The organism is Flaviflexus massiliensis, assembly GCF_001375495.1.
Taxonomy (GTDB): domain Bacteria; phylum Actinomycetota; class Actinomycetes; order Actinomycetales; family Actinomycetaceae; genus Flaviflexus; species Flaviflexus massiliensis.
In genome coordinates, this window is sequence record NZ_LN831057.1 from 1 (window position 1) to 57,671 (window position 57,671).

40 protein-coding genes, 3 tRNA genes, 1 CRISPR repeat array and 1 riboswitch (1 of these 45 running past the window's edge) are annotated in these 57,671 nt (G+C 57.3%); of the genes, 28 read left to right on the forward strand and 15 right to left on the reverse strand.

What is annotated here, in order from left to right; translation table 11 throughout:
• Positions 1 to 40 precede the first annotated feature (40 nt).
• Positions 41 to 1,321 (reverse strand): IS256 family transposase, encoded by a 1,281-nt coding sequence (locus tag BN1241_RS01650; RefSeq protein ID WP_054952389.1) that lies wholly within the window; start codon positions 1,319 to 1,321, stop codon positions 41 to 43.
• A 272-nt stretch (positions 1,322 to 1,593) separates the two neighbouring features.
• On the opposite strand from BN1241_RS01650, the gene BN1241_RS01655 reads away from it, so the two are divergent.
• Positions 1,594 to 1,959 (forward strand): hypothetical protein, encoded by a 366-nt coding sequence (locus BN1241_RS01655; RefSeq protein WP_054952000.1) that lies wholly within the window; start codon positions 1,594 to 1,596, stop codon positions 1,957 to 1,959.
• Between the two features lie 543 nt (positions 1,960 to 2,502).
• On the opposite strand, the gene BN1241_RS01660 is transcribed toward BN1241_RS01655, so the two are convergent.
• Together BN1241_RS01660 and BN1241_RS01665 are read right to left on the reverse strand one after the other, a co-directional pair.
• Positions 2,503 to 3,000, reverse strand: a complete 498-nt coding sequence (locus BN1241_RS01660) for a hypothetical protein (protein ID WP_147599197.1) — start codon at positions 2,998 to 3,000, stop codon at positions 2,503 to 2,505.
• 221 nt (positions 3,001 to 3,221) lie between these two features.
• Positions 3,222 to 3,890 carry an FMN-binding negative transcriptional regulator gene (locus BN1241_RS01665; RefSeq protein WP_054952002.1) on the reverse strand — a complete coding sequence of 223 codons (669 nt, stop codon included), beginning with the start codon at positions 3,888 to 3,890 and terminating at the stop codon, positions 3,222 to 3,224.
• 396 nt (positions 3,891 to 4,286) lie between these two features.
• Here BN1241_RS01665 and ilvD point away from each other — a divergent pair, with 396 nt between their 5' ends.
• The 8 genes from ilvD (at position 4,287) to cimA (ending at position 16,053) form a co-directional block, all read left to right on the forward strand.
• Complete coding sequence (ilvD, locus tag BN1241_RS01670) at positions 4,287 to 6,125, forward strand: dihydroxy-acid dehydratase (protein ID WP_054952003.1); 1,839 nt, start codon at positions 4,287 to 4,289, stop codon at positions 6,123 to 6,125.
• A gap of 383 nt (positions 6,126 to 6,508) precedes the next feature.
• Entirely contained in the window at positions 6,509 to 8,110 is a 1,602-nt protein-coding gene (locus tag BN1241_RS01675) for an aspartate:alanine exchanger family transporter (protein WP_054952390.1), read from the forward strand.
• A 386-nt stretch (positions 8,111 to 8,496) separates the two neighbouring features.
• Positions 8,497 to 10,320, forward strand: coding sequence for an acetolactate synthase large subunit (locus BN1241_RS01680; protein WP_054952004.1), 1,824 nt, complete (start codon positions 8,497 to 8,499; stop codon positions 10,318 to 10,320).
• Positions 10,321 to 10,329: 9 nt separating this feature from the next.
• Positions 10,330 to 10,860: an acetolactate synthase small subunit gene (ilvN, locus tag BN1241_RS01685; RefSeq protein ID WP_054952005.1), complete on the forward strand. Its 531-nt coding sequence runs from the start codon at positions 10,330 to 10,332 to the stop codon at positions 10,858 to 10,860.
• Positions 10,861 to 10,877: 17 nt separating this feature from the next.
• Positions 10,878 to 11,903: a ketol-acid reductoisomerase gene (gene ilvC / locus BN1241_RS01690; RefSeq protein ID WP_054952006.1), complete on the forward strand. Its 1,026-nt coding sequence runs from the start codon at positions 10,878 to 10,880 to the stop codon at positions 11,901 to 11,903.
• 297 nt (positions 11,904 to 12,200) lie between these two features.
• Positions 12,201 to 13,259: a 3-isopropylmalate dehydrogenase gene (locus BN1241_RS01695; RefSeq protein WP_054952007.1), complete on the forward strand. Its 1,059-nt coding sequence runs from the start codon at positions 12,201 to 12,203 to the stop codon at positions 13,257 to 13,259.
• 11 nt (positions 13,260 to 13,270) lie between these two features.
• A complete protein-coding gene (locus tag BN1241_RS01700; RefSeq protein ID WP_054952008.1) occupies positions 13,271 to 14,413 on the forward strand; it encodes a branched-chain amino acid aminotransferase in 1,143 nt (380 codons plus the stop codon).
• Positions 14,410 to 16,053 carry a citramalate synthase gene (cimA, locus tag BN1241_RS01705; RefSeq protein ID WP_054952009.1) on the forward strand — a complete coding sequence of 548 codons (1,644 nt, stop codon included), beginning with the start codon at positions 14,410 to 14,412 and terminating at the stop codon, positions 16,051 to 16,053. Before BN1241_RS01700 ends, cimA begins: the two co-directional genes overlap by 4 nt.
• Positions 16,054 to 16,228: 175 nt before the next feature.
• On the opposite strand, the gene BN1241_RS01710 is transcribed toward cimA, so the two are convergent.
• Complete coding sequence (locus tag BN1241_RS01710; protein WP_054952010.1) at positions 16,229 to 16,909, reverse strand: YggS family pyridoxal phosphate-dependent enzyme; 681 nt, start codon at positions 16,907 to 16,909, stop codon at positions 16,229 to 16,231.
• A 12-nt stretch (positions 16,910 to 16,921) separates the two neighbouring features.
• Complete coding sequence (locus BN1241_RS01715) at positions 16,922 to 19,612, reverse strand: DEAD/DEAH box helicase (protein ID WP_147599199.1); 2,691 nt, start codon at positions 19,610 to 19,612, stop codon at positions 16,922 to 16,924.
• A 108-nt stretch (positions 19,613 to 19,720) separates the two neighbouring features.
• Between BN1241_RS01715 and BN1241_RS01720 the strand changes: the two genes are divergently transcribed.
• The 15 genes from BN1241_RS01720 (at position 19,721) to BN1241_RS01795 (ending at position 39,129) form a co-directional block, all read left to right on the forward strand.
• Positions 19,721 to 19,795 (forward strand) — tRNA-Lys (locus BN1241_RS01720).
• Between the two features lie 421 nt (positions 19,796 to 20,216).
• The gene (locus BN1241_RS01725) at positions 20,217 to 21,908 is read left to right on the forward strand and encodes a glycerol-3-phosphate dehydrogenase/oxidase (RefSeq protein ID WP_077138262.1); all 1,692 of its coding nucleotides are present in this window, start codon (positions 20,217 to 20,219) and stop codon (positions 21,906 to 21,908) included.
• A 349-nt stretch (positions 21,909 to 22,257) separates the two neighbouring features.
• Positions 22,258 to 23,181, forward strand: coding sequence for an ATP-grasp domain-containing protein (locus BN1241_RS01730; protein ID WP_054952392.1), 924 nt, complete (start codon positions 22,258 to 22,260; stop codon positions 23,179 to 23,181).
• Positions 23,178 to 23,519: a hypothetical protein gene (locus BN1241_RS01735; protein WP_054952012.1), complete on the forward strand. Its 342-nt coding sequence runs from the start codon at positions 23,178 to 23,180 to the stop codon at positions 23,517 to 23,519. The genes BN1241_RS01730 and BN1241_RS01735 overlap by 4 nt, the downstream gene beginning before the upstream one ends.
• Positions 23,520 to 23,613: 94 nt before the next feature.
• Positions 23,614 to 23,689: transfer RNA gene (locus BN1241_RS01740), tRNA-His, on the forward strand.
• A gap of 336 nt (positions 23,690 to 24,025) precedes the next feature.
• Entirely contained in the window at positions 24,026 to 25,624 is a 1,599-nt protein-coding gene (locus BN1241_RS01745; protein WP_054952013.1) for an ABC transporter substrate-binding protein, read from the forward strand.
• Between the two features lie 61 nt (positions 25,625 to 25,685).
• A complete protein-coding gene (locus tag BN1241_RS12500) occupies positions 25,686 to 26,810 on the forward strand; it encodes an ABC transporter permease (RefSeq protein ID WP_082418160.1) in 1,125 nt (374 codons plus the stop codon).
• Entirely contained in the window at positions 26,803 to 27,759 is a 957-nt protein-coding gene (locus BN1241_RS01755; protein WP_054952014.1) for an ABC transporter permease, read from the forward strand. Before BN1241_RS12500 ends, BN1241_RS01755 begins: the two co-directional genes overlap by 8 nt.
• 2 nt (positions 27,760 to 27,761) lie before the next feature.
• On the forward strand, positions 27,762 to 28,604 hold the full coding sequence (locus BN1241_RS01760; RefSeq protein ID WP_054952015.1) for an ABC transporter ATP-binding protein: 843 nt from the start codon (positions 27,762 to 27,764) through the stop codon (positions 28,602 to 28,604).
• Positions 28,604 to 29,380: an ATP-binding cassette domain-containing protein gene (locus BN1241_RS01765; protein WP_054952016.1), complete on the forward strand. Its 777-nt coding sequence runs from the start codon at positions 28,604 to 28,606 to the stop codon at positions 29,378 to 29,380. Before BN1241_RS01760 ends, BN1241_RS01765 begins: the two co-directional genes overlap by 1 nt.
• A gap of 10 nt (positions 29,381 to 29,390) precedes the next feature.
• On the forward strand, positions 29,391 to 30,764 hold the full coding sequence (locus tag BN1241_RS01770) for an alpha/beta hydrolase domain-containing protein (protein ID WP_054952017.1): 1,374 nt from the start codon (positions 29,391 to 29,393) through the stop codon (positions 30,762 to 30,764).
• Between the two features lie 13 nt (positions 30,765 to 30,777).
• The gene (locus BN1241_RS01775) at positions 30,778 to 31,869 is read left to right on the forward strand and encodes an ArsR/SmtB family transcription factor (protein WP_054952018.1); all 1,092 of its coding nucleotides are present in this window, start codon (positions 30,778 to 30,780) and stop codon (positions 31,867 to 31,869) included.
• A gap of 377 nt (positions 31,870 to 32,246) precedes the next feature.
• Complete coding sequence (locus tag BN1241_RS01780; RefSeq protein WP_054952019.1) at positions 32,247 to 32,996, forward strand: hypothetical protein; 750 nt, start codon at positions 32,247 to 32,249, stop codon at positions 32,994 to 32,996.
• A gap of 80 nt (positions 32,997 to 33,076) precedes the next feature.
• A riboswitch (SAM riboswitch) is annotated at positions 33,077 to 33,189 on the forward strand.
• Positions 33,190 to 33,223: 34 nt separating this feature from the next.
• The gene (locus tag BN1241_RS01785; protein WP_222704374.1) at positions 33,224 to 33,748 is read left to right on the forward strand and encodes a hypothetical protein; all 525 of its coding nucleotides are present in this window, start codon (positions 33,224 to 33,226) and stop codon (positions 33,746 to 33,748) included.
• A gap of 140 nt (positions 33,749 to 33,888) precedes the next feature.
• Positions 33,889 to 37,591: a CRISPR direct-repeat array (repeat unit 36 nt; unit sequence GCCTCAATGAAGTGCTCCCCGATTAAGGGGAGCCAT).
• A 348-nt stretch (positions 37,592 to 37,939) separates the two neighbouring features.
• Positions 37,940 to 39,129, forward strand: a protein-coding gene (locus tag BN1241_RS01795) for an IS3 family transposase (protein ID WP_390617993.1) whose coding sequence is annotated in 2 segments (ribosomal slippage) — positions 37,940 to 38,192 and positions 38,192 to 39,129 — 1,191 coding nt in all. Because the reading frame shifts where the segments join, the coding sequence is not laid out codon by codon here.
• A gap of 13 nt (positions 39,130 to 39,142) precedes the next feature.
• On the opposite strand, the gene cas2 is transcribed toward BN1241_RS01795, so the two are convergent.
• The 10 genes from cas2 to BN1241_RS01840 form a co-directional block, all read right to left on the reverse strand.
• On the reverse strand, positions 39,143 to 39,361 hold the full coding sequence (cas2, locus tag BN1241_RS13550; RefSeq protein WP_054952021.1) for a CRISPR-associated endonuclease Cas2: 219 nt from the start codon (positions 39,359 to 39,361) through the stop codon (positions 39,143 to 39,145).
• Positions 39,358 to 40,974: a CRISPR-associated endonuclease Cas1 gene (gene cas1 / locus BN1241_RS01805; RefSeq protein ID WP_230198238.1), complete on the reverse strand. Its 1,617-nt coding sequence runs from the start codon at positions 40,972 to 40,974 to the stop codon at positions 39,358 to 39,360. The genes cas2 and cas1 overlap by 4 nt, the downstream gene beginning before the upstream one ends.
• Positions 40,971 to 41,996, reverse strand: a complete 1,026-nt coding sequence (locus tag BN1241_RS12930) for a hypothetical protein (RefSeq protein ID WP_054952022.1) — start codon at positions 41,994 to 41,996, stop codon at positions 40,971 to 40,973. Before BN1241_RS12930 ends, cas1 begins: the two co-directional genes overlap by 4 nt.
• Entirely contained in the window at positions 41,993 to 44,794 is a 2,802-nt protein-coding gene (gene cas3g / locus BN1241_RS01815; RefSeq protein ID WP_077138232.1) for a type I-G CRISPR-associated helicase/endonuclease Cas3g, read from the reverse strand. The genes BN1241_RS12930 and cas3g overlap by 4 nt, the downstream gene beginning before the upstream one ends.
• Complete coding sequence (gene csb2, locus BN1241_RS12155; RefSeq protein ID WP_077138233.1) at positions 44,778 to 46,340, reverse strand: type I-G CRISPR-associated protein Csb2; 1,563 nt, start codon at positions 46,338 to 46,340, stop codon at positions 44,778 to 44,780. Before csb2 ends, cas3g begins: the two co-directional genes overlap by 17 nt.
• Complete coding sequence (locus tag BN1241_RS01820; RefSeq protein WP_054952024.1) at positions 46,340 to 47,572, reverse strand: type I-G CRISPR-associated protein Cas7; 1,233 nt, start codon at positions 47,570 to 47,572, stop codon at positions 46,340 to 46,342. Before BN1241_RS01820 ends, csb2 begins: the two co-directional genes overlap by 1 nt.
• Before the next feature lie 706 nt (positions 47,573 to 48,278).
• Positions 48,279 to 52,064, reverse strand: coding sequence for a lamin tail domain-containing protein (locus tag BN1241_RS01825; RefSeq protein ID WP_054952025.1), 3,786 nt, complete (start codon positions 52,062 to 52,064; stop codon positions 48,279 to 48,281).
• Between the two features lie 490 nt (positions 52,065 to 52,554).
• Positions 52,555 to 53,106 (reverse strand): peptide deformylase, encoded by a 552-nt coding sequence (gene def / locus BN1241_RS01830; RefSeq protein ID WP_054952026.1) that lies wholly within the window; start codon positions 53,104 to 53,106, stop codon positions 52,555 to 52,557.
• A 108-nt stretch (positions 53,107 to 53,214) separates the two neighbouring features.
• Positions 53,215 to 53,868 (reverse strand): oligoribonuclease, encoded by a 654-nt coding sequence (orn, locus tag BN1241_RS01835; RefSeq protein WP_261795454.1) that lies wholly within the window; start codon positions 53,866 to 53,868, stop codon positions 53,215 to 53,217.
• A gap of 55 nt (positions 53,869 to 53,923) precedes the next feature.
• Positions 53,924 to 53,996: transfer RNA gene (locus BN1241_RS01840), tRNA-Arg, on the reverse strand.
• An 85-nt stretch (positions 53,997 to 54,081) separates the two neighbouring features.
• Here BN1241_RS01840 and BN1241_RS01845 point away from each other — a divergent pair.
• From BN1241_RS01845 to ettA, 4 genes are all read left to right on the forward strand, one after another.
• Positions 54,082 to 55,638 carry a GTPase gene (locus BN1241_RS01845; RefSeq protein WP_054952028.1) on the forward strand — a complete coding sequence of 519 codons (1,557 nt, stop codon included), beginning with the start codon at positions 54,082 to 54,084 and terminating at the stop codon, positions 55,636 to 55,638.
• Positions 55,635 to 57,098: a GTP-binding protein gene (locus tag BN1241_RS01850; RefSeq protein WP_054952029.1), complete on the forward strand. Its 1,464-nt coding sequence runs from the start codon at positions 55,635 to 55,637 to the stop codon at positions 57,096 to 57,098. The genes BN1241_RS01845 and BN1241_RS01850 overlap by 4 nt, the downstream gene beginning before the upstream one ends.
• Positions 57,099 to 57,196: 98 nt before the next feature.
• Positions 57,197 to 57,586, forward strand: a complete 390-nt coding sequence (locus BN1241_RS01855) for a single-stranded DNA-binding protein (RefSeq protein WP_054952030.1) — start codon at positions 57,197 to 57,199, stop codon at positions 57,584 to 57,586.
• 48 nt (positions 57,587 to 57,634) lie between these two features.
• Positions 57,635 to 57,671, forward strand: partial view of an energy-dependent translational throttle protein EttA gene (gene ettA / locus BN1241_RS01860; protein WP_054952031.1) — the 5' portion only. 1,646 nt of this gene lie beyond the right edge of the window; 37 of the gene's 1,683 nt are visible here — the first part of the coding sequence; its start codon is at positions 57,635 to 57,637; its stop codon lies beyond the right edge, outside the window.

Sequence of the window (57,671 nt, forward strand, 5' to 3'; positions counted from 1 at the left end):
GGTCAAGTCCTTTGGTGTGGTGTAACTTTTCGGGGTTGGGTTAGGCGGTGAGGAAGAGTTCCTGGCCGGGATGGTGATCGGTTTGCCCGGTGGGGGCGTTGAGGGTGTGGATGAGTTTTCGCATGGAGACTTCGGAGAAGTAGCGCCGTTCGGCGTAGAGCCATTCTTCGTGCTGTTCTTGAAGGACAGCTCCGACTAGGCGGGTGACACTGGCAGGGTCGGGGAAGATCTGGACCACGTCAGCACGACGCTTGATCTCCCGATTCAACCGCTCGATCGGATTATTGGACCAGATCTTCTTCCAATGCTCTTGAGGCATGTCAGCAAAAGCTGTCAGCTCTGCTTCGGCCTGTTCGAGCATGGCTGCTACCTCGGGAAACGAGCCAGATAGACCGTCAATGACGGTGCGGTATTGAGCTCTGACAGCCTGCGCGGTGGTCTGAGCAAAGATCGTTGAGACCAGGGCATTGACAGGCTTAGATCGGGCTGAGCCGACTCGTTGGGTGATGTTACGGGCGAAGTGGACCCGGCACCGCTGCCAAGCCGCCCCAGGCAGGATCGCTTTGACTGCGGCTTTCAACCCCGCGTGAGCATCCGAGGTCACTACCGCCACCCCGAGCGGATCAGCGCTTGTGGCGACTTTCAGGCCGCGCTCTCGCAGGGAGCGGAGGAACTCAGTCCAAAAATCGGTGGTCTCAGAATCACCCAGTGCCATGCCCAGGATCTCGCGGTTACCCTCACCGCTGACGCCGGTGGCTATGACAAGTGCTTGAGAGACGACTCGGTTACGTACACGCACGTCGAGATAGGTCGCATCCAGGAACAGGTAGGGGAACCAGGTGTGATCCAAGGGCCGGCCCAGGAACTGGCTCACGCCCTCGTCAATGTCAGCACAGATACGCGAGACGGTTGATTTTGAGATACCGGTGTCGTTGCCCAGGGCTTTGATCAGGTGATCAACCTTGCGGGTGCAGACACCATCGATCCATGCCTGGCAGATCACTGCATAAAGCGCTTTATCTACCCGACGGCGCGGGGACAGCAGCGCCGGGAAGAAAGAGCCCTGACGCAGCTTAGGGATCTGTAGGTCAACTTCCCCGGCCGGGGTGGCAAGAGTCTTGGGCCGGGTGCCGTTACGGTGAGTGATCCGGTCAGGGGTGCGTTCGTGAGGGCCAGCGCCGATCTTGACGGTGGCTTCAGCATCGATGAGATCTTGAAGGCCGGCCTGGAGCAGGCGGCGGAAGACATCGTTGTGAGCAAGATCAGGGTCGGTGAGGACTTCAGAAATCAGGGTCGTCAGGGCAGACTGGTGGTGAGTCATCGTGGGATGTCGCTTTCTTGTATCTTGGTCGAACATTTGAGTCTCCCACCATGACTCCCAACAATCTTCACCATCACCGTTGCTGGCAACCCCGCAGGAATTTACACCACACTAAGGGACTCACCCGGACTCCTAGTGCAGCTGGTGGATGGTTCAACGGGAATAGTGGTCAGGCAGGGGTGGGTCCATTGCCTCAGGCTGGGTGGAGCCAACAGGGTCACTCTCCCTACACGGTACAGAGGAAGCGGATTGGGGTAGTTCCCGTAATTATTTTGGTAATTGGTCTTCTCGTTATCGGTGGTGCTGTGGGTATTGGCTATTTTGCTTCCCGTCCAAACCCCGGCGTTGCCTTGATCTCAGATGCGGTTGAAGCCTGCGATCGGTCCGGGTACCTGGAGATTTCGGACGGAGGTCGCACACTCAACGTGTGGACCGAAGGAGAGGAGACTCACGGTGCAAGCCAGAGCGAATTGGATTGTGTGGTTGAGATGCTCGAGGTCCCGACTTCTGTCACTTCCCGCATGTGGTCTACTCGCGCTTTGGATGGGATGCAGTCGGGTACCTGGGGTGACTTTGAGGCTTCTTGGAATTACCACCCGGATAACGGTTTCAAATTCATTGTCACCGTTGCCGACTAGCATGTCTGTATCCGGAGCGTATGTTCTTCTTCGTTAATTTTGCTCTTGAGTCTTGTTAGGGGGGTGCCCACGTCTTTTGACGTGGGCACTTTGACTTCTCTTGGCATTGTAAGAGGATGTGCGATTGGCGGTTAGCCGTGCCAGGCCCACTCTCTGTTGACTTTTTTCCCTCTGACATGAAGTGACAGGCCACCAGCTTTGTTTTTTCTCGACCTCGGTGACATAGAAGGTGCCGGGGATATTCGGATCCTGTTGACGCTTCCGGCGTGATCGGTGGATTCGTATGTGGAAGCCGCGCTTGCGGGTCTTGATGTGGGGACAGGGGATTCACAACGAAGTTGTGCTTGTCGGGAAGTCCGGTTGTTGACAGGGTGATGGGCTGCCAGGTTCCGTCGATGGCCGATTGAGTTAGGTTCTTGACCTTTCTTTTGGCATTAAGAACTGCGAGTGTCACCGCTGAGACGTGGAGGGACATTCCTCGAGCCTTGTTCTTCCTGACGCTTGTGGTGTAGTGAGTACCGGGTACTTTTTGCGGTATCTGCTCTATTCTCTCGGACCTATAATGGTTGGTGTCCGGTAGAACATCCGCGTTTTGAGCGGTGCCTGGGGATTGATGGGGGATCCTCCGGTTCCTGGCAGTCCCGCCGTTGGGATCTCCACGGGTTGCCATGTCACGTTGAGGATGGCCTGTGCCTGGTTTATTACGCTACGGCGGGTCCGTAGAACGAGGGTGAAGTCGGTTGCCATAGCAACGACGATAACGGTGACTGTCAGCTGGAGTACGATTCGGGGCGGGGTTTGGAGGATGCCGGCCGTGGACGAGATCTTGACCTGGTCACCGACCTTCCAGGAATCCCCGCAACGTTTGACCGTTTCCGTGCGCTGGATACCGTCCTCGGTCCAGGTCATTGTGTACTCGTCCTTATTGGTTCGTCCACAAATGTTCACCTTTTCTATGTGGGTGACCGTGGCGGTTTCCTTTGTGCTTTGCCCTACGAAGTGCTCATGAATGCCGGGCTGCAGCCTCTGACCGATAGTCATCGTGAAGATCACCAGGAGAATGCTGATAACTCCGAGGGCGATCAGTGATCGGTTCTAGGGGGAATGTGCTTTCGTGAGTGCTTCGCATTCATCAGGGTGCATTGAACAGTGCTATCTCAGGAACTCTCCATCATCACAGACGTGAGCGGGTGAGAGGACACCAGTTTTTGGCATGTCAAGGAATCCGAGGGATTCCACTGACTGAAAGGGCACTCTGCCTTTCAGTGTTCGAGCCTGGGTTCGTCCTTGCGCACGGCGTGAAGCCCACCAACAAAGGGCAAGCGGCGAGCAGTTGATGGGGCCGCGTCGATGTCGTCAGCGAGTTGCTTAGCTCGGGCAGTGCCTTGCTCTCGTAGCCTCGTAGAAATTCTGTCTCGTTCAATGGGGAGACGGTTCTGTGACAGCTTGGCTTTGCCCCCGATGCGGTCGATCGTCATGGAGACACCGATGATGGCCTTGGAAGCACGGTCCAGGTACTTGCTGTCCATGCTGTCGGCCTCTTCTTCATCCCAGTGGCGGGTAAGGTCGACAGATGCTTCCTTGACCCACTCTCGGTTGTCATGGACGGTGACCTGTCCGTGGATGGTTACCTGCGTGTAATCCCAGGTGGAGGCAACTGATGTGCCTTCGGGCAGATCGTAATCCCGTGAACTAACAAAGCCGTGCGCTCCGGTGAATACGTGAGCACCGGGACGCGGGACGTCGGATGCCTTCCAGTGATCGTTGAACCGGGCCATGTGCATGATGATGACGCCATCGCGGATAATAATCGGCAACATTGTCGCATCGATCGTTCCATCATCCCGTGCAGTAACGAGAGTTCCTGCACCCTGTTCGTGAATAAACTCCATCGCCAATTCGTCATCGAGTGCAAAGTAGTGGGGAATCATAGAAAAGCTCCTCTATTTCACCCCAGTCAGTAGTGAAGTAGTGCCATCCTTGGGACCCCTGATGAGACCGAGAGTCAGCAGAGTAACGAGCGATGGGGAGCGGAGTGAAGTTGAGAGTGCGCGGTGACAGATAGATGTGCGCTGTCGGAATTGGGACGATGCGGTACTTTTCGAGGATCATCCGAGCGTTGGTTTCAGCTCGTAACTCCAGTGCTGAACAAGTTTGGGAATCAGTGCATTCTTTTTGCCGGCCAGGAACCAGGACCGATAAGTTTATGGCAAGGATGTTGTATGTGACCTGAGCATCAAAGTGCGTGATTAGTCTCGCTGTGTGACCCTGTTTTTCACGCTTTCGTTGGTGAGTCGTAGAGTTGGGAAGGACCAAAAGGAGATGGTATGCCAACTTTGCGATCAGCTACATCAACCCAGGGTAGGAACTTTGCTGGAGCTCGTGCTCTGTGGCGCGCCACCGGCATGGGTGACAATGATTTCGGGAAGCCGATTATCGCCGTAGCAAACTCGTTTACCCAGTTCGTGCCGGGTCACGTGCACCTGAAAGACATGGGGCAGCTTGTTATTTCGGCAATCGAAGAAGCTGGTGGCGTCGGTAAAGAATTCAACACGATCGCTGTTGACGATGGTATTGCCATGGGACATGATGGCATGCTCTATTCGCTACCCTCGCGCGAGATCATTGCGGACTCGGTCGAGTACATGGTGAACGCACACACCGCGGATGCTCTCGTGTGCATCTCCAACTGCGACAAGATCACCCCGGGCATGCTCATGGCTGCCATGAGGCTCAACATCCCGGTCGTGTTCGTGTCGGGCGGGCCCATGGAAGCGGGCAAGTCGATTGAGGGCGTTATCGATCACCCGGTTAACCTCGTTGACGCCATGAGTGGTGCGGCCGATGAATCGATCTCGGATGAAGAGCTGGCACAGATTGAAAATGCTGCTTGCCCCACGTGCGGCTCCTGCTCTGGCATGTTCACCGCGAACTCCATGAACTGCCTAACTGAGGCACTGGGACTGTCCCTGCCCGGTAACGGTTCCACCCTTGCCACCCACGCTTCCCGCAAGGAACTGTTCCTCGAAGCTGGGCGCACAATCGTGAACCTAGCCAAGCGCTACTACAACGAGGATGACGAGTCTGTTCTGCCTCGCAACATCGCCACCCGTGAGGCGTTCCAGAACGCGATGACGATGGACGTGGCCATGGGTGGATCGACCAACACGATCCTTCACATTCTTGCGACCGCAATCGAGGGCGAAGTGGACTTCACCCTCGAGGACATCGACGCGATCTCACGTCAGGTTCCCTGCATCGCCAAGGTTGCCCCGAACCACCCCGTGTTCCACATGGAGGACGTGCACCGCGCCGGTGGCATTCCCGCGATTCTCGGCGAGCTCTACCGTGCCGGTCTGCTCCAGGAATCTGTTCACTCGGTTCACTCTCCCGACCTGAAGTCGTGGCTGGAGAAGTGGGATATTCGCGCAGAGAATCCTGCACCGGAAGCAATCCAGCTCTTTAAAGCAGCCCCCGGTGGTGTTCGCACCACCCAGGCCTTCTCCCAGGCAAACGAGTGGAAGGAACTCGACACGGACGGTGAGAACGGCTGCATCCGTGCCGTCAAGTACGCCTACACGGAAGATGGTGGGCTGGCTGTCCTTAAGGGCAATATTGCCGAGGAAGGCGCCGTCATCAAGACTGCCGGCATCGACGAAGAACTCTTCCACTTCGAGGGTCGAGCCCGCGTGGTTGATTCCCAGGAAGACGCGATCGAACTCATCCTCTCCAAGTCTGTTGTTGACGGCGATGTTGTTGTCATCCGCTACGAGGGCCCCAAGGGCGGCCCGGGTATGCAGGAAATGCTCTACCCCACCTCCTTCCTCAAGGGACTTGGACTTGGCAAGACCTGTGCGCTCATCACCGATGGTCGCTTCTCCGGGGGCACCTCCGGTATCTCCATCGGCCACATTTCCCCGGAAGCTGCGGCAGGTGGCGGGATCGGGCTCATCGAAGAAGGCGACCGCATCGTCCTCGACGTTGCCTCCCGTTCGCTTGAACTGCTTGTCGACGACGAGACCCTGGAAGCTCGCCGCGCAGCCAAGGGTCCGCTTCCCTGGAAGCCTGCGAAGGAACGCCCACGCAAGGTCTCCAAGGCACTGAAGGCATATGCGCTACTGGCACGCTCTGCAACATACGGCGGTGTCCGTAGTCTCGACGACTGAGAACATACGAGAGTTCTGAGTCAGTAAGGACTAAACCGGCGCTGGGATTGATCCCGGCGCCGGCTTCTCTTTGCCAGCTGACTTTTTTCTAGCTACACATCGACCGGTTCAGCCGTACGCCTCGACTCGCTGCCTGCTCGCACAATCTTTGATTTTCCCTGTCCGTGGATGCGCCACTAGCCCCTGAGATTTTTTGTCGCACCTCCTGCCCTGCCTCCGCTCTCTGTCTCTCTTGAACTGAATCCTCGGGGGAGAGGAGCGTCGGAGCTGTCCGAGCTGGGGAGAGAAGAAAGGTGTCGTATCGGGACTCATGGCCCCCAATCTCTCATCAAGCCGGGGAGATACTGGTGGTGGCAGTTTCGATTGAAGGAGCATCCACGAACATGAGTGACGTTCTCCAGTTCCTCGCCGACCAGCCACTGATGACGCTCTTCATCATCATTGGGCTTGGCATGGCACTTGGCAATATCAAGGTAAAAGGCGTCGGGCTCGGTGCCGCGGCAGTCCTCTTCCTCGCGATCGGACTGGCAGCACTTGGGGTAGCACACGGCATCGAGATTGCCATCCCGCACATTGTTGGAACTCTTGGGCTTGTCCTCTTCGCATTTGCGATTGGGAACAATGCTGGCGGCACATTCTTTCAGTCACTCCGCCAAGCAACCGGCCCCATTGTCACCATGGTGCTCCTCTTCATCGTTGCCGCAACGGCGGCCTACTTTGTCGGCACGCGACTGTTCAACATGGATGTGGCACTCGTGGCCGGCACGTTCTCCGGTGCCGTGACGAACACTCCCGCGCTCGCGGCAGCCAGCGAATCATCGGGGGATCCCGGAACGGCCACGGTTGGTTACGCCGTCGCCTACCTGTTTGGGGTGATCGGCATGATCATCGCGGCCAATGTGGCGCTACGAAACTCGGCACACGATACTGATACGCCATCACCCGTTGGCCACGAGACGGTGCGCGTGGATCGCGATGATCTGCCGACCGTGGGGGCAATCATGCAGCACACGGGAAGCACCGTCGAATTCTCCCGGATCCGCAGGGGAGAACAGGGACCAATCTGGATTCCCAGCTCGGTCGAGCAACTGCGCCACGGGGACCTCGTGACCGTGGTAGGTGAACACAGCGATGTGCAGACCGTTATCGATGAGCTCGGGCATCGATCCTCCCATTCGCTACGCGAGGACCGCCGTTTGCTCGACTTCCGACGCATCACCGTTTCTGAACCGTCTCATGTTGGGCGGACGGTGAAGGAGATGGACGAGGTGCTGGAGGAACGGTGGGGTGCGAAAATCTCTCGCATCCGCCGAGGCGATCAGGACATGCTTGCCATCCCGGGGCTGATGATGGAGATGGGGGACAGGGCCCGGGTTGTGGGCCCAACGAGCAAGCTGAAAGAGATCTCTGCCTGGCTCGGTGACTCCTCGAAGGGACTGACCGACATCAACCCCGTCGCGCTCGGCGTTGGTCTCGGTCTCGGTATCCTTCTCGGCACAATAAAGATCCCGGTTCCCGGTGGTGGGCACTTCGCCCTCGGGGCTGCTGCCGGTGTGCTCATCGTTGGCCTTATTATGGGCAGGCTCGGCAGAGTCGGGACGGTCGTGACCGCGCTACCGAAGACTGCAAATCTCGTGATCTCCGAACTTGGCCTCCTCGTTTTCCTCGCTCAGGCGGGAACCAATGCCGGAGGGCAGATCGGTGAAGCATTCACGGGAGACTCGTGGTGGCAGATTCTCCTGCTTGGCATGCTTGTCACGTCGATCATGGCGGTGGGACTCTACATTGCCATGAGGAGAGTTTTCGGCATGGGAGGGACCCGGCTCTCCGGGGTGCTGGCCGGTTCACAAACTCAGCCCGCGGTTCTCGCCTTTGCCAATGCTCGCACGGGCTCCGATCCGCGCGTTGCCCTCGGATATGCCCTCGTGTACCCGGTTGCGATGGTGGCGAAGATACTCGTTGCTCATGTACTTGGGGGTTTGTAGTCGACCGTGCTCGCATGGCACACTTTGACTGTGTTCCCCGGAACTCGATCTTGACAGGAAGGTCGTGTCCCGGGGAACACCCTTATCGGGCAAACAATTCGTATGCCAGTGTGCTCAGAGCGTTGAGATAACCGGAAAAGACCTCATTTTCTCTTGCTGTATATAGGACACTATTCGTCTCAGTGTTCGGTACTGTGCGCCAATATATGAGATTTTAGGATTGTGGCTTGCGTTGTGTGAGGGGCCGGGGTTAATGTTGACCCATGGAAATGAAGTTTGTAATTACCAGGCGCGCCACACCGGTCCGCTGAGGTTGTGTTGCGCGCCCCCTGTTCCGATGCAGGGGGCTTTTTCATTGCCATACCGATCCACGTCTAGGAGGAACCATGGGGAAACCAGCATCCCCTGCAACACTCGCTGAAGCGAGTGCGTTGAAGGCGCAGAGCGACGGTGTCATTCGTGAGAAATCAACCGGTGCTCGGTCCATTATTCGTTCTCTGGAGGAACTGGGCGTAGACACGGTATTTGGTCTTCCCGGTGGAACGATCCTCCCCACCTACGATCCGCTCATGGATTCGCAGAAGATCCGTCACATTCTTGTTCGTCACGAGCAGGGTGCGGGCCACGCCGCGGAAGGTTATGCCCACGCAACCGGCAAGGTTGGCGTCTGCATCGCCACCTCAGGTCCCGGTGCCACGAACCTGACGACCGCCATTCTCGATGCCTACATGGATTCGGTTCCCATGCTGGTTATCACCGGCCAGGTGGGGGCTGCCCTCATCGGTACGGATGCGTTCCAGGAGGCGGACATCGTCGGCATCACCATGCCGATCTCGAAGCACTCCTTCCTTGTCACCGACGTCAAGGATATTCCCGCCCGTATTGCCGAGGCATACGAGCTCGCACAGACGGGCCGTCCCGGCCCGGTCATTGTCGATATCGCCAAGTCCGCTCAGAACGCTGAAGAGGAATTTGTGTGGCCCCCGGTGCGTGACCTGCCGGGCTACCGTCCCGTGACGAAGCCTAATGCTCGCCAGGTCCGCGAAGCCGCGCGCATGATCGCCACCGCGGAGAAGCCCGTCTTCTACCTGGGTGGTGGCGTGATCCGTGCGGGAGCCTCGGAAGCGGTGCGCGAACTGGTTAAGCTCACCGGTATTCCCGCCGTCACAACGCTCAATGCGATCGGTTCCCTCACTCACAACGATCCGCACAATCTGGGTATGCCGGGCATGCACGGCACTGTTGCGGCAGTTGATAGCCTGCAGCGTTCCGATCTTCTCATCACTCTCGGTGCACGTTTTGATGACCGCGTGACGGGTAGCCTCGAGTCCTTCGCCCCGCACGCTCAGGTCATTCACGCCGATATCGACCCCGCCGAGATCGGGAAGAACCGTCACGCGGATGTTCCGATCGTCGGTGACGTGCTCGAGACGGCACGGGAACTGACTGAGGAAATGCCGGCCGCCTACCGCCAGTACGGTCAGCGTGACATCAGCGCGTGGTGGAAGCGGCTGAATCGCATGCGGGAAACGTACCCGCTCGGCTGGACCCCAACCGAGGACGGGAACATGGCACCCCAGTACGTGCTGGAGCAGCTCGCCGAGATTGTTGGTCCCGACGCGATCTACGTTGCGGGAGTGGGACAGCACCAAATGTGGGCATCCCAGTTCCTCAAGTTCGACGAGCCGCGCACCTGGATCAACTCCGGCGGTGCAGGAACCATGGGCCTCTCCGTTCCAGCCGCCATGGGAGCCAAGGTGGCAAGGCCCGACAAGGTCGTGTGGGCTATCGATGGTGACGGCTGCTTCCAGATGACGAATCAGGAGCTCGCGACCTGCGCGCTCAACGATATTCCGATCAAGGTTGCGGTCATCAACAACTCCTCGCTCGGCATGGTGCGCCAGTGGCAGACCCTGTTCTACAACTCGCGGTACTCGAACACCGATCTCGATACTGGGCGGGGCACCCGCAACATTCCCGACTTCGTGAAGCTCGCTGACGCCTACGGTTGCGTCGGTCTGCGTTGCGAACGCCCGGAGGATGTGGCAGATACGATCCGCCAGGCCATGGAGATCAACGACCGTCCCGTCGTCATTGATTTCCAGGTGTCGGCTGACGCCATGGTGTGGCCGATGGTGGCCGCCGGCGTCTCGAACGATGAAATCCAGTACGCCCGCGACATTGCTCCCAACTGGGACGACGAAGAATAGAAGGAACTCATGAACAATCGACACACTCTCTCGGTTCTCGTCGAAAACAAGCCCGGTGTGCTGACACGCGTCACGGCCCTGTTTGCTCGTCGAGCATTCAACATCCACTCGGTCGCGGTGGGAACGACGGAAGACCCGGAAATCTCCCGCATCACCATCGTTGTCGACGCCGACATGGCGCCCCTCGAGCAGGTGACGAAGCAACTGAACAAGCTCGTCAACGTCATCAAGATTGTGGCTCTCGAGCCCGACACGTCAGTGCAGCGCGAGCTCCTTCTCGTCAAGGTGTCCGCCACCGACGAAAACCGCACCTCCGTCCTTCAAATCGTGGACCTGTTCCGTGCCCACGTGGTGGACGTAGTACCGGATGCTGTCACGATTGAAGCAACCGGCTCCGCAGGAAAAGTGGAGGCGTTCCTGACGTCTCTCGCCCCCTACGGGATTAAAGAAATTGTCCAATCGGGTGCAGTCGCGATCTCTCGTGGCTCGCGCTCCCTATCCGAACGAGTGAGTGCCGAACGAGCACTCCGTCGCGCCTGATCTACAAGGAGATTACTGTGGCAGAAATTTACTATGACGACAATGCCGATCTGTCGATCATCCAATCCAAGAAGGTAGCCGTTATTGGTTACGGCTCGCAGGGCCACGCCCACGCGCTCAACCTTCGTGATTCCGGCGTTGACGTCGTTGTGGGCCTGCGTGAAGGATCCTCCTCCATCGCCAAGGCGCAGGAACAGGGACTTGCAACTGCCTCCGTTGCGGATGCAGTCAAGGAAGCCGATGTCGTCATGATTCTTGCGCCGGACCAGCACCAGCGCACCATCTACGCCGAAGACATTGAGCCGAACCTCAAGGAAGGCGCAGCCCTGTTCTTCGCCCACGGCTTCAACATCCGCTACGACTACATCAAGCCGTCTGCCAGCCACGACATCTGCATGGTTGCCCCCAAGGGCCCCGGTCACACGGTGCGCCGCGAATACGTTGCAGGCCGCGGTGTTCCCGCGATCGTCGCGATCGAGCAGGACGCTTCCGGTCAGGCCTGGGATCTGGCCCTGTCCTACGCGAAGGCCATCGGTGCCACCCGCGCCGGTGTCATCAAGACCACCTTCACCGAAGAAACCGAGACCGACCTGTTCGGTGAGCAGTCTGTTCTCTGCGGTGGCGTCACCCAGCTGATCCAGTACGGTTTTGAAACCCTGACCGAGGCCGGCTACCAGCCAGAGATCGCCTACTTCGAGGTGCTTCACGAGCTCAAGCTCATCGTTGACCTCATCAACGAGGGTGGTCTGACCAAGCAGCGCTGGTCGATTTCCGACACGGCTGAGTACGGCGACTACGTCTCCGGTCCCCGCGTTATCTCCCCCAACGTCAAGGACAACATGAAGGCCGTCCTCGCGGACATTCAGGATGGCACCTTCGCCACCCGCTTCATCACCGACCAGGACAATGGCGGCCCCGAGTTCCAGGAGCTGCGCAAGCGCGGCGAAGGCCACCAGATCGAGAAGGTCGGCGTGGAGCTGCGTAAGGCATTCTCGTGGGAAGACACCGACGCTGACTACACCGATGGTCAGGCAGCCAGGTAGTAAGTAGCTAGGCTTGGGGTGCTCCTACCAAGGGGGCACCCCAACCTATCTCCACACAAGCAACCCCACGCCAGCTCCCTTCCTGATCGTTTTGCGATGGGTCATGGCAGAGTTGTGCAATATGCAGTGTGCTTTGTGCAGTGTTTACTGTGCGGGGAAGTAAGTGGGGAAATAAGTGACGGGCTGGCGAAGCGGCCAGCCCTATCGGCACGAGATGTGTCAATCTGGAATCCACCCACGCCTTCCAGATGGTGAACGTAAAATATCAGAATATGGACGAAAGGCTAGGATGTGGTCATGAATCGAACAATCAAACTTGCTGTTATTCCCGGTGACGGCATTGGTCCAGAAGTTGTTGCCGAAGGCTTGAAGGTTATGCATACGGCACTGCGTGACACCGATGTCACGATTGAGGAAACCACGTTTGACCTGGGTGCGGCCCGCTGGCACAGAACCGGTGAGGTGTTGCCCGAGGAAGAGTTCGAACAGATTGCTGCCCACGACGCGATTCTGCTCGGCGCGGTCGGCGACCCCTCACTGCCGTCCGGGATTCTTGAACGCGGCCTGCTCCTCAAGCTCCGTTTTGCTCTCGACCATTACGTGAACTTGCGCCCCTCCAAGTACTACCGAGGCGTGCCCACGCCGCTTGCGAACCCTGGCGAGATCGACTTCGTTGTCGTCCGCGAAGGCACCGAGGGCCTGTACGCAGGCAACGGCGGCGCCGTGCGCGTTGATACCCCGCACGAGATCGCCACCGAAGTCTCCATCAACACCGCATACGGTGTTGAACGCGTCGTGCGCTACGCATTTGAACTCGCAACGACGAGGGACAATCGCCTGACCCTCGTGCACAAGCACAACGTGCTGGTCAACGCGGGCCACCTGTGGCGCCGCACTGTCGAGCGCGTTGGCAAGGAATACGAGGGCGTTGCGGTTGACTACCTGCACGTGGATGCGGCAACGATCTTCCTCGTGACCGACCCGGGCCGCTTCGACGTGATCGTGACCGACAACCTGTTCGGTGACATACTGACCGACGAAGCCGGTGCTATCACGGGCGGTATTGGTTTGGCGGCCTCGGGCAACGTCAACCCCGAGGGCGCGCACCCGTCCATGTTCGAGCCCGTGCACGGCTCCGCACCGGACATTGCCGGCCAGCAGAAGGCCGACCCGATCGCCACGATCTCCTCCGTCGCTCTCATGCTCAATCACCTGGGGCTCACCGAGGCGGCAGCCAAGATCGAAGCAGCTGTGGATGGTGACATGGAGGCGAGGGCAGATGCGGCTGAGGCCGGAGCGCCCCTGGGCCGCACCACGAGCGAAATCGGTGACGCAGTCGTCGCCCGAATCTCATAGGAAGAACCGCTATGACGCAGAACCCGTCGGAGCTGGAGTTGGCGGCAGCCAACCCCCTTCCCACCGCAGACGAACTCGCACACTCCTGGGAGCACACGCCCTCCCTTAACCCCGCCACCCCCGAGGCGCGTGAAGAGGTCTTCAACAGCCTCGGATTTGGTTCCGTCTTCACGGACCACATGGCGCACGCAATCTACGAGGAGGGAAAGGGCTGGCATTCGAAAGTGATCGAACCCTACGGTCCGCTCACCCTCGACCCGGCAGCTGCTGTCCTGCACTACGGCCAGGAGGTCTTCGAGGGTCTCAAGGCGTACCGTCATGATGATGGCTCGGTCTGGACGTTCCGTCCCGGCTACAACGCGGCACGGCTCAATGCCTCCTCGCGTCGCCTCGCGATCCCCGAACTCACGCCGGAAGACTTCCTCGCCTCCATCGTTGGCCTCGTCCGCGCCGATGAGGTCTGGGTACCTTCTGCTCCCGGATCGTCCCTCTACCTGCGCCCCTTCATCATCGCCACCGAGGCCTTCCTCGGCGTGCGGGCGGCGCACAAGTACGACTACCTCTGCATCGCATCCCCCTCGGGACCGTACTTCACGGGTGGCTTTGAGGGAATTTCCGTGTGGGTATCGCCCGACTACCACCGGGCCGGCCCGGGAGGCATGGGTGCCGCAAAGACCGGAGGCAATTACGCTTCCTCGCTCGTCCCCAAGGTCATGGCGAAGGATGAGGGATTTGACGAGGTGTGTTTCCTCGATGCTGCGACCAACACCAACATTGATGAGCTTGGCGGCATGAACCTCTTCATCGTCTACGAAGACGGGACGCTTGCCACCCCGAGCCTCACCGGCAACATCCTCGAAGGCGGCACTCGCGGAGCCATTCTGCGCCTCCTTCGTGACCGGAACAGGACCGTCACGGAAAAAACGATCAACTCCGCCCAGCTCGTTGCTGACATTGAATCCGGCAAGGTATCCGAAGTCTTCGCTTGTGGCACAGCCGCGGTCGTGACTCCGGTGGCTCGGATTGCTGGCGAGGGCTTTGATGTGAGCCTGGCCGGGGGAGAGGTCACGAAGTCGATCTACGACCAGGTCACCGCCATCCAGCTCGGCCACGAACCCGATCCCTACAACTGGACCTACAAGATCACGCCATGAGCCACGCTTTCACGATCTATGACACGACGCTGCGGGACGGGGCGCAGCAGGAGGGAATGAACCTGTCCGTCACGGACAAGCTCACCCTCCTGCCCCTCCTCGAAGCGTACGGAGCGGACATTATCGAAGGTGGATGGCCGGGAGCGATCCCGCGCGACACCGAATTCTTCGCCCGCCTCAGGGAGGATAACCCGCTCCGGCACGCCCGCCTTGCGGCCTTCGGTGCCACGAGGAAAGCCAACGTTGACGTGGCTGACGACCAGCAGGTCGCGGCCCTCCTCAACTCCGGTGCCCCGATCATCACCCTCGTTGCCAAGTCCGATTTCCGTCACGTCCTCAAAGCCCTGCGCACAAGCGAACAGGAAAACCTCGCCATGGTGTCCGACACCGTTAGCTACCTGGCAGGTGAGGGCCGTGAGGTCATGGTCGACCTGGAACACTTCTTCGATGGGGCGGATGAGAACAGGGCATACACGTATGCGGTGGCTGAGGCCGCGGTCCGTGCAGGAGCCACCACCATCATCGCCTGCGACACGAATGGCGGATCGCTACCGCACGTGATCGAACAGCGGGTGAGGGAACTGCGGGAGCACCTGAACGAAGCCGGGCTCGATGCGCAGATTGGCATTCACGCCCATAACGACGGTGAACTTGCTGTCGCGAACTCAATGGCGGCGGTAGAGGCCGGGGCCACCCACGTGCAGGGCACCATCAACGGCTACGGTGAGCGCACCGGCAACGCCAACATCCTCACGATCATCGCCAACCTTCAACTCAAAACCGGGCGACAGATCGTCACACCCGAGCAACTTGCAGAACAGACGCGGGTCTCTCACGCGGTCGCCGAGCTCGTCAACATCGCCCCCTACGGGAGGCAGCCGTACACGGGCGTATCGGCTTTCGCCCATAAGGCAGGTCTCCATGCTTCCGCAATCCGGGTTGACGCCGATCTGTATCAGCACATCGATCCCGCACTCGTGGGTAACGATATGAGAATGATCGTGTCGGATATGGCCGGTCGTGCCTCGATCGAGCTCAAGGGTCGCGAGGTCGGCATTGATCTGTCTGAACGCCCCGAGGTTCTCACCGAGGTGACAAACCGAATCAAGGAAGCGGAAGCCCAGGGCTACACGTACGATGCGACCGATGCATCGGTCGAGCTCATCATCCGCGAGGCCGTGGACGGTACGAAGCTGTGCTTTTTCGAGGTCGAATCCTGGGCAGCCCACCTGTCCGGTCAGAAGGATGACTCGAACGGGGCGGAAGCAATCGTCAAGCTCTCCACCGCAAACGGACGGAGTGTCACGGTCGGTGAGGGCGTCGGCCCAGTGGACGCTCTCGACAAGGCTCTGCGCGAGGCGCTCCTGCCGGTCTATCCGCAGCTCGGTGACTGCGAACTGACGGACTTCAAGGTTCGTGTTCTCGACGGTAGTGCAGCGACAAAGGCCACCACCCGAGTCATCGTGTCGATGGCATCTCCGGTTGGCATGTGGGCAACGGTCGGCGTGGGTAAGGACGTGGTCGAAGCCTCCTGGGAGGCACTGACCGATGGGTACATTTACGGACTGTTCAGGGCGGGAGCAACGCCCCTCCCAGCATCCAGCCCGGCATCCACCACCGACGTGTCAGCCAACGCCTGAGGTCACGCGGTCTAGTGGTTAATCGGCTGAAATAAACAACAAATGAAATACTGACTGGCAGAGTAAATACATGCCGGAGGGGTGGATCCATCAGATGGATCCACCCCTCCAGCATGTCAAGAACGAAGTGTGAGTACGGACTGGGCCCCGTGTGACGAGAATGGGAAGTTCTCGGTTAGGGCTTGGGGCGTTCGCCGAAGATTTGCCTGCCGACTCGGATCATCGTCGAGCCCTCCTCGACAGCGATCCTCCAGTCCCCACTCATCCCCATCGACAGCTCCGTGAGATTTGAGTGCCCGCGCTCGCGGAGAGACTCGGCTAGCTCCCTCGTTGAGGCGAAGGACCGGTGAATGTCTAACTCTTCCGTCGTGTTTGCTCCGATGGTCATGAGGCCCGTGAGCGTGAGGTGGGGGAGCTGCGCAATGCTGTCAGCAAGGGCGTACGCATCATCTGGGTCGATTCCAAACTGTGACTGTGCACCTGCGGAGTTGACCTGAATGAAGACGTTGCGGGAGAGGTCGAGGCCGTCACAGACGGTGTTGAGACGATTGGCGGTCTTGAGGGAATCAACAGTTTGAACCGTGTCAGCGTACTGGAGTGCGACACGAGCCTTGTTGGATTGGATGTGGCCGATCACGTGAACCTCACGGTCTGGGGCACCGAGCGCCGTCAGTTCTTCCTCGGTGGCCCGGAGCTGCTGAATGATGTTGTGACCAAAGAGCGACGCTCCCGCCTTCATGGCTTCCATGACCTTCTCCGCCGGCTGGTGCTTAGCGGCAAGAAGGATCCGTACGTTGCGGTCACCTGCCGCCTCCTGTACCTCGGCTGAGAGTGCAGCGAACCGTTCGGCGATCATGGGTCTCCTTGGCTAGACAACGTCTCCAATTCTAGCAAGGGAGGCAACCAGCTCATCGGCCTGCTCACTGGCCCCAACATCAACCAGGGCCACGAACTCGGTGTCGCGCGACTCCTCACCATCGTCAATGACCTGGTGCACGATCCAGAGCTTCTTTGATGAAGCATCGTGGGCATCATCTTCGTTCAGCCCAGCATCGACCAGATCCGATACCGAGGGCGACTCGTTGAAAACAAGGAAGCTTGCGGAACGTGAATTGGTGTCGGTGCCAAGCCACTCGTGAGAATCAAAATAGTCGTCGAGGAACTCATCCCACCGATCAGCATCGAGAGAAATAGCTGGTTCGTACACGCGCGGGTGCGAGAGCATCTCGAGGCGGTCGACATCCTCGTCGGCCGCTGCCTCAACAAAGCGCCACAGCCAGTTCCTGATCTTCGTTCGGAAGGCATGGGGGTTGGCGGTGATGGGGACGGTCCCGTCCTCGCGTGCACCAAAGGCACGTTCCTCACCACCCTGGGGGATCCGCGTGTGGGTCATGATCTCTTCATCGTTAATGATGCCGTCAGCGAGCGCCTCCCATTCGGCAATGAGGGAGGAGTCGACGGAGCGGACGAGATCGCCGAGCCAGGAAATAATGTCACTAAGTTCATCGGTCAGGGCATCTTCGGGGATGATTTGGCGGAGCGCCCGATAGGTGTCGGTCAGGTAGCGCAGGACAACGCCTTCGCTGCGTGCCACATCGTGGCGCGAGATGAGGTCGGAGAAGGTCATGGCGTTCTCCACCATTTCCCGCACAACGGACTTCGGCGAGAGCTCGTACTCGGCCACCCACGGGTTCGTTTGACGATAGGTTTCCAGCGCTGGAACAAGGACCTCGATCAGTGGCTGAGGCCACGTGATCTCGTCGAGCCTTGCCATCCGCTCGTTGTATTCCAGCCCTTCTGCCTTCATCGCCGCCATCGCCACATCTCGCTCGGCCTTCCGCTGGGCAATGAGGACGGGTCGGGGGTCTTCTTGAACGGACTCGATGATCGACACAACATCGAGAGCGTAGGTGGCCGAGTCTTTATCGAGCAGTTCGAGGGCCGCGAGAGCAAAGGGGGACAGGGGAGCGTTGAGAGCAAAGTCGGAGGGAATCTCCCTGGCAAGTTCAATCGCGGGCTTACCAGGATTGTTCGCACGCCATTCGCGGTCGTGATGAACGATGACTCCCGCTGCTCGCAACGAGGTGTAAATGTCGACTGCCTTGCGAAGCAGGGGATTGCTGGCTCGCTTGGGCTCGTAATTGTCGGTCAATAGCCGGTATACGGTCTTCACGGGGTCGCCGGCACGCGCCAGGATCTGCAGCATCATGGCGTGGGTGATGGTCATGCGTGACTCAAGGGTCTCCGGGGGAGCCGAAATGAGCCTGTCGAACGTTGACCTGGTCCAGTTGACCTGACCCTCGGGTGCCTTCTTCTTGACGGGCTTCTTTTTCTTATCCGCGGCCTTTGCTTCTGCCTTGGCGTTCTCAATCTCGTGCTCGGGTGCCTGAACGACGACTTCACCAACCGTGTCAAAGCCGGCTCTGCCGGCTCTGCCGGCGATCTGATGGAATTCGCGGGCGGTCAGTTGCCTCTGCTTCTCACCATCGAACTTGGCCAGGCTCGTGAGTAACACGGTGCGGATCGGAACGTTGATACCAACCCCGAGGGTGTCGGTCCCGCAGATCACCCGGAGCAGCCCCTGCTGTGCGAGGCGCTCCACGAGGCGGCGATAGCGGGGGAGCATGCCCGCGTGGTGGATCCCGATCCCCGCACGCAGGAGCTTGGAAAGCACGGCACCAAAGCCTGGACCGAATCGGAAGTCGCCCAATGCCTCAGCGATCTGCGCCTTCTGTTCCTTCGAGGCAATCGCAACTGACTGCAGTTCGGTCGCGGCGTTGATGGCGGCGAGCTGGGAGAAGTGAACAATATAGACGGGAGCCCGGTGAGTGGAGACCAGCTCCTTCACGGTCTCGGACACGGTCTCGAGCGAGTAGGTAAAGGTGAGGGGTACGGGACGCTCAGCATCGTCAACGATGGAGACCGTGCGGTCAGTGCGGCGCTCGAGATCCTCAACAAAGTGAGAGGTGTCGCCCAGGGTGGCAGACAGAAGAACGTGCTGAGTGTTCGTCAGTTCGAGCAGCGGCACTTGCCATGCCCATCCGCGGTCCGGTTCGGAGAAGAAATGGAACTCATCGGCAATAACAACCCCGGCATCAGCATTCTTTCCCTCGCGCAGCGCAACGTTTGCGAGGATCTCCGCCGTGCAACAAATAATGGGAGCATCCGCGTTGATCGTTGAATCACCGGTCACCATGCCAACGTTGGCTGCCCCGAACAGTCCGATGAGGTCGAAGAACTTTTCCGATACGAGGGCCTTGAGGGGAGCTGTGTAATAGCCGCTCCTACCCTCGGCAAGAGCAACAAATAGAGCCGCCATCGCAATCATGGACTTGCCCGACCCGGTCGGGGTGGAGACGATGATGTGATCCCCATCGAGTGCCGCAAGGAGGGACTCTTCCTGGTGGGGATAGAGATCCTTACCCGTGGAATGCACCCAGTTCACGAACGCGTCATACACCTCATCGGCCGGCGGGTTTTCACCAAACTTGTCGGCAAGCAGATCGAGCGCATCATTCAGCGGGGAAAGAGATTCAGTCACCCTCTCAGGGTGCCACATGGGGGCAGATCAAGGAGCGCATCCGCATGCTGTGCATGAGTTCACAATAAAAAAAGTCCCACCAGTTTGAACAAACTGAGGGGGTCAGAGTATTGTTATTTCTTGCGCGCACCGCTAGCTCAATGGTAGAGCAACTGACTCTTAATCAGTGGGTTCAGGGTTCGAGTCCCTGGCGGTGTACCAAGTGAAATCCTGGCTTCGGCCAGGATTTTTCATTTCTACCATAAAAATAGTTATGGGGTCACGCTAAACCTTCCGATACTGAATCGGCGAATCCGGGCCCCGCGTGCTTGGTCTTGGGCTTGCGGCAGTGAGGAGAGAAGTGCCGGGCCTCAAACTGGGGCTAAAGACAAAATGTGCTACGAGCGAATAACTACCGGCCATAGGGCCTGAAAGACGATCCGAGCGGGGCAGGTGCGTAAATTATGTAAGGTGAGCCTTAGCTAAATTTGCACATTCGTGCAAGGGGTTTGACCATTAGTGCAGGCGGGGGCAAACTGGACTAAAGGTACAGATACAACGGGCGCCGAAGCCCGAGGAGGTAGAAGTGAATACCAAGCCAACCGCACTCACCCGCGAATCACGCTCCGCTGCCCTGGTGGGAATGGCAGAGCAAGAGCTGGACATCCTCGTCGTCGGAGGCGGCGTGACCGGTGCAGGTATCGTTCTCGACGCAGCCACTCGCGGTCTGCGCACCGGCATTGTGGAAATGAGGGACTGGGCTTCCGGAACGTCCCAGTGGTCCTCCAAGCTCGTCCACGGCGGACTCCGCTACCTCTACCAGCTCGACTTCCCCCTGGTTGCTGAGGCCCTGCGCGAACGCGGCACTCTTCTGACCACGACCGCACCCCACCTCGTTACCGCACAGCCCTTCCTGTGGCCGCTCAAGCAGCGCCTCATTGAGCGCGCCTACTCCGCCGTCGGTGTGGGCATGTACGACGCGCTCTCGGTTGCGGGTAGCCACGGCAAGACCGTGCCCCTCCAGAAGCACTACGGGCACAAGGGGGCTCTCGAACTCGTTCCGAGCCTCGACCCCAAGTCCCTCATCGGCGGCATCCGCTTCTACGACGCACGAGTGGACGATGCTCGCCTCGTCATTGACCTCGTCCGTACCGCACAGGGCTTCGGTGCGCTCGCGGCCTCCCGTACCCAGGCCACGAAGTTCATCACCGAAGGCAACAAGGTTGTCGGAGCCATCCTCAGGGACCTCGAAACCGGTGAAGACATCGAAGTACGTGCCAAGCACGTCATCGGTGCCACGGGCGTGTGGACCGAAGAAACCGAATCACTTGGTGGTTCCGAAGGCGGACTCAAGGTCCTCGCCTCAAAGGGCATCCACATCGTTGTTCCGAAGGAGCGCATCGAAGGCAAGACCGGTGTCTTCCTCCGCACGGAAAAGTCCGTTCTCTTCATCATCCCCTGGGACCGCTACTGGGTGATCGGTACGACCGACACGAAGTGGCACGAGCAGCGTGACACCCCCGTCGCAACCGCGGAAGACATCGATTACGTACTCGGGCAGGCGAACTCCGTCCTTCAGGACAAGCTCACTCGTGACGACATCATTGGCACCTACGCGGGCCTCCGCCCGCTCCTTCAGCCCGGCACCAAGGGCTCCGGAGAATCTACCAAGGTATCCCGCGAGCACACGGTCACCTCGCCCCAGCCCGGCCTCACGGTCATCGCCGGCGGCAAGCTCACCACCTACAGGCAGATGGCGGAAGACGCTGTCGACCACGTCCTCGGCTCGAAGGCAAAGTCCACCCCCTCCATCACCGCCACCACCCCGCTCGTGGGCGCACCCGGTTACGAGGCCGCACGCAGGACCCTGCCCCAGCTCTCCAACCGCTACCGTCTCACCGAGGACCAGATCAAGCACCTGTTCTCCCGCTACGGATCCGAAACGGCAGACGTGCTGGCACTGACCCAAGAGGACTCCAGCCTCCTGACCCCGCTTGAGCACGCTGGTGCCTACCTGCGAGCAGAAGTGGCGTTCGCGGTCCGCAACGAGGGTGCACTCCACCTCGAGGATGTTCTCCTCCACCGTGTCCGCCTCGACTTCGAACAGCCGGACAGGGGCATGGCAGCAGCGCCCGAGATCGCCGACATAATGGCTACCGAACTCGGTTGGGACGAGCAGACCAAGGAACGCGAAATCAAGAACTGGAACGATCAGGCCCAGGCCATCCTCGATGCACAGGAAACCCGCACCGACGGAGAAGCATCAGCACTGCGCGAGAAGGCAGAAGAGATTGTTCCAGTCGAGCGACTGAGCGACCTCACCGCCAACAACTAACAGCCAAGCTGACACTCCCTGACACGCTGTCAGTGGGTAAATAGTACGGGAGCGGCACCTCGCATGAGAGGTGCCGCTCCTTCCTTGTCTCGACGCGCTACTTCTTTTGAAAAGCATCCTTGTTGCGTTTTAGTTGAGGCGAGTGGTGCGATCTCAGCTCAACAGCTCAAGCCTGCACGTGTCCCCGTTGCAAGGTTTAGTGAAGTGGTTGCGTTCCTGTGCTCGTTTCTAGAGGGAATTGCGCTAGCGGCTGGGCAGAGTTCAATCGGTACTCTTTGTCTCGATCAAAAAGTGCATACTCGGTGGAATGGAAAGCCAAGAAGGTCCGAATTCGGGTACCGTTGTAAGCGTGTCTAATCCCATCGTTACCCTCGTGACCTCCGAAGCGTTCCCGAACCTGGACAGTGATGAAGCTGGTCTGCCGGATGCGCTTCGTGAGCGTGGAATCGAGCCCCGCATTGCCATCTGGAATGACCCCGACGTGGACTGGTCCCAGGCAGGGACAGTTGTCATTCGTTCCGTCCGTGACTACGCGCCCAACCGCCAGCAGTTCATCGAATGGTCGAAGACCGTACCGCGCCTGCTGAACCCGGCGCACGTCATGGAGTGGAATACTGACAAACACTACCTCCAGGACCTCGCCAAGCTCGGCATGCCCACAATCAATACGATCTGGCTGGAGCCCTCAGATAATCTGACCCGCCACCAGGTCCACACCCGGTTCCCGGCTTTCGGTGACTTCGTGGTCAAGCCTGCCATCTCCTCCGGAGGACGCGGCACGGGACGCTACACGTCCACAGATGCGAAGTCGCGCATGAACGCCATCAACGACGCCATGCACCACCTTGAGCGTGGTCGCACCGTCATGGTGCAGCGCTACCACCAGGAAGTCGACCACTCTGGTGAGATCTCCCTGATCTACTTGAACGGACTACCTTCCTACATGGTGAAGAAAGAACCCATGTTGCACCCGCGCTTCCGCGCAGGCGACTCCCTCCAAGAAGAGATCGTCCACTCCAAGCAGGCAACGGAAGATGAGTGGCGGTGGGGTGAGCGCATCAGACTTGCACTCCACAAGTACATTAAGCAGAAGTCGGGGCGCGACGAACAGCTTCTCTTCAACCGCGTCGACATTGTTCGTGGTGGACCGAACGACGAGGAAGAGTTCTACGTTATGGAGATCTCCCTCATCGACGGCTCCCTCTACCTCAGTGCGGATGAACAAAACCTCGAACAGTTCGCCGATGCAATTGCGGTGCGAGCATTCTGGTGAAGCGCTTCGGACTACTTCTACTCATCGCTGGGCTTTCCGCATGTGGATCAGCAGAGACCGGGGGAGATGCTGAGGCCTGCGAGGAATCGCAGGCAGTCGGGGCTCAAATCCGCGAATATCGAGAACTTGATACCCTCACCACGGAACAGGCCAACGACGCCACCCAGTGGGAGTTCAGGCTGGCAGAGGCCTCCGTGCTCGCAACCGACCACGACCTCGCCACCCTCATCAGGGACCAGGCGGACGCCGCAGGAAACGTAGCGGAGTACCTGGATGATGAGGAAGTGTTCCAGATTCTAGAATCCATCTCCAGAGAGATCGATTCCCGGTGTGAATAGTGGTGGAGTACTGGGAGAGTGAGAACTCACAGTCTTCCAATTCTGAAAACGAATACCCCTTGGGTATAGTTAGAGACCGGCGAACATCGCCATGGTGGCCGTAGCTCAGTCGGTAGAGCGCCTGGTTGTGGTCCAGGAGGTCGCGGGTTCAAGCCCCGTCGGCCACCCCATCGCGAGGCCCAATTCATCGAGTATTAACTCGGAGTTTTGGGTCTCGCTTTTTTCGTGCCGCAATGATGTGACAAGTTTCTGTGAAGAGATTTCTCCTGCGAATCAGCTGTTTGGCTCTGTGACCTGCCGAAACGTGGCTGCTGATTTCTTTGCGAGACTGAATTTTGCATGAACGCTCGGTTGACAGATCCTATGACGAGACCTGGATCACTGAACAATTACCTGACTCGCGAACATTGTTATTCGCGCCTTGGGGCTTTGGCCCTAGCATGTACGACAAGTCAACGACGACTCCACCTTCATCACTGATGAGGGCAACCTTCAGGAGGCATATTATGAAGCGGAATTTCCGTACAGGGTCAGCGAAGGCGGCGTCCAGCCTCCTCGTTGCCGGCCTGTTTCTCGCGGCTTGTTCGGGAGATGCGAACGAAACCAGCGACAGCGGTGGAGATCAGACTGCGGTAGGCGAGCAGGGCGAGCCCGTTGAGGGTGGAGACCTTGTTGTCGCCACGATGCCGACCGTTCTGGATCCCTACCAGACCACTTCGCGCTCCAACTGGATGGTCGCGGCATCCGTCTGTGAGTCGCTGTGGACGAACGATGCAACCATGCAGATTCACGATGGTCTGATCGACTCCTACGAGTACAACGACGAGACCTCGCAGTACGAGATCACGTTGCGTGAGGACGTGCCTTTCCACAATGGCGGAACCCTCACCTCCAATGACGTCAAGGCTTCCCTTGAGCGCTTCATGGGTGCCTCTGCTGGCGCCGATGTCGCTGAACTCATTGCCTCAATCGAAGTTGAGGACGAACTGAACCTGACCATCACGACGAACGGTCCGGCATCCGCTCTCCCAGCGCTCCTTGCTACGCCGGACACGGGCGCCTACATCTTCTCCGCAGCCTCCATTGAGGCCGCTGGCGACAGCGACCTGACTGGGCTCGACTGCACCGGGCCCTACAAGCTGGACTCCTTCACCCCGGACCGTGAAGCCGTCATCTCCCGCTTTGATGACTACGCTTCGCGTGACGATGAGTCCAATGGTTCCGCAGGCGCCAAGGTTGCCTACGCTGACACCATCAAGTTCATTCCTCATAACGAGTCCAACACGATTAATCAGGTGTCGACCGGCCAGGTCCACATCGCACCCCAGTTCGTGTCGATCGATCAGCTCGATGTGTACGAGAGCGACCCGAATCTCGTTCCCGCAATCACCGAGGATGGTGGCTTCTCTCTGATCCAGTTCAACATGGCTGAGGGTCTTGCTTCCGACAAGGTCATCCGAGAGGCGGTGCTCAACGCCGTTGATCCTGAGGCTCTCGCTCTCATGAACCTGGGCTCACTCGATTACTACTCGAACATCTCCTCCATGTTCCCCGATGGATCCCCGTGGTACTCGGAGGCAGGATCTGAAATCTACAACGGACGTGATCCCGAGAAGGTTCAGGATCTACTTGATGAGGCAGGTTACAACGGTGAACCGCTCCGTATCCTCTACCGTGCTTCCAACTCTCCCTGGGGCCCGCTCCTCGAGCAGCAACTGACCGATGCCGGCTTTAACGTCGAGATGATGGCAGTCGACGCTGCCGCGTTCGGTGAGATCCGTACCGATCCGGGCGAGTGGGACCTGTTCCTTGCCGCCGGTAACTCGTACTCGGATCCGATGACCGTCGTGTTCCTCAACGATGAGTTCCCCGGCTGGTGGACCTCTGAAGCGAAGTCCGAACTCTCGGGCGAACTGGCTGCGACCACCGAGTTCGAGGACCGTTACGAGATCTGGGAAGAGTACCAGGGCCTGATCTGGGAGGAACTCCCGTTCATCAAGCTGGGTCATGAGCCCCGCCTTGCCGTGATCTCTGACAACGTCGGCGGCTTCGTTCCCTCGCAGGGTACCGCACGTGGCTTCTTCAACGTGTGGATCAACGAGTAAACAATCAAACCCGATTAGTCAGCTGTGATTGATCAAGTGCAAGTGGCGTGAGGAGTACTGAATGTCGAATTTACTAGAGATCCGACACAACAAGTCGGCAATGGTCGGACTTGTCCTGGTCGTGATCATGGTGCTCCTCGCGCTACTTGCGCCGGTGCTGGGTGAAGATGTCGATCGCCTTGACCCAGGATCCCGGCTCCTCGCACCGGGAGTGGATGCTCATCCACTGGGAACCGACCACTACGGTCGTGACCTCTGGACCGTTATTCTCTACGGCGCACAGACCTCTCTCGGTATCGCAGCAGTCTGCACGATCATCGCGATCGTCATCGGCTTTCTCGTTGGCATCATCTGTGGCTACTGGAGCTGGGCTGACGCTATCCTCATGAGGGTCATGGATGGTCTTATGGCCTTCCCGAACATCATCATTGTTCTCTCGCTAGTGGGTGTCATGGGCAGTGGCCTTGGGCCGGTTATCTTCGGCCTCACGGTCGTGCTCATTCCTCCCATCTCCCGCGTGGTCCGTTCCTCTGCTCTCAAGGTGAAGGACATGGCCATGGTGGAGTCCGCACGCTCCATCGGCGCAACCGATGGCTGGCTGCTCCGCAAGTACGTGGCTCCGGAATCGGTCTCCGTTCTGATCGTGCAGGCCACACAGGGCTTCGCCGCGACCATCCTGTCGATCGCGGCCCTCTCCTTCCTCGGCATCGGCCTTGACCCCGATGATCCCAACTGGGGTGCGGCACTCTCTGCCGGCCAGGACTACATCCGCACTGCGTGGTGGCTGGGCATCTTCCCCGGCATTGCCATCCTCGTCTCCGTTCTTGGCCTCATTCTCCTAGGTGATGGCATTCGCGATACTCTCGATCCCCATGCTCGCCGCCTCGCATCCCTGACCCGCCGCAAGAAGCGCGTTCTCAAGGCGCAGAAGGCAGCGGAGAAGCTCTCCGCCGGCGAGCACGTGGAACTGGTGGACTCCGCAGCTCCCGTATCTGGAGCTCACGCATCAGGCTCAGTATCAACAACGTCAGCTGGATCGAACCGGTCGAGTAGCTCGAGTACGTCAGGGGAAACCCCACTCGGGGTGACCACCGGGGGAGAGGAACTCCCCGCAGACAGTGATCTAACAGAAGGCAACGCAGTCGTCGAGAACGACGCACGAGACGAAGGTGGTCCGCGTGCTTAGTTACATTGGTAAGCGCCTCCTTGCGCTCCTTCCCACGGTTGCAGTGCCCATGCTGCTCCTGTTCTTCATGCTTCGTATCTCCTCGGGTGACCCGGCTGCGGTTCTCGCAGGTGAGGATGCCACGGCTGAGGAAGTCAACGCGATCCGTGAGGAGCTCGGACTCAACGATCCCCTTCTCGTTCAGTTCTTTTCGTGGCTTGGTCGCATGATCACACTCAATTTTGGTGACTCGCTCTTCCTTGGCCAGCCAGTCTCTACACTTGTGATTGACGCCTTTATTGTCACCAGCCAGCTCGCGATCTGCGCACTCGTCATCGCCATCATCATTGGCCCCCTCCTCGGTGCCTTTGCGGCATCGACGAAGTTCCGCGCACTCGACTCGGGACTCGTGGTTGGATCCGCCCTTGGTGTTGCTATGCCGACCTTCTGGCTCGCCATCATCGGAATCTTTATCTTTGGCGTCACTCTCAATGTTCTACCTGTCTCGGGCTATGTGGCTCCGAGCGAGGACTTTGGACAGTTCTTCTTCTACATGGCGCTACCCGCCATCACTCTCGGTGTTCTCGAAGCGGCCACGTTCTTCAGGTACTCCCGCAACGCTGTCCTCGACGCGAAGCACCAGCCCTTTGTTCAGACGGCCAGGGCACAGGGCCTTGGCGAGGGAACGATTGTTTCCAAGTATGTGTTCAGGGCCGCGATGGCTCCCGTTGTCACGGTTGTTGGTCTCTCGGCAGCATCGCTTCTCGGTGGTGCGGTCGTGACGGAGGAGATCTTCTCCATCCCGGGCCTCGGCGACACCCTCCTCACCGCAGTTGGCAGGCGCGACTACCCGCTGATCGAGGGTTCGATCTTCCTCATCGCAATCGTGTTTGTTCTCATCAACCTGCTGGTCGATATCATCTGCGCGATTATCGATCCCCGCATCCGCTACCAGAAGGCGAAGGGGTAGTCATGGACAAGCTTCTTTCCATCCGTAACCTCAACATCGACATCCTCGGTGAGGATGCAACGAGCAGGGTCGTGAACGACTTCTGTCTTGATCTCGAGGAGGGCAAGACCGTCGGAATCGTGGGTGAGTCCGGCTCGGGCAAGTCCATGACCGTCACGGCCGTCATGGGAATCCTTCCCGAGGTCGCGGTTCCAAGCGGCGAGATCTATTTCAAGGGCCAAGAGCTCCTGACCATGCCGATGAAGCAGCGTCGCAAGCTCGCGGGTCCCGAGATGGGTTTCATCTTCCAGGAACCCATGAGCGCACTGCACCCCACGATCACCATCGGCAAGCAGATGATTCGACCCATGAAGAAGCACTTAGGGCTGAACACGAAGCAGGCACGGGATCGCGCCACGGAGTTCTTGGACATGGTTGGTATTCCCCCAGAGAGGGGAGTGCTGGACTCCTACGTTCATCAGCTCTCCGGCGGTATGCGGCAGCGCGTCATGATTGCTATGGCAATCTCCTGCAACCCATCCCTGCTCATCGCTGACGAGCCGACCACGGCACTGGACACCACTATTCAGAAGCAGATCCTTGATCTCATTGACCGATTGCGTGACGAACTGAACCTTGGCGTCATACTCATTTCCCACGACCTTGGCCTCATCTCGAACTACACGGACGACATTGTGGTCATGCTCGATGGGTACGAGATGGAGAGGGGAGCCACCAAGGAAGTTGTGTCCAACCCTCAGTCCGGCTACACCAAGGGCCTGCTTGAGGCGGCCCCGAAGCTGGGCATGCACGTGGATCGCCTCCCGGTCATTGACCGCAGCCTGTACTCACGAAAGGCGGACTGATGGAAACCGTGCTCGATTTGCAGTCGGTAACGAAGGACTTTGTCCTCGGTGGCGTCTTCAAGAAGGCCCATCGCAGGGCAGTGGACAACGTCTCCCTGACCGTGGGACGCAACGAGGTCCACGGGCTCGTGGGTGAATCCGGTTCCGGCAAGTCTACTCTCGGCCGCATCGCCATTGGCCTGATCCGCCCCACGAAGGGATCGGTCAACGTTCTTGGAACCGATATCTCCACCCTCAAGGGTAAGGAGTTGCGTGAGTACAGAAGGAAGATGCAGATGATCTTCCAGGACTCCTCCAACTCCCTCAACCCGCGCATGACACTTCAAGATCTCCTTGAGGAACCACTCAAGGTGCAGGGACTGTACGACCAGGCCGAGCGGACAAGGCGAGCCAAGGCGCTCGCGGACGAGGTTGAGCTGTCCCAGAAGTGGATGCGGCGCCTTCCCCACGAGTTCTCAGGCGGCCAGCGTCAGCGCATCTCCATCGCGCGCGCACTTGCTTTGGAACCCGAGCTGATCGTGGCTGATGAACCAGTCTCTGCCCTCGACGTCTCGGTCCAGGCCACCGTACTCAACCTTCTGAAATCCATCCAGGAGGAGCGTCACCTCTCCATGGTCTTTGTCAGTCACGACATGGCGGTCGTGGAGTTCATGTCAGACCGCGTGACCGTTCTTCTCGATGGTCGAGTCGTGGAAAGCGGGAACGCGAAGGAGATCTTCGCTTCGCCATCCTCCGCCTACACCCGCACCCTTCTCGCAGCCGCTCCGTCTCTCTAAGGACCAGTGAATGTCAACATCCCATGCCACTCCTCCTCGTGCACACACCGCTTCGATCACGGGACCCATCCCGGAGACCGAGGACAGCAAGGCACACCTACTTGAGCCCTACGGAGCGGACCGCCTTGCCATCTACGACTACGTGCAAGAGGAATACTTCGTCTCGGGTGAGGCCGCGGGCGCTCCCTACACCACCCGCATCCTTGTGCGCCGGCCTAGCGACATGACCAAGTTCAACGGACGCATCCTCTCTGAGGTGTCCCACATCTGGGGTGGTACATCCGTGTGGCGTGCCTACAATCGTCACCTCTTGCGCGGGGGATACATGTGGGTCGAAATCGACTCGCAGGCGCCCTCCGCGCTCGGCCTCATCAAGGCCGCAAACCCTAAACGTTATGAAGCGATGGAGTTCATCGATGGTGAGCTCGCGGCCGACTTCAAGGCCACGATTCCCTTCGACCCGAACCCGACCCCTGAGAAGCTTGCCAAGGAGTACGACGACTTCAAGCTCCGCTGGTGGGAAGCCACCCCCCAGTCGTTCGAGATCATCGCTGCGGTAGCACGAGCACTGAGGGCGGGTCTACCTGGACTGGAAGAATTTGCACCTCGCACGATCATTCTTGCCGGACTCTCCCAAACGGGTGGCCTCGCACGCCGCTTCATCGAGCTCTATCACAATGACCTGCGCCAGGATGATGGCAGTCCCGTGTTCGATGGCTACATTCCCGCAGCATCCGGTGGCGCCGCACTACCCGATGTCGACTCGAAGGTCATCGAGCTCCTGGGCGAGGCAGAGTTTCAGTCGGTTCGCTGGTCCTGCGGCGTCTCGGGGCAGGTCCGTGGGCTCACGCACCGCAGGAAAGACTCATCAAGTTTCCGCCTGTACGAAGTGGCCGGCATGGCACATCGTGAAACTCGCTTCATGTCCGACAGAGACAAGGCCCGGTTGAAGGACTGCCCGCTCCCTGAAGGAGGGCACTGGTCCAAGTTCCCCGGATCCCACATCTACCACGCAGTACTCGAGGTCATCAGCGCCTGGATCGAGGATGGCATTGAGCCTCCCGCCTCCAAGGTTATCGAGACTGTGGGCGACACCGATGAGATTGTTCGTGATGAATACGGGAACGCTCGTGGGGGAGTGCGGACCACATTCACGGATGTGCCAACCTCGCGCCTCATCGCAGCCACTCCCATGGGCAGACCCTCCTGGTACCACGGCAGCGAAATCCCCTTCGATCAGGAGACACTGATCAAGAGGTACGGAACGGTCGAGAACTACCAGCGCGCCGTTTCCCGCAACATCGATAGCCACATTGATGACCGACTTCTCCTTCCAATTGACGGTGAAGAACTGCGACGTGAAGCGATCCAGGTCACCTTCTAGCTAGACTGACAAGGTGCCAATCACCCTCGATCTCACCAACGTGTCCTCGGCAGACGTCGCAGTCCATCCTTCCCCGCTTGCGGAGCTGATGGCAATCTTTCACGCGCTCGCGGCATCTGATCATCACCTAGACATGAGTCGAGAAGTAGTGACGGTCAGGGACTCGATGCCCACGGGATTGCAACGAGACCTCAGGGGCCTCAGCCCACTCTGGGTTAGGTTCCGTTTCCGTGGCATGCTCCCCATGGGCTCAAAGAGACTGAGCCTCGATGAGGAAGTGAAGGGACTCCAGGAAGTCCCGATAGAAGTTCTGCGACCGATGATGGTGGAGTCGATCTATGGCTCCAGGCTGCCGGCAGGATTTTCAATCGAGAACGATGCCGATATCGACTGGTTCATTGCCGAATGTTGCAAGAAGGGCGAAGCCAGAGAGGACCTCGCAGCACAGTTCCTCCAGGATCCCGAAAACATCCGTGCCCGCCTCCTCGAAGTGATTGAACGGTGCCGTTCATCGTTCTTTGAACAGCGATGGATTGGACTCAGGACTGCTCTTGATGAGAGGGCTACCATCATCCGTCAAACGATTGATCGAGAGGGAGTGCCGCGGGCACTCTCTGACTTCATTGATGGAACAAAGCACCTCGATGGTTCCTCTACCGTCATCTTCGATAAGTTGCAGACGGTTGGCATCGCGGGAGAGGGAAGCAAGCTTGTTCTGGTTCCCTCTTGGTGGACCCACCCGCACGTGCTCGTCAAATACGACCGCAAGTACGCGGATAAAACCGTTCCCATAGTCATCCAGTTCACCGCACTCTCGCCGGTATCTTCAACCATGTCTCTGGATCTTCTGCGTCAGCAGATGAGCATCCTTGCAGACGGTGCTCGCAGCGAACTGTGCCGTCACCTCGTGAACGACGAGTACACGACCTCAGAACTTGCACGAAGGACCGGCATGGGAGCACCCCAGGTATCCCGACACCTCACAAGACTCCGAGAAGTTGGCCTTGTCGAATCCACCCGCGACGGCAAGATGGTCAAGCATCGGCTCCGCACGGACGTGGTGTATTCGATTGGACTGGAGTTCCTGCGTCTTTTGACCAGGTAAGCGTCTTCGGTGTTGGGGCGAGACTTTCACGTTGGCGCAAGCGATGCGTGTGCACTCCGTCTGAATACGAGCGCCTCAGTAATGAGACTTGCCATCGATTGGTCCGACGTCTCGGAAATGATCGGAATCCCGTACTTTCGAGCCTTTTTCGTCTAGCCCGAAAGTGATCAGGAATCTCCTGTTCTCGGAGGTTCTCCGTTCAGCAGACACCGGCAAACGTGGTACCCAGACACTCAAAATATTCTTCCCTAAGTCAGAGGCGTGTGTTGCCCGGCAGGGTGCGAGATATTCCGTCAGCAATTCCTTGTAACAATTTTGGGAAGCGCCGTTATGCTCAGTGTATTGCCACTTTCGTCGTGTGGGTAGGGAGAAACACTGTGACCGAATCGAACGCAGAGCGGTTCCTTGAAGCGTTTGCGGATATTGAGGAAAAGCTTGCTCAACAGCAGAATCGTCGCAAGTCTGAGCAACAGCAGAAGCGTCGCAACTTTGGGGATGACTGGGTACCGTTCTGGAAGTTGCTCGAAGAATCCACTACGCTCCTGAAGTCCCATAAGGATAGGCTTCGCCAGTACGCGAAGTTGCGCAATTCGATTGTGCACGTAAAGCGATCGGAAGGAGTACCCATTGCGGATCCTCGAGAGGACGTTGTGCGCGACATTGAGAAGATCCGCAACCTTCTGTTGAAACCACCTCGCCTGGTAGAAGCACTTTCCGGTCACGAGCCACCACAGGTCTTCGAGATGGACGACAGTATTAACGCGTTTCTATCTCTCGTGGTGGAGAGGAGCTATTCTCAGGCACCAGTGCGGGATGGTGGGTCTTACCGGCTTGTTACTACCAACGCTGTCGCCCGCTACCTCGCACCAAGCCTGATTGAAGACGATATCGTCGAAACAGCAACAATTCGCGAAGTGTTGGAGTTTGCGGAGGACGGCGATCGTCTAGAGACACTCAGCCCAACTGCCACCGTTCTGGAGGCTATCAATCTGTTCTCTGGAGAAACCTCTACCCGAGTTGAGCCTCCGAGCGCGCTCCTAGTACTCGGCACGAGGCAAAAGAGTGCGCCGCAACTGTTGTGTTCGAGGGCAGATCTCTCAACGCTCTATGCTCAGCTGAATATTTGAGACCGCGACCACATCTTGGTCGAAGAGTACCTACGAAATTCATTTCAGATTGCCCTAAGGCTGTGATATCTTCTTCTCAGGTTCAAGAGTTGTAGCTTTCAGTACCTGGCTGGCTGCACGGCAACCCCCTCCATCGAGTGGGGTGCCCCAGGGGAAGAACCGGTATGAACAAAAGTTCATACAAGTCGATGGATCCGCGCATGGCGGGATCCGTAAGGAATTTTCCCATGTCTAATAAACCTGTCGATGCCGGTAATGGTGCGGCTGATGAGTTTGACCCCACCGATGGGTGGGGCGAGGTACCGGAAGCAGATCGGCCCCTATGGGCTCGCTACATGCTTGACTACTGCCCCCAGTTTCTTGGGCCAACGATCATGACTCTCATCGCGCGTGGTGTGGTCTACGGGGGAACCAAGATTCCCGAGGAATGGAAAGAGACAGCCGCCGAGTTGCACAATGCAGGCTTTACTCCACTGCATTACTACCTGCTTGCAAGTCTGCTGTCCGATAAGCGCAGAAGAGAGGAACTTGATGAAGCAACACATGGGCATCTTTTCAAGAAATGGTACGGAAACTATCCTGACTTTCCTGACTTTCGCCTCGATGCTGAGGCTTGGAAGCCCTGGCTTGAGAGGCTGGGACGAGCTGAGTCACCCGGTCGCGCGCTGAACCATATGCTGCACGGTCCCTTCCTGCCGCCATTGGGGGCCGTATTCTTTGTCAACGGTCCCACACAGGTCGCTTCTGACTGATCGCTGTGTGGTGTCCCGTCAGAAGAGGCGGGATACTACACAATTGCAGTAGACGAAGTGATTGGCTTCTCCCTCCGTCCAGGCAGTACTTACGCATGATCACGTCTGGGAGTGCAGCTATGTGACGATTTCGGGAATTGACCAAATTGAAGTGCTCCCCGATTAAGGGGAGCCATAGCTGGGTTTTGAATGATGCGGCGGCGGGGTCAACGCCTCAATGAAGTGCTCTCCGATTAAGGGGAGCCATCAAGCAGTGCAACTCTTGACACTGTAATGCCGTCACGCCTCAATGAAGTGCTCCCCGATTAAGGGGAGCCATTCCATATCGCTATCGGATGTTGCTGTTGCACTAAGCCTCAATGAAGTGCTCCCCGATAAAGGGGAGCCATCCGATCACGTGCCCGTTGCCGAGCAGGATGGCTTGGCCTCAATGAAGTGCTCCCCGATTAAGGGAGCCATTGGAGCGCGCCCTGGCTCGTGGCTTCAAGATTCTCGCCTCAATGAAGTGCTCCCCGATTAAGGGGAGCCATCCGGACGCCTTGGTGTCCAAGCCGCACTCACCCACCTTCGCCTCAATGAAGTGCTCCCCGATTAAGGGGAGCCATACTGTTGAGTTACCAACACCAGGGGACCTATTCCACGCCTCAATGAAGTGCTCCCCGATTAAGGGGAGCCATATCATCTCTCCGCGGTGCTGTGCGCGCTGTATTGCGCGCCTCAATGAAGTGCTCCCCGATTAAGGGGAGCCATTTTGCGTCTATGTTGTTGTGGGTGGGGCGTTAGAGCGCCTCAATGAAGTGCTCCCCGATTAAGGGGAGCCATCGCCGATCATGAGCGGGCCGGCCGCGATAAGAACGCCGCCTCAATGAAGTGCTCCCCGATCAAGGGGAGCCATCAGATCGCGATCCGACTTGAAATTGTGTTCGGCTGGCCTCAATGAAGTGCTCCCCGATTAAGGGGAGCCATCTGTCTCAAGGTCCGAGAACCAGTTGTTCCCGCCAAGGCCTCAATGAAGTGCTCCCCGATTAAGGGGAGCCATGGACGGTCGAGATTAACGGCTCGAATGTGCAAGCCGCCTCAATGAAGTGCTCCCCGATTAAGGGGAGCCATCTGAATCCAAGCTTCACCGGGATGCGAACATCAATGCCTCAATGAAGTGCTCCCCGATTAAGGGGAGCCATTCAACGGAGCGTCCCATGGCAGGGTGGCGACGATGGCGCCTCAATGAAGTGCTCCCCGATTAAGGGGAGCCATCCCACGGGAGAAACCGATGAACGACATCGATCTGGCCTCAATGAAGTGCTCCCCGATTAAGGGGAGCCATTCCGGTCATCACCATGTACCGGGTTGTCGTCGCCGCCTCAATGAAGTGCTCCCCGATTAAGGGGAGCCATGTTGTGCCGGCTAGGTCGTTGATCCTTTTGACCGTGCCTCAATGAAGTGCTCCCCGATTAAGGGGAGCCATACCCTCAACCCCGGATCAGACTCCAGCACGAGTCGGCCTCAATGAAGTGCTCCCCGATTAAGGGGAGCCATGCGAACCCAGGTCTCGGCATCCGCATCAGCGAGGAGCCTCAATGAAGTGCTCCCCGATTAAGGGGAGCCATCTTGACAAGCAAGGCTTAACTACCCCACCGCAAGCAGGCCTCAATGAAGTGCTCCCCGATTAAGGGGAGCCATACCGCGAGCGCAGCCTCATCGAGTTCTTCCTGCCCAGCCTCAATGAAGTGCTCCCCGATTAAGGGGAGCCATCGCATGAGAAAGATGGGGCACCCAGAGATGCGCGTTGCCTCAATGAAGTGCTCCCCTATTAAGGGGAGCCATTGCGTGGAATTCTGGGGTCTGCTCGGGCATTTCGCCTCAATGAAGTGCTCCCCGATTAAGGGGAGCCATCTGGCCACTGTGCCTGGGGCAGAACATAACGGACCTGGCCTCAATGAAGTGCTCCCCGATTAAGGGGAGCCATCTGCGCCACGTGGTTCTCGCGCAGCCCGCCTGAGCCGCCTCAATGAAGTGCTCCCCGATTAAGGGGAGCCATTTTGAGTGTTGCCCTCGTTACGCCATAGCATATCCGGGCCTCAATGAAGTGCTCCCCGATTAAGGGGAGCCATCCGGCCTAGTGATGACTACGCCACTTTGGTGGATCAGCCTCAATGAAGTGCTCCCCGATTAAGGGGAGCCATATCAATCGACTGCACAACCAATTCTGTGGTCCCCGAGCCTCAATGAAGTGCTCCCCGATTAAGGGGAGCCATTTTAAGGCTCATCACGCGATGATGACCGCGCAGACAGGCCTCAATGAAGTGCTCCCCGATTAAGGGGAGCCATACACTCGAACAAGCAGCCGTAGCACTATACGGCAAGCCTCAATGAAGTGCTCCCCGATTAAGGGGAGCCATCGGGGGGTGCAACGTTGCGGGTCTTACGGAAAGCTGCCTCAATGAAGTGCTCCCCGATTAAGGGGAGCCATCTGCTTCTCCAGACGACCAAGAGCCGCCGTGGACTTGCCTCAATGAAGTGCTCCCCGATTAAGGGGAGCCATGCCGACCTTGCGGGAGCCACAATCAAGAAAATCGAGCCTCAATGAAGTGCTCCCCGATTAAGGGGAGCCATCTCAGGGCGACGTCAACCAAGTGGCCGCTGATTACCAGCCTCAATGAAGTGCTCCCCGATTAAGGGGAGCCATCCGCACAAGATGATAGGAGCCGGTCAAGTGGCGGGCTTCGCCTCAATGAAGTGCTCCCCGATTAAGGGGAGCCATCTGCGAGCGCGAACGCTTCCGCGGTCTCGGCTGCTGTGCCTCAATGAAGTGCTCCCCGATTAAGGGGAGCCATATCTTCGCCCCTGGTGGCGGCTTTCGAGTCCCAAGCGCCTCAATGAAGTGCTCCCCGATTAAGGGGAGCCATGCCCGACAAGCCCCGTACACTCGTCACCATCACAACGCCTCAATGAAGTGCTCCCCGATTAAGGGGAGCCATCTTGTGATTGACCATCAGAACTCGAAGCCGAAGTCCGTGCCTCAATGAAGTGCTCCCCGATTAAGGGGAGCCATCCAATCCGTCACACACTCGACCCGCAAAACTTGCCTGCCTCAATGAAGTGCTCCCCGATTAAGGGGAGCCATATTCGATAGCGAGATCATCGGTGGGGGTGTTCATGCCTCAATGAAGTGCTCCCCGATTAAGGGGAGCCATCATGCCCCTCATAAGACTGAATCTTGCCTTTGCCTTCGCCTCAATGAAGTGCTCCCCGATTAAGGGGAGCCATCATGCGAGCTAGATTTACCCGTATGGGTGGTCGAGGCGCCTCAATGAAGTGCTCCCCGATTAAGGGGAGCCATTGTCGACGACGTCCTTTGCTCCTCCACCATCATCAAGCCTCAATGAAGTGCTCCCCGATTAAGGGGAGCCATGTGTCTGTGAGTCTTAGAACCGCCTGTTCTTCCTCGCCTCAATGAAGTGCTCCCCGATTAAGGGGAGCCATACACTATTCACACCATAGGAGGTCAATATTTTGAGCCTCAATGAAGTGCTCCCCGATTAAGGGGAGCCATCCAAGGCCACGCAGGGACGCTTCAGCGTTCTCAATATCCGCCTCAATGAAGTGCTCCCCGATTAAGGGGAGCCATACGTGACGAGAGTGGTGGAGGGCGGGATACCGAACGCCTCAATGAAGTGCTCCCCGATTAAGGGGAGCCATGGCAAGAGCCAGATCAGCCGCATCCGCAGCGCCCGCGCCTCAATGAAGTGCTCCCCGATTAAGGGGAGCCATACGCGGCTCATTCCCGGTACCAGTGCCGTTCAGTACGCCTCAATGAAGTGCTCCCCGATTAAGGGGAGCCATAGTGGTAGAAATTTGGTAGTTCCTACCTCTGGTTTTTCGGCTTTATGCGAGACCTGTTTGAGATTCTACGTGATTTTTACGCTATGAAGTTACCAAGGATGAAATTCACGCTTAAATAAAGGGAAAAGTGGATGCGAGCGCTCCCCGGTGTTACTCAGACTGATCGAGCGCTCGTCTCTAGACGATGTAGCTTTGGGGCTTGTTGAGTTCGGCTTGACTACCGAAGGAGGTGATTGTTCTTTTGTTTGCTTCACTTGAGAGCCCCAAGTCACAAACAAGAACAGCGTCACTGCTGTGTGGGGTGTACTAAAGATGTTGGACAGTCATTGATCAGGGAGAATCAAAGGTATGGGTTCAACATCGAGGCGTAAGTTTAGTGCGCAGTTCAAAGCTGAGGCTGTGCAACTGGTGATCCAGTCCGAGCGACCGATTGTGGAGGTTGCCGGTGAGCTCGGGATCAATGCAGGCACGTTGGGGAACTGGGTGAAGAAGTATCGGGAAGATAATCCAGAGCCGGCCAAGAAGATGACCCCGGCCGACTACGGACGGCTGGCGGAGTTGGAAGAGGCGAATCGGCGGCTGCGGATGGAAAATGAGTTCCTAAAAAAAGCCGCGGCCTTCTTCGCCCGGGAGCAGGGGTAGCCGAGAAGGCTGCCCTGATCGAAGCGGAGAAGGACAACTATCCGATCGCGTGGATGTGCACGCAACTTGGTCTGGCGCGCTCGAGTTTCTATGCCTGGCGTACCCAGGTGAATCAGGTCAGCGCCTCGGCTGCCCGTAGGGAGGTGCTGAAGGTCCTGATCCAGGAAATTTACCACGAGCACCGCAAAACGTACGGGTGCCGGCGCATCACCGCTGAACTCAACGACCGCGGCTACCCTGCGTCGGTGGGGTTGGTGGCCAAGCTCATGCGCGAGCTCGGGTTAGCGGGGATTCAACCACGTGCTTATCGGCGCACCACTATCGTCGGTGAGGAGCCGGTGGTGATTCCGGATCTGCTGGAGGGAAATTTCGATCCTGCTGCCCACGCCCCCGGGCACGCGTTGGTTGGTGATATTACCTACCTGCGCACCGGGGAAGGGTGGCTGTACCTGGCCACCGTGATTGATCTATCCACCCGGATGGTGGTGGGCTGGCAGATGGCTTCCCACATGCGCACCTCGCTGGTGATCGACGCGTTGGGGATGGCCATCGACCACGGACGCATCGCGCCGAATTCTGTGTTCCATGCGGACAAAGGAAGTCAGTACACCTCGAGCGAATTTCAGAAATATTGCGAGAAGGTCAAGGTTCGCCCCTCGGTAGGCCGGACTGGGGTGTGCTGGGACAATGCGGTTGCGGAAAGTTTCTTTGCCTCGTTGAAGAACGAGATGTACTACCACCAGGTGTTCACCACCCGGGCCCGTGCCAGGTTCGCGGTCATGGACTATATCGAGGTTTTCTACAACCGCCAGCGTCGGCACTCCGCTCTCGGCTACCGCACCCCGGTCCAGACCTGGCAAGACCACGAGAAAGACCTCGCTGCCACGGCAGCGTGAAAGAAGAAAAACACTAACGACTGTTCAAGATTCTTGACACAGCCCAGTGCTCAATAAGTTCTTTGATGCCCTCGGTGAGTTCAACAAGTGCAGTTCGGTGAAGGTCAATGAGAAAGACCGAGAACTGCATGCGCTCCCCATAAGACTTAAGGAGCTTTGAGATCCGAGTTCTGCGCTTGTCATCAGGAATGTCATAGGTGATTAGATATCGGTGGGTATCGTTTCTGATCATCTGATTTTCACACCAATGTATTGTGACTGTGTGCCGTCGAGGTAACCTAGCACCATTCTCGCTTGAATTTCCATGGCTCGTCTCCACGACACCTGGTAGCCGAAGACGGGATGCCGAAATTCAGTTGCTACTCTTCGCTCAAATGCTGCAATAAGTGCTTTTCGAGAAACGTCATCCAGGCGGTATGCGCCGTCTATATGATGAAAACGGTCAGCTGATATTTCACCATTATTGAATGCGCCTATGACAACAGAGTCTGCCACGGGTGCTCTGAACTCCTCCATGAGGTCCAATGTGAGTGCAGGCTTATTTCGATTTGAAGAGTGGAGAAACCCAGCATGGGGGTCAAGTCCGCATGCAACCACAGCACGTAATACTTCGGATTGTAATAACGCGTATGAGTAGTTAAGACAAATGTTTAGTGGGTCGCGAGCTCCACGGCCAACCCGTCCGGGAAACTCTTTGAGTTGCTCCTTCGCTATTTCATTGAAGCATTCCTGGAAGTTGCTGAAGTACATTCCAGCTGCGTTTCCTTCAATCCCGAAGAGCTCTCCGATAGTTAAAGCTTCCATTGCTTGCTTCTGGAGAGTCCGCATCTCTTTAATCGTGGAAGAAGTTTTTGTATATCGCCGCAAAAGAGTTGCCTGATTCGAGATTTTCGAAGAAATAAACTCCCGAGCTAGCCCGAGTCGTCCTTCGAATGATGCGACGTGCTGCTGGACTCTGGGAAGCCCATTGGGTGAGTAGCTGGATCGGGACCAACCGGTGACGCGGCCGCCATAGGAGCACCAAACTATGACAATATCTCGCCACAGTAACTCTCGTTGTAAAGCGGATGATAGGTCGACGTTTCCATGGACGATCACCGCGCTCACTTGCTCGATAGGAATGGATGCAAGGTCCTCGCCAGACTTCTGAACAATTACACGCCCATCTTTTAGTGAAGCCCGTGCCCCGTAAGTGGAGAGGTGGAGAGCTTGGCCGGCGGGATCGGATGCTCGGATCTGATGGAGATCTTGCTGTCCCCTTCGTTCGTCAGGTAGGCACACACTGACGTGTGAGCACCTACTGCATCTCGGGTCATCTATAAGTGCTGGAGGGGCTTCGCTGCCAAGGATGATTTCTTGCGTTCGTGCGACCGCTGATAACGCTTCCTCCCGGTCAACCTCGTCAATTTCAACCGGGACATGTCGATGATGCGTCTTAAAGAAGACACTATGTTCTGCAACTTCGTAGCCAGCCTTTTCGAGGGCGATGGTTTGTAATGCAAGTTGGATCCGCGTTGCTTTCGTTACTGAAGGTTTGAACCGGACAGGGGTTGACTTATATTCAATTAATTTCAATGCCCCATTGGGAAGAATGTCAGCCGTATCGATGCGTCCATGAAAGCCGTTCGAGTCATCGTGAATGTCGATACCCCGGAGTTGGTTCTGATTGCTCGCGGAAGGGTTGTGGGTGCGTTTATGGTCTGCATCGCCCACCCTCATCGCGTAGGAGTGCTTGGCTCTTTCTCCAACCGCTTCAAGCCAAGTGCGTCGTTCACAGTAGAGCGTGTGGGCGACAAGCGAAATCGGGACAGATTCGGGAGCTGAGATGGATTCGATGGGGTTCACGGTCGTACCCTTTGGCCAGATAGGGCCTGCCGTTCCGGAGCGCTGGTTGAGCCAACGTAGCGAACCGGAAATCGGATCACGGCAGCAACTCCGTGATCTTGAAGCCATTGCCATGCAACCTGTTGGTCCACTGGTGCAGTCTTGGGACGATCGTCAGCAACTGCGATCAATTGCTGGCTACGTAATAGTGTTCTCATTCGCGCCGGAAAAACGGGAGTGTTGACAACGGGCATGAGTAGCTGATGCTGTTCCTTACCCGCTTTGACACTATCTTTCGGTAGATATGCAGGATAAGAGCGTGAGGGATCCCATTTGAAGGGGACTGGTGCAAAACTAAGCCCCCATAGGGCACACCAGGCCAGGGCATTATCGACCGGTCGAGGGAGACTAAAACCCGTTGGTGTACGAGAATCGACGGCATTCCCGCCGTGCTCGTCAACAGTTGTTAACCCCTGAAGTCCGCTCGCAATTTCCTCATCGGTTCGGTCCGCAATGACCTTTGCCACTGGCAAGAGTCGATCCGGCAAGAACTCTGTCCCACGATTTCGGGTTCTCATCTCCCAGATATTTGAACCAGCATCGGCTCGAGTCGTGTTACCAACTCGATGCCACCATGAGCGATAGCCGAGGCCTTGAATAAGCCTCAGATCAATGTGGTTGGGAATTTTGTCAAGGGAAGCTTCGCGTTTCGATTCAAGCGCTTCCCAGTCCCGAGATGTGACAGGGGACGCGGTCCGAGGTCCAAGCAGAGAAATTGTGCTCTGCTTACGATCCTGTTGAATCGTAAAAGTTTCCTTGATCCAAGAGTCATCTAGGGATCGAGACTCGGCATGCAATCGGACAATACTCGAAATTCCCATAATGTCGACAGTGTCAGGAATCTGAATGTTTGGCTTCTCGTCGTCGTCCCACCACAACTTGATTGGCCCAATTTTAGCGTCTTCAAGAATGGAACTTAGGCCCAGAAGTGCCATATGAGAGAAGAGATCGTCTATGCTTCCAGCAATCTGAAGTGTTTTCATCGCCCCTCCATCGAGACTTGGCAATCGGCTGCGCGCAAGACAGCCTCAAGATAAGATGCGCCCCACCATTGAGTTTTGAGAGATGTGGATTCTAGGATTGAGTCCCATTCGCCACTTTCAAAGAACTGCTGTGCACGCGAACGAGTTGATTCATCCTCGATACCGATGCACAGAAGTCGTGAGCCTTGATCAAAAGTTGACCTTCCATGACCGTGAGTGGTTCCGATGAGTCGAAGGATTAGGTCTCGATTTGGGTGGTGAAGATCAAGATTGAGCAAAACTGAGAACTGCTCATGTCTCCATCCCATAGGGAGTCCATCGGCACCGGATCGAGACTTGGTGAGATTCTTACTACGACCGCTCTTGGCTAGAAGGTCAGCGTCCGCATCCTTGTTTCCGAGTCTGATCTGGAATCCGGGATGGGCTTTGCCATCGTCGTGGTGGAGAGCCGCAATTGAGAGTGCATCACACGTGTCAGCATCCAGGCCAATGATGCTCGCTAAAGAGAGCACTCGATCTTGGACTGCGTACTGGTGGTCATGTAACAGAACCCGACCTGATGGAGTCCATTCCTGACGGCTTTCTTCCGACAGATCTTCGGGAATCTCCCAGGTTAAGACCGCCCAGATAATCTGGCCATTAGCATCGATGGGAGAAACGACCAAAGTGGTTTGATCAAGGTCAGGAAGATCAAAATCAGATTCAAGTTTGCTGTACCACCCTGCGCGCCCCGACTTAGTCATCGCATCAAGAAGTTCTACCGCTGTGGGAGTGTCACCGACTTGAGAAAGTCTAGTCAAGTGAAACAAGATGCTATCGGATAGCTCTGATTGGACCTCGATAGTCTCGTCAGGGTGAGGCTTGTTGATGCGTTGTTGAAATACGAGCTTTCGCGGCCAGGGCAGATGCTCGGTTATTTCTGGGAAATCAAACCAGGCAGACAGGACGTCCCCAATTTCATCGGTTCCAGATTCTGGAAGGAAGACACCCGAAATTGCCATCTTGAGATCAGCTGGGAAGCAGAGAATATCTCCGGGGTGGACCTGCAAATTATCCGAGTCTAACCTGGACCATTCCCCTTCTCGGAACACGTAACCAAGAGCAACTTCTCCGAGGGCCAGACGGTCGTGAGCTGCTCTTGAATCGTGTTGCTTTTGTATGATCCTCATTGCACTGTAGACCCGCGCAAATGTAGCTGGGTACACCTCGTGAACCTGGGGTGGTGTTTCACCGAGGAGCGACAATGCAGCAATTGGATCAGTCGGAAGCGTTCTCCCGATGACTCCGAGGGTACGGTCCTGATTTCCTAGTTCGTCGCTAATCCAAAAGTCGAGGTCGGGTTCAGTAAATAGTGTCTCGCTGGTGTGGGAGAGTAGTTCGATATCTGCTTTCTCAAGCCGTTGGTAGCTCATTCTCCGACTGTGACTGGGCGGAACAGTGCTTGCTGCAATGCTTGAGGGGGATAAACTTCCGGAACTGCTAGCAATCTCAGATAGCCATTGATGCGCTTCTACAATTTCACCTGTCAGATACGGGTGAGGAGCGTCGATTTCTTGAGGATCTAGAGGACCGAGAACGACAACTTCACTGTTCGGATAGATGCCTCGCCTATTGACTCGACCAACTCTTTGCACGAGAGCGGAAGCGGAGGCTACCTCAGTAATCATCCCGTGCAGATCCAAATCGACTCCGACTTCAATGGTCTGAGTCGCTACAAGGAAGTCGACCCGGCTGTCGCCTTCCGAAGTCAACAGGCTCGGGTACTTTCGTGCATTCTCAATCTGAGAAAGCGGCCGCATAGGGCCAACTCTTAAGACCGAGGTGTATCCAGCTTTTTCCAGTAGCGAATGAACAGAAACTGCATCGGCAACTCGGTTTAAGATGACGCCGATCGTGCCTGAGGTGCGAGAGCGAAGTTCGATGGAAGTATCCTTGATTACCTCCAATCCGGCTAAGCGGAACTTACCCGACTTTGGTAAAGGCCAGACTTCCAAGGAGCGTAGCTCCAATGACTTTGTGGCGTGCAGCCTCTTCGCGAGTGCTTGGTCAGATTGGCGGTCTGGATTGAGTGATTCAGCCGTAACTCGAACCATGTCTGAAGACGGTGACTGAGGTGTGGCAGTGAGTTCTACGGTTTGAAGTGCGGGAATCGCTTTTGCCAGACTTGTTTCTGAAACTAGTTCGCCAATACGGCGTGCCGTCTTGCACAGCTGGACATTGAGGTGTGCTTCGTCGACGATAACGACGGTATCGAAGCTCAGTAGGCCCGCAGATCTAGGTCGAGCTAGTCTGGCCTCCCCGTACCCTCTATGAAGCAGGCGGCTACCAAACATGTCTGGTGTCATGCACAGTATTTGCGTCACAGTTGGGTGGTCAATCCAGCCTCGATCAAGCGTAATACCACCACGAATTGTGGAGACCGATAGAGGGTGGCCAAATCCATGGCTTTCCTGGTTGAGAAGCGATGAGACTTTTTGAAGAATAATTGAATCGCCAGGGTGCTCGAGTAGTCGTTGGATATGTTGGGCTTGTTCAGTTTGGGAATCTACGAGAGCTCGTCTCCCGACTACCAGTGCCAGTCTCCTCGGGATCTTGTAGCCATTCTGGATTGCTAGTGCCCTGGCAAAAATGTGTATATCAATTACTGCACTCTTTCCGGCGCCGGTCGGTGCAGAAATCTTAGTCGGCCAAGTGCCAGTTTCGGTAAGAGAATCTAAAACCTCTTGCTGCCAGGTATAAGGTTGATTCCCCTCATGAACTGCTTGAAAAAAAACGGAAAAATCATGCACCGTGATCATTGCAAACCTCGCTTTCGTAATTGAGATCCTGAGGAACGAGGAGCCCGCCTCCAAGATGACGAGACTGGCCGATTGCGAGTAGTGCAGTATGTGGAACCAGTGTTCCTAACTCAATACGGGCCGTATACGGCAGGGCTGGCATAGTCTTGTTCGTTCTATGGACATATCGGGTTGGATGTTTCGTAGTGAGCGGGCGTGCTTCATGGACTGTGAAGCCTTTGGCCGCAAGGGCGGCAGCTCGATCTTCAGGGCGGCTTGCCACATCCAGTTGAGTTAGGTCTCGCAGAGTATTTCCCAGTGACCAAGTGATGGTTTCAAAGTAGACATCTTCTTGGGAGCCACCCGTTGCCCACCGTTCCGGGATTGCTGCTGGAGAAATCGTCCAAATTCTCCTTGAGCCTGGCGCTGGTGGTTGCCAGAACTCAGCACCGGATAGGAATTGAATATCGGGTGACAGATTGAATCTCCCAAATCGCGAACGTAAGAGTTGGAAACTAGACAGGGCTTCGCTCAGTACCTGCAATTCGGATTCAGGCAAGCCTGATGGGATCAGAAGTAACAGATGCGCTTGAGCCTCAAGAGATTCGTGTGAGAGTGTGTTGACTGGTAGGTACTGAATTCCTATGCGGTTTGCAGTTGGAGTGACGCCCTCTTCGTACTTGCCAGTAATCGATGCGGGAGCACCATTGCCGATTCGTGCGATGAGCGCTCTGTGGGTTGCGACAGCGAAGGCTACGCGTCCCTCCGGCCGTACTTCTGGACCTTCCTCGATCGGAATCGCGATCACCTTATCCCACGGAACTGCTTGCTCATTCTGATTGTTAACTCTGATGAGGCGTCGAGTACCCAACCCAACTGAACTTGGGATTTCTGACACTGGCATGGCGGAAGTGTTGTGTCGATCTTGTGCTTCGCTTGGGAGCTTTTCAGGGTGGGCAATTGAATATTGCTCCTGGAGGGCCTTAAGACGTCCGGGCTTGACTACTTGTGTTTCAATTCCTCCGGCCTTGAAGAATTGACGACCAGCTGAGTACTCGTGGGTTATTTCCGTGTTGTCAGCAAGTTCAAGAATGACCAAGCTTGATGCTTCGCCCAAACAACCCACATCCGCGCACATCAACTCGAGGGTGCGGCGTATTGGATCGGGAAAATCTTGATCCCATACCCATGAGAGTGTTCCGCCGATGGCGGTACCCTCCCCGACTGCCCTCCCGGTGACTTTATAGTTTAGTGCTTTTCCCTCTTTTTTGAAGACGCCTTCTTTTCTATAAGCGAGCGCTTCAAATCTTCTGCCTGAAACTACAGGCGGGAGACACAATCCCTTTGGTGGATTGCTTTCGAGCCAGAGAAGGACCTGTTCGGGACTTGCGAATTCTTCTGAGTCAACACGGATGCTACTAGCGCTGAGGGATGAGATGCCCGTGTTTCCTGCGCTCACTAGAGCCGAAAAGACCCTAGCGAAGGAAGGAAATAGCTCGGGAGAACCATCTGGATGGTGCCCAAGGTATATGCCATGAGGCCAGCGAGCAGTAAGTGAGTTAACCACTACTCGTCACCGGCTTCATTGTCGGAGGCAGAAGCAATAATCGTCGGGTCACCCACAACTTCGAAAACCTGCCCAGTCCAATCAAGCTCAGCAACGTTAGTGGCATGCTCGATTGCTTCTTCGAGCAGTTTTCCAGCTAGCTCAACGGTAATGGGTGCCAGTTGACGCTGGCGTCCATACCTTTCATCGAGCATGACTGTGGGGTAGTCAAGTTCGACGAGATTGCAATTGGCGCGGATGTAAAGCTCATCATCCGCTAGCGCCATGACTACAAGACCAAGAGCGGCAAGCACTGCTCGGCGGGCAATATCGCCTTCAGGGGTCAGCCCGAAACGAAGCTGTCGGAGTGTGGCAAAGGACAACACGTGGCTTCGAATAATTTGGGAACAAGCAACGCCCCCGAGGGTCTCGAGGGTTGGAGGAATCGCTCCCAGTCCCAAACGGGAAGCAGACGTTACGCCCTTCCCGGCAGACTTTGCCTCCTTGATAATGGCATCGTAGTTGCCCTTTGACAGCTCATGGCGTTGTGCGTCGGCAAGAGCTGTCATTGTCTTCTGGTCGAGTTGAACACTTGCTGCCACCGGATCAACGCGAGCACCGCCAGAAAAATTTGGTTCAGGATTAGAAGTGGATTGATCAGCCAGAATACCAATGATTTCGCTCTCGAGTGTGCTCCGGTATCGACCTTGGTTGGACTTTCTCGTTGCGTCCCATGATCCATTGACTAGTGAGTAGGGGCTGAGATCCATGAGAGCTCGAGCGTTTGTATGGTTCGAGTCTCGTGCGGCACGGTAACTTTCATCTGCAGTAACAGGAATGTCACCAACCTTGCCGGCTCGGATATGGGCATCAAAACCCCTGTGCGGGAGGGTGAGGTCATTATACTTCTTGCCGCCATAATCAACCTCAATTGTTGGAATCCTCGAAAGGATCGAATGCAACGGGGCAAAAGAGTCTTCGCGGGCGCGATTGACAGCCTCTTCGCCTCTGTTTGTCTGAGACTGTCCAGAGTCAATCACGACTGAAATCTTCGGCTCGTTATCGATAAATCGAATACCAAAGTTATACGTCGGCTTGCTTCCGTTCTTCGTCAGGTATCTACCTGGGGCGACTGTGGCGTGAGGGCCACCGGCAGGGGACAGTTCTGTGACGGAGGTGAGAACGCTTGATCCTCCGGGGGAGTTTGCCTTGAGAAGATCTTCCAAAGTGAGGTTGGGAAGTCCGGTGCTCATGATGGTTTTCTCTTTCTGTTGATTCTTGCTGATAGTCAGATTTCGTCTTATTAATCTACCTACACAGTATCAGGTAAGTTTCGGATGGTGTTGAAAATAGGCCGCGGTATGCTTTGTCGGTATGGCCCGGGCACTTCATTAGGGATGTGTTGGTAGATTGATTAATATCGCCCTGACGGATGGTCCGATTAGGACTTCTTTGGCTCGGGCCATACTTTGGTGCTGGCGAAGTGACTTCGTGCCAAGTCGGTGTGAGAAAAGTATTGCCCGAAGGTTTGCTTGTGAAATGTCTCAAGGGACGAGTAATCCTGATTGCGAGGTGCAACCGTGAAATGCGATCCGGCATGACCCTATTTCTCCCATACACTCAGCATTGAATGTGAATGATCTCGATCGTTTGAGATCTACGAGAATCGTACGACTATGCGCGGGCAATAATCTGTCGAAAATCAGAAGACTGTGATTTAAAAATGAGTTTTACAGGTTAGGAGCTTGGAACTAGACGTTCAATAGGTCAAAAGTCCCTGCCTTGATGAGATGGTATTTCTCGATTCAAGAATGGTCTAGGAGCAAAATGTTCCTAAGATTGATCGATTGAGGTGGTCACTTGAATTGTGAGTTAAGGGAAATGCTCGGGCGGGGCGAGCATCTTATGGTGCTCGCCCCGCCTGCTGTTTGTAAGTACTTCCTATGAGGCTTATGGGTGTTATCGGACGACTCGGTTGACGACGGGTGTGTCGATTCCGTCTCCATTCCAGTCTCCGACATGAACGGTGTCGCTGGGGCGGCCGTAGTTGAGTGCCAGGTCGGCAGCGCCACCGGTCAGCTTGTTGGAAACGTAGAACTTGTTGCCACGGCGGACTGCGAATGAGTCTGCCCCGTCGCCGTCGTAGTCTCCTGCGAACACCTGGTCGGCTGCCCTTCCGTAGTTGAACTTGAGGGAGGCGTTGCCGCCCTTCAGTTCGTTATTGAGGTGGAAGGTGTTGCCGCGGCGCAGTGTGATGGTGTCCTTACCATCACCGTTCCAGTCGCCGGTATGGACCTCGTCGCCTGCGCGACCGTAGTTGAACTTGAGTGAGGCGTTCCCACCCTTCAGCTCGTTGTTGAGGTGGAAGGTGGTGCCGCGAACAACACCGAAGGTGTCCTTGCCATCGCCATTCCAGTCGCCCACAATGACGCGGTCACCGGTGCGTCCGTAGGTGAACTTGATGTTGGCGTTCCCACCCTTCAGCTCGTTGTTGACGTAGAAGGTGGTGCCGCGGCGGACAGCGAGCGTGTCCTTGCCATCACCATTCCAGTCTCCGACGAGTACCTCGTCGCCTGCGCGACCGTAGGCAAGACGTACATCTTCCTTGGTGGAGGTCCAGCCGTTGACGAAGTAGAAAAGGTTGCCCTTCTCAGGCTTTGGCTGGGGTGTGGGCTCTTCCGGTTCTTCGGTGCCGGGTTCTTCAGGGTCAACAGGTGCGTTGGTGCAGTCGTACTGAACGGACTTGAGTGAACCGGTCTTGACTCCGTCTTCGAAGAACCAGGCGGGACGGGATCCGTCGACGCACTGGTCGGACAGAGCGAAGCCTTCGTTGTTGAGGTTCTCCATGCCTGCCGGGCGGGTCATGTGAACGATGTCGGGGGAATCGGTGCCGTTGAGAGTGGCAAGGGCAATGACGCCGTTGTAGCCATCATCGGACACTATGAAGAGGTTACCCGTGAGGGAATCGTAGTTCAGTGCCATCGCACCACCGATGAGGGAGTCGATCTCGGAAACGAGCTTGGCTGTGCCATCGGGGTTCAGGACGAAGGCGTAGACCTGACCGTTGTCTTCCAAGGCAACGAAGAACACGCCATCAGCCACAACGCCCGGGTAGTTGGCCGAGTCGAATGGTGCGCCGGTGTTGGTGTCCCAGAGCCTGCCATTCACATCGTCGAATCCGACCCATTCGATTGCTTCGATACCCATGTTGGCCGAAACACTGGGGAGGAGATCGGTGATGTCCCATTCGGTGGAGGCAACGACATCAGGTCCTGCCGTATTGGGGTCGATCTGGAGGATTGCGTTGAAATTGACGCCCTTGGCGGAGTTGTCGCGCTCGATTGCGAGATACAGGTTTCCGTCCCCTGCGATGGTGATACCTTCAGCATCGGGGCCAGCAGCTGCCGGGTTTTCTGCATCCTTGATGAAGCGAGCACGCTTGGGAGTATCCCAGCCCTCTGCGGGGCTGACACTGCCATCCTGTGCCGCGTTCAGCTTCCAGAAGGCACCGGTTCCGTTGTCAACGGCCCAGAGGATGCCATCGGCGTAGTCGAGACCCGAGGAGTCCTCGAGGAACATGGTGGTGGCGTCGATGACGGTGACATCCTGAGCACCCTGCCAGTCGATGAGGTCGGGGATGCCGGGGCAGTCGTTGCGTTTACCCGGGGTGGGTGCCGAAGTGTCTGCGAATGCGCCGGTCATGTCAGGGCAGCGGCCGTAGGTCTGCTTGGCGTGAGCTTCCCAGGCGTAGGTCTGGATGAGGAGGTCCTCATCGTAAATGCGAACCTCGTCGGCGCCGCCGAGACCGAAGTCGAGATCGTCGATCACGAGATAGCTGCGTGCGGGGACGGTCGTGCCATCGGCGATGGTATAGACGTTGTCGTCTTTGTTGTCCGAGATCGTGAGGCCGGAGATATCGAGATCCTCATCGAGCGGGTTGGCAAGCTCGATCCAGTCCGGACCATCAACCGCATCGCTCGACTCGATTTCGTTGAGAATGACGGGGTTGCCGCAGGCGTTCATGGAACCCTTGGTGGATGCCTGAATGTCGATGAAGTCGCCGGTGCCATCGGGGCAGCGCGCGTGGACGCCGGCCGCGTGGTCGGTCCAGCCTTCTTCGGCAACGGTCACGCCGTTGGCGTCACGGATCGTGACAACGTCTTCCTTGCCAAGTCCGAACGTGAAGTGTTCGGCTCCGTCGAAGACGAAGTATGCGCCCGGTTCCAGCATGGTGCCTTCGGGTAGCGGGCTGACGTCGTTTGCGTGGCCGATCGGATCGTTGTCCATCAGCGTCCACCCGGAGATGTCAACCGCGAAATCAGAGTTGTTCTTGATCTCAGCCCAGTCGGTGAGGTCACCGTTGGACTCAATCTCGTTGATGACAACGGCGGGGGTGACACAGTCGTTAGGGCTGCCAATCGTGGCGTTCGCGAGCGCGAAGGGGCCGGTGCCGTCCGGGCAGCGAGCAAAGGTAGCTGCAAGCTCGTCACCATCAATGTTGGCGTGCTCTGTCCACGAATGCTGATCAAGAAGAGAACCTTGCGCGTCGTAGAGGCGGATGGAGTCGCCGGAGCCGATGCCGATGGCGGCACCGAAGGTGCCGTCTTCGTAAGCACCGGTCTGATCGTTCCAGACCTGGCCGGCAGAGTCTGCCTCAACGACGAGGAACTGGCCGGGGGTGAGGGTGGTGCCGGTGGGGAACTTCCAGCGGTGATCGTCAGAGTTGTCGCGAACCTCGTAACCGGAGATATCCAGGTCGGTATCACCCGGGTTGTAGAACTCAACGAAGTCAGCAGGAGCGGAGTCAATCTCGTTGATGACGATGCTTCCGGCTGTAGGTTCGGGAGCGGGCTGTTCACAGTTGTTCGGACTGCCGAGGGTCACCTCGCCAGCGTGTGCGAAGTCGCCCGTGCCGTCGGGGCAGCGCGACCAGTCGCCGAGGGGAGCGGTTGCCTCGTACGCGTACTCGTCAACGAACTCGCCATCGGCGTTCATGAGCCTGACAGAGTCACCCTTGCCAAGCCCAAACAGGAAGTCAACATCATTGACGAGCACGAGGTACTCGCCCGGTTCGAGGGTTCCGGACAGGTCACCCCCGCCGGGGCGTTCCTTGTCGTCGTGGATCGACCAACCCGTGAGGTCAACTGCTTCCGTGCCCGCGTTGAACAACTCTATCGAGTCAGCATGTCCGCGACCAACCGGATCGTCGTAAACGATCTCGTTGACAACAATGTCAGAGGTTACCGGTTCCGGTGCCGGGGCAGCCGGAACATTTGGAGCACCTTTCGTGGATTCGCGCGACGGAACAACCGAACCATCCTCGGCACGGATGTAAGTGATCTCGGCATGGCCCATGCCATCCCAGCTGAAGGTGTCGATGAGGGCGCCCGTATGGTCGTAGAGGCGAACGGTGTCGTTGCCGCCAAGACCAAAGTCGAAGTCGCCTTCTCCATTAGCCAAGAGCTCGTCAAAGACCAGGTATTCGCCAGGAGCAATCGCGGTACCGGCTTCGATAATGTACTCGTGAGTATCGTCATCGTCCTTCAGTACGTAGCCCGACAGGTCAATTGTTTCGTCAGAACCGTTGCTCAGTTCGATCCAATCGCCGGGCACGCCGCCCGAGGACTCAACCTCTGAAATATAAACGCCGGGGATGACGGCGCTGGCGGGTGGCAGGGCAACAAGAGTGCCGAAGCCGAGTCCCACCGCTCCACAAACCGCAAGCGCAGCACGCATGGTGGCCATGGTGATCCTTTACAGTAGTAAACTTACGCGCCTAGAGTCTCACCACAATGGAACCTTTTGATTGCCGTTAGGCCAATTCCAGGTAAATAGCACAGGTAAGTGGGCCAAGATTACACGGCCAGGATTTCACGCAGAGTAACCCGGGAAATTTATGAGCGAAATAATGCTCAGTTGATTCCGTTGCACACCGGTCTAATAGGCCTGCCCAGCGTGGGGTTTGCCAGTTATAGCGTGGAGTTTTTCAGAAATAACGGGTACGTGGCTAAGTCGATTGGACCGTGAGCTTGGTTGGGCTGGGGTGAGGAATGGCAGGCACAAGAAAATGACCTGCGGGAGTGAAGGTATCTGTGGGCAATTGATTGGCCCGTGAGGAGGGAATGGCGCTCGCGGAATATTCTTGTATCCCTACGCGGTTATCTCTTTGAGTTTCGTGAGCTTTCTGGCTCGAGTAGAGCAAGTCGTGGCTACCTGATGAACCGGGGATAGAGGATCAGTGGGCTTCTCCAGGAGTCCACTTAGTATTCTCGGATCCCCACTTGTTGTCCTGGTAGAAGCTGGCAGCTTTGCTTGAGAAGGGTTCTGCCAGTCGGTCCACGTAGAGGGTTCCTTGGAGGTGGTCGTATTCGTGTTGAAGGATGCGGGCGAACCATCCATCGGCTTCCAGCTCGTACGGTTTACCATCGAGCCCCTGGGCTCGCAGGAGCGCTCGCGGGCTACGCCTAAGCTGATACTTCACACCGGGGAAAGACAGGCATCCTTCGGCATCTTCCTCCGTTGTCCCACCAGGCTGAATGGGCTCAATAAAGAGTTGTGGGTTGATGGCCACGCCGCGTGCCGGTGCCGCGGTCTGGTTGGCGTAGACCCAGACAAAGGCTTGTTTCCCGATTCCGATCTGCGGTGCTGCAAGTCCAACACCCGGTGCTGCGACCGTGGTCTCGTACATGTTCTCCACTAGCTCCGCCAAGTCCTCGTTGAATTCGGTGACGGGCTCGGCGGGGGAGTGCAGAGTGGGGTGGCCGGTGATGTAGATCGGAAGAATCATAAGTAAAGACTATCCCGCCCCGAGCAAGGTGCTGGGGCGGAATCAGACGATATTGGATGGCACGATGGTGGCTCAAACGAATTGCTTGAACCGGGAGTTCGCGCCAGTTCAGCTCTTGCTGTCAAATTCCTCGATCTTGAAGGATTCCTGGGTGCGTGAGTTCAGGATCTCGGTAGCCTTTTCCTTGGCCTGGTCCGTTGAGGGGCCGTCGCCTTCGGGGAAGAGGATAGAACGGTAGTAGCGGAGTTCGTCGATCGAATCGTAGATGTCTCCAAGAGCCCTGTGGTTACCAAACTTCTCGGGAGCCGCGAAGTAGGCGCGGGGGTACCAGCGGCGAGCAAGTTCCTTGATGGTGGAGACGTCGATGACTCGGTAGTGGAGGTAGTCGATGACCGCCGGCATGTCCCTCACCAGGAAGGCCTTGTCCGTGCCAACCGAGTTGCCGCCGAGCGGCGCCTTGCCCTTGGGGACGCGTTCTGACAGGTAGGAGAGGATGGTGCGCTCGGCTTCTTTGAGCTCCATGCCGTCTTCCCATTCCTTGATGAGGCCAGAGTCGGTGTGCATCTTCGTCACGAACTCACCCATGGAAGCGAGTGCCTCGGGGGTGGGTTTGATGACGAGGTCGATGCCTTCATCGAAAGGGTTGAGATCGGAGTCGGTGATGACAACGGAGACTTCGACAAGACCGTCGTTCTCCAGGTCAAGGCCCGTCATCTCACAGTCGATCCACACAATGGGATTGCTTGCTTGCTTGATAACCACGTACGAGCCTTTCACGAGTCGGGTTCTTTTGCGCCCCGAGGGGCTTCCCCTTGAGTGCCCCCAGCAGGATTCGAACCTGCAACCTACGGATTAGAAGGCCGTTGCTCTATCCATTGAGCTATGGAGGCGTGGGCGTGTGCCCGTTAAATCTTAGCGCACCTATTTGTTTTCGCTGTGCAACACCTGGTGGCAGTTTTCGGTAAGAATAGAGGGGTGAGTTCTCCGTATGCTGCTTCCAGGCTTGCTCGCCTCGTCACCGAAACGATCGAGGCGCTCCAAGACGTGTCTTTCCCACTTCCCGTGCCCGGCATTCTCGAGCTCAGGCAAGCGCAGCGCGATCTGCAAACCCAGCTGTCCACCCGGCTTCTTCCGCATCTTCTCGAGGATGCTGTCCCCGCCATCGTCGTCTTCGGCGGGTCGAGTGGCGCTGGCAAATCCACGATCCTCAACTCCCTCATCGGTGAGGATGTGTCGGAAGCATCGGTTATTCGCCCCACCACGAGAACCCCCGTCCTCGTATTTCATCCGGACGATGAGCAGGCCATGGAGGGGCACCTGCTGACAGAGATTTGTGACGTAATAGTCACCGAGAGTGCCATTCCTGGTATTGCACTCATCGACGCTCCCGACCTGGATTCGATTGATGCGGGGAACAGAAGCACCTCGCAGACCCTGCTCAATGCTGCGGACCTATGGATTTTTGTCACGACCGCATCCCGCTACGGCGATCACGTTGCCTGGTCGACACTGACGGAGGCATATACGCGGGGCATGACCACCGCGGTCGTTCTCAACAGACTCCCCGCGCGAGCGAAGGTGGCAGTGCGTGCTGATCTCATGAAGAGGATGGCGGAGGGTGGCATGGGAGAATCCCCGCTCTTCATCCTGGACGATGCTGGCCCAACCGATGGCAGGCTTGATCCCGAACGGGTGAACGAGCTCAAGCAGTGGCTTGAGCTCATGCAGGCAACTCGCGCCTCCAAGTCCCTCGTGTCCCGCACCTCGCGGGCACTCATGCCCGCCACCAGACGCGAGCTCCTCGAACTTGCAGATGCTGCGACAGCGCAGACCGATGCAGCGGAAAGCCTCAAGGAGGGTGCGAGGACGGCCGCGGAGGAACCGACCGAGAAGTTCAATGCCGCCGTTACCTCCGGCAGGCTCGCAAGCGGAGCCCCCACAACCCAGTGGCTCTCGCTTGCCTCCACGGGTGGTCCACTCGCCTCACTTGTTACCGGCAGGGATCTGCTATTTCCCAGCCGGACCATTGCGAAACGTGACAAAGCCTCCGCCTCCATCGCCGAGGCTATCGACGATGCCCTTGCTGTGACGCTACGGCAGATCCTTATTGATGTGCGGGACCGTGCCGACTATGCATGGTCCATGTCCTATGTCGATACCTCCGAACTCAAGGTCGATGTCGATATTGAGGCACTCGTTCAAGAAGCCGTGCAGAGGTGGCAGGACGACTCGCTGGCTGCCGCACGCCGAGTGAAGGGCGGAATCTCGAGAAAGGTGAGCGAGGATGGCCTCGCAGGCTTACTGCGTGCCGGGGCAAGCGGCCTGAACGGTGTTCAAACCGCACTCAAAAGCGGCGGCGCCGAAGGCGGCCTGTCACGTACTCAGCGCGCACTCAAAGATCGGTGCGAGAATTCCATCAACTCGGTAGTAGAACGGTATGTGGCCGTAATCGATGATTTGGAAATGCCGGATAGCTCGATGCTTCGACTCCGGGCACGTGAACTTGTTGATGCTGTTTGGGAGAAAGAATGAATGATCTAGTGGTTGAGGAAGTCGAAGCCAAATTCACCGCCATCGAAAAGGGCATGGACTTCGGCAAGGGACATATCGAGCCATTCCAGCTGGCAAGAGCCCAGCAGGATCTGGCCGCGGTGCGGCATCGCATGGACCTGGGCATGGGGCTCACCGTTGTTGCCCTCGTGGGTGGAACCGGTTCGGGCAAGTCCACGACCTTCAATGCGATCACCGATCTCGAGTTTGCTGACTCGGGGGAGCTGCGCCCCACGACGGAACGAGCAACCGCCTGCACCTGGGGCGACGAAGCTGGTCCCATGCTCGACTTCCTCGGTGTCGACCAGGATCGCCGGATCCGGAAGGCCTCAATCCTGACCGATGAGGAACCGGAGTTCGAGGGGCTCGTTCTTCTCGACCTTCCCGACCACGACTCCGTTCAGGTTGCCCACTCGGTACAGGTCACCGAGCTCATGCCTCTCGTTGATCTCCTCATCTGGGTTCTTGATCCCCAAAAGTATGCGGACCAAGCGTTGCATGCCGGCTACCTCCAGGCCCTCGAGCGTCGCCAAGATTCCATGCTTGTTGTCCTCAACCAGATCGATACCGTTCCCTTCGAGCACCGCGACCGCATCGTTGCCGATGTCCGAGAGGTGCTGAAGAAGGACGGTCTTGAGGGGGTTCCGGTCCTCACATCCTCGGCTTTGAACATGGAGGGGATTGACGAGATCAAGGCACACATTGCTGCCGCTGTTGCGAAGCCCTCCATCAATGCCGTCACTGCAGGAGCCGAACTGGAGGCAATAGCGCAGCGACTCCAGCGCAGCGTTGGCCCGGCAGAAGCCGAGGTGACCGATGAGAGCCTGCGCCCGGTTGCCGATCAGCTGTCACGTGCTGCCGGAATCGGTGCCGTCGCGGACTCCATCCGCGCTTCCGGTGAGTCCTGGGGACAGCACGCCCTGGCAAAGCCCGAACAGCCGGCCACCTCGACAGTTGATGCGATTCGCGATGGATGGCTGGACACGGTCAAAAAGGACCTGCCGGCCTCGTGGGCCAAGAATCTGACCGAGGTCGTGTCGGGCCCCGAGAAGCTGAGGCGACGGGTCAACGAAGCGATCAGCTCCGTCCCGGTCACGAACCCTACGTCGGGAAATGCTCGCCTCATCATGGGCCTTGGCATCCTCCTCATCCTGGCTGGTATCGGAGTTGGGGTTGCGGAGCTCATGAGCGCCGGCTTCCCGTTCGCCGAATCCATGTGGAACTGGATCACAGCCGGTGTTCTCGTGCTCGTGGGCCTGTGGGCATTCTTCATGGCAGGCTCGCTACGAAAGAATGCGGCAAAGAGAGCGGCCGATAGTTACGAGCAGCGCGTCGACGACGAGATTCTTGTTGCTCTGCGGGAGAACCTGGGTGAGCCCGCACAGGCAGTGCTGGGCAAGCACCGCTCAGCCCGGGAAGAACTAGCCAAAGCCAGCGAATAAGTCCACAAAAACTAGATTAGGAAGCCCCTCGAGAAAGGGGCTTCCGCCTTCTTCAGGTGCCTTGCTGGTGGGGTGTCATGGTGGGGAAGGAGGGACACATGAATAACGAAATACAGGTGTCAGTTCGAGGATTTGCCGGTGGCGAGGCCACCCTTTACGAGAGCGAAGGGAAAACTCCCTACTGCACGTTCAGGGTCGGTGCGAGCTGGATGAGAGGAAGCGGGGAAAATCGAGAGTCCGTGACGGAATGGTTCACGGTCAAGACCTACGCAGAACTCGCTAACAACTGCGCGGTCTCAATCCAGAAGGGCACACCCGTGCTCGTGCGAGGCAGGCTTGAGACTGAAACCTATGCATCGAAAGACGAGCCGTCTCAAATGAGGACCGCGCTGGTTATCCGAGCAGATTCGGTAGGAATCGAGCTGGGCCGGGGCTCGGCACAGTATTTTAAGACTCCCCTTCCGGCTGAGGAGTCTGCCAGCGCGTGAGCCCTGCGGTAACCTTGTGACAGCAAACTTTCAACACAAGGGAGAACTGTGGCTGAGTACATCTACTCAATGGTCCGAGCCCGGA

Excerpts from the sequence above, each read along its gene's own strand:
- BN1241_RS01770 (WP_054952017.1), top strand. The coding sequence starts at position 29,391 with ATGTCAACATCCCATGCCACTCCTCCTCGTGCACACACCGCTTCGATC.
- ilvN (WP_054952005.1), top strand. The coding sequence starts at position 10,330 with ATGAACAATCGACACACTCTCTCGGTTCTCGTCGAAAACAAGCCCGGT.
- BN1241_RS01825 (WP_054952025.1), bottom strand. The coding sequence starts at position 52,064 with ATGGCCACCATGCGTGCTGCGCTTGCGGTTTGTGGAGCGGTGGGACTC.
- BN1241_RS12500 (WP_082418160.1), top strand. The coding sequence starts at position 25,686 with ATGTCGAATTTACTAGAGATCCGACACAACAAGTCGGCAATGGTCGGA.
- BN1241_RS01710 (WP_054952010.1), bottom strand. The coding sequence starts at position 16,909 with ATGATCGCCGAACGGTTCGCTGCACTCTCAGCCGAGGTACAGGAGGCG.
- BN1241_RS01745 (WP_054952013.1), top strand. The coding sequence starts at position 24,026 with ATGAAGCGGAATTTCCGTACAGGGTCAGCGAAGGCGGCGTCCAGCCTC.
- cimA (WP_054952009.1), top strand. The coding sequence starts at position 14,410 with ATGAGCCACGCTTTCACGATCTATGACACGACGCTGCGGGACGGGGCG.
- BN1241_RS01765 (WP_054952016.1), top strand. The coding sequence starts at position 28,604 with ATGGAAACCGTGCTCGATTTGCAGTCGGTAACGAAGGACTTTGTCCTC.
- BN1241_RS01660 (WP_147599197.1), bottom strand. The coding sequence starts at position 3,000 with ATGACTATCGGTCAGAGGCTGCAGCCCGGCATTCATGAGCACTTCGTA.
- cas3g (WP_077138232.1), bottom strand. The coding sequence starts at position 44,794 with ATGATCACGGTGCATGATTTTTCCGTTTTTTTTCAAGCAGTTCATGAG.
- BN1241_RS01785 (WP_222704374.1), top strand. The coding sequence starts at position 33,224 with ATGTCTAATAAACCTGTCGATGCCGGTAATGGTGCGGCTGATGAGTTT.
- BN1241_RS01665 (WP_054952002.1), bottom strand. The coding sequence starts at position 3,890 with ATGATTCCCCACTACTTTGCACTCGATGACGAATTGGCGATGGAGTTT.
- BN1241_RS01760 (WP_054952015.1), top strand. The coding sequence starts at position 27,762 with ATGGACAAGCTTCTTTCCATCCGTAACCTCAACATCGACATCCTCGGT.
- BN1241_RS12930 (WP_054952022.1), bottom strand. The coding sequence starts at position 41,996 with ATGAAAACACTTCAGATTGCTGGAAGCATAGACGATCTCTTCTCTCAT.
- BN1241_RS01675 (WP_054952390.1), top strand. The coding sequence starts at position 6,509 with ATGAGTGACGTTCTCCAGTTCCTCGCCGACCAGCCACTGATGACGCTC.
- BN1241_RS01820 (WP_054952024.1), bottom strand. The coding sequence starts at position 47,572 with ATGAGCACCGGACTTCCCAACCTCACTTTGGAAGATCTTCTCAAGGCA.
- BN1241_RS01855 (WP_054952030.1), top strand. The coding sequence starts at position 57,197 with ATGAATAACGAAATACAGGTGTCAGTTCGAGGATTTGCCGGTGGCGAG.
- BN1241_RS01850 (WP_054952029.1), top strand. The coding sequence starts at position 55,635 with ATGAATGATCTAGTGGTTGAGGAAGTCGAAGCCAAATTCACCGCCATC.
- cas2 (WP_054952021.1), bottom strand. The coding sequence starts at position 39,361 with ATGATCAGAAACGATACCCACCGATATCTAATCACCTATGACATTCCT.
- def (WP_054952026.1), bottom strand. The coding sequence starts at position 53,106 with ATGATTCTTCCGATCTACATCACCGGCCACCCCACTCTGCACTCCCCC.
- BN1241_RS01695 (WP_054952007.1), top strand. The coding sequence starts at position 12,201 with ATGAATCGAACAATCAAACTTGCTGTTATTCCCGGTGACGGCATTGGT.
- BN1241_RS01650 (WP_054952389.1), bottom strand. The coding sequence starts at position 1,321 with ATGACTCACCACCAGTCTGCCCTGACGACCCTGATTTCTGAAGTCCTC.
- ilvD (WP_054952003.1), top strand. The coding sequence starts at position 4,287 with ATGCCAACTTTGCGATCAGCTACATCAACCCAGGGTAGGAACTTTGCT.
- BN1241_RS01680 (WP_054952004.1), top strand. The coding sequence starts at position 8,497 with ATGGGGAAACCAGCATCCCCTGCAACACTCGCTGAAGCGAGTGCGTTG.
- BN1241_RS01700 (WP_054952008.1), top strand. The coding sequence starts at position 13,271 with ATGACGCAGAACCCGTCGGAGCTGGAGTTGGCGGCAGCCAACCCCCTT.
- BN1241_RS01725 (WP_077138262.1), top strand. The coding sequence starts at position 20,217 with ATGGCAGAGCAAGAGCTGGACATCCTCGTCGTCGGAGGCGGCGTGACC.
- BN1241_RS01715 (WP_147599199.1), bottom strand. The coding sequence starts at position 19,612 with ATGTGGCACCCTGAGAGGGTGACTGAATCTCTTTCCCCGCTGAATGAT.